This is a genomic window from Shewanella sp. H8, from assembly GCF_040285065.1.
Lineage (GTDB): Bacteria > Pseudomonadota > Gammaproteobacteria > Enterobacterales > Shewanellaceae > Shewanella > Shewanella polaris.
In genome coordinates this window covers 2,825,898-2,883,568 of the sequence record NZ_CP157213.1, presented here as the reverse complement: position 1 = coordinate 2,883,568, position 57,671 = coordinate 2,825,898, and the positions used below count along the sequence as shown (strand labels likewise).

Genomic DNA, 57,671 nt, shown 5'->3' with positions numbered 1-57,671 from the left:
AATGCATTTATTGGCTAAATGTGAGACATAAAATCAGGAGACGAGTTTGTTTGAAGCGCTAATTGATCGATTTGGTTGACGTTCGAATAAATAGTTCGGGTTGAAATGAGCGTTCAATGACGACGTCTTTATCGTTGTACACTTGTTGAAGTACCCAACGAGCAGCCATTTTTCCCATTTCATGAATTGGGTTGCTGACGGTAGACAATTTAGGTGAAATATATTGTGGGAAGGGGATATTATCGTAACCAATAAATGAAATATCTTCCGGTACACGTAACCCATGCTCTAAGCATACAGCAATCGCCCCAGCGGCCATTTGATCGTTGGCGCACACTACAGCGGTTATCGGCTTGTTTAACGATAATAAATGTTCCATTGCATTACTTCCACCCAGTTCTCGGAAATCACCTTCATAACAAAGCATTTCATCAAACGGAACATGGTACTTTTGCAATGCTCTTTTATGGCCTTTTAAGCGATCACGCACATCGAGTTTGAAAAGCGGTCCCGAAATATAGGCAAGTTGTTTATGACCCAGGGATAAAATGTGTTCAGTTGCCATGAAACCACCTTGTTCATTTTCCAGGTAAACACAGCGATCTTTAATGTCCTCTATATAGCGGTTAATAAAGACGATGGGCGTTGAGGCTTTACTGAGTTCAATTAAATATTCGTCAGATACGGCTTCAACATCTAGAATGAGTGCGTCGCAACCACGACTCAGTAAAAATTCCACCCCTTCTTTTTCTTGTTTTTCATCGCTGTGCCCCGCGGCAATGATGACGTGTTTATTGGCACTGCGAAGCGCAGTTTCAATTTCGGTCATCATAGGTCCATAAAATGGACCATCCAGTTGCGATACCAACACTCCGACACTGTTTGAACGGTTTGATGCTAATGATTGGGCAATAGTGTTGGGGCGATAGCCTAATGACTCCATCGCATCAAGTACTTTTTGTTTGGTTTTATCGCTGACCTTGGTGTTGTTATTCATCACTCTGGACACAGTTGCCAGAGATACACCCGCCATTACAGATACATCGTAAATTGTTGCCATATAATTAGTTTGCAAAAGCCATCTTGGAGCACATGGCTCCAAGACTAACACGCTTTTATTTTGCTTCTCTATTTAATTCTAAGTGAATTTGGTCGACTTTTTGATTATCTAAAATGTACCAACGCATCACGAATGCGACTAATATAGAACCAATCGCAGGGTAGAGGGTGAAGGATAATAATATTCCTTGCTGAGTGTCGACGGTTTGCATTGTATCAGCTTGGTAACCATAACCTGCCAATAGCCAACCAGCAGCAGCACCGCCAATGGCAACGCCTAATTTAATGAAGAAGATTACCGAAGAGTAAATCATCCCGGTAATGCGGACACCATTTTTGTATTGGCCATAATCCACTACGTCTGCCATTTTTGCCCATAATAATGGGGTAGACATATTAAAAGTGAAGCCCCAAATAATAAACATGAAGAAAGCTAGCACCACTTGGTCACTAGGGACAAAGTAACTCATTACACATAATGCCGCAGCGAGTAATTGTAGGGTGATGTAAGCTTTCACTTTACAGAAACGTTTTGCTAAAGGTTGAGCTAATATACAACCGAATATATTACCGACCATGCCTAGCGTAATGAATAAGGTAATTGAGTCGGGCATATTGAGGTAATATTTAACATAGTAAATGGCTAAACTAGTGCGCAATACCATGCCTGATAATAAGCACACAGAGGCAACAGATAACACCCGCCATTGATCGTTTTTGATCATATCGCCAAAGTCTTTTTTGAAGCTAGACTGTTGATCAACTGGGGGGTGCAAACGTTCTTTTGTACCCCAAAAGCACACCAAAAACATCGCTACACCCAATATGCTCATGGCTGTAATGGTTAATTGGTAACCTTTAGCTTGGTCGCCTTCACCTAAAAACTCGACTAATGGCAGGGTTAAACCTGACACTAATAAACCGCCAAGCATTGCAAACACAAAACGGTAAGACTGTACTGATACGCGTTCTTTGGGATCGGCTGTTAGTACACCGCCTAACGCACAATACGGAATGTTAATCGCGGTATACACCATCATTAATGCAGTATAGGTGACGAAGGCATAAATCATTTTGCCATCTTCAGTTAAATCAGGGGTCGTAAAGGCCAAAACACTAATGAAACCGAATGGCAGTGCAAACCATAACAAGTAGGGTCTAAATTTACCCCAGCGGGTATTGGTTCTGTCTGCAAGAGCCCCCATTAAGGGATCCGTAACGGCATCGATTAAGCGAACGGCCAAAAACATGGTGCCGACAAATGCTGGCGAAATACCGAAAATATCGGTATAGAAAAAGGTTAAAAACAGCATCACGGTTTGGAACACTATGTTACTCGCAGTGTCCCCAAGTCCGTAGGCTATTTTCTCTTTGATACTAATCATACATGCCTCAATTATTGTTGTTATTAATTAAAATGATGCGACTGTTTGAAGTTGAGTAAGTCGTTTATGTAACAAAATGCACTGATTCAATGACTATTTTCTCGCGCTGATAAAGTCTCGATACTCATAGGCACTGGATTTTAGTGTTCGCTGTTGAGTTTGGTAGTCAACATAGACTATTCCGAAACGTTTTAAATAACCTTCCGCCCACTCAAAGTTATCCATTAAGCTCCAGGCAAAGTAGCCTACAACGTTCACTCCTTGCTCAATAGCGTTATTAACGGCATTTAAATGGCCATTATAATATTCGACTCTATCTTGATCATCTACCTTACCATTAACCAGTTTATCGTCCATCGCCGCACCGTTTTCAGTTATGTATATTGGTGGTAAGGGATAAAGAGCATTTAATGAGGTTAATAAATCAGTAAAGGCTTGTGGGTAAATTTCCCAACCAATGTCTGTTTTAGGTTTATCGACCATGTCTACTTGGCTAAAACCATTTACCGCATTCGCTTCATATACTGCACGGGTGTAGAAATTGATGCCTAAAAAGTCGATAGGTTGAGCAATAATATCAAAATCGCCATCTTCGATGATGGGAACATCTTCAACTGCAAAATCATAAATTATTTCTGGATAACAACGATCAAAGAGTGGCTTTATGTACCATTGGTTGAAGTACTGATCGGCTTTGCTGGCTGCTTCGACATCGGCTGCGGAATCGGTTGCGCTATAACAAGGGGTAAAGTTAAGCACGATACCATTTAAGCTATTAGGGCTATTCTTTTGCAAAACTTTCATGGCTAAGCCATGAGCCAATAATAAATAGTGCGCTGATTGGCGTCCATAAGCTTTTTTGGCTAATCCTGGTGCATGTACTCCGATTTCATAACCTAAGTACGAGCTGCAAAAAGGTTCGTTAAATGTGGCGTACGAGTAAACTCTATCACCAAATGCTTGAGTGATTTTGTCGGCATAATCAGCAAAAAGGTATGCTGTTTCACGATTTAACCAACCGCCATTGTCTTCAATATGTTGTGGTAAATCCCAGTGGTATAAAGTAACAAAAGTTTTAATTCCACGTTGATTTAACTCATCGATTAAGTCGGTATAAAACTTAACACCTTGTGGATTTAGGCTGCCATCTTTGTTCATTACTCGCGGCCATGAAATCGATAAACGGTAAGCGTCAACACCTAATGATTCAATTAAATCGACATCTTCACGCCATAATTTGACATGCTCGCAAGCTTGTTCTCCGTCTGAACCATCACGAATTTTCCCTGGAGTGGCACAAAATGTGTCCCATATACAAGGGAGGCGTGATGCCACTGCGCCTTCAATTTGAAAAGAAGCAGTCGCCACACCAAAGGTGAACGCTTTTGAATGCATTTTGGAATCGGCTGGTAACATAATTTTCATATTTTAATTCACTTAGTATTGATTAATTTTTTCTATTTTTATGATTAACTAATTTGCTTGAAACATACTGGTAATGGCGTTGTGCCACGTTAGTTACACAGTAAAGATTATGCTCTAGTAGTTAAAAATCGTTGACATCAGTTATCGATATGTTAAAAATGAAAGCGCTTACATTGAGATTAGTGATTAATTATCCAAAGGTCAATAATTGATTTGGCTAATTATTAAATCATCATCTACTTGAACAGGTATGGGGAAGGTGATGAGTCAAATAGCGAGAGTTTACGGGGGAGTTAACTTTCAAACGACGATGATTGATTTTGATTCACTGTCATTATGGGCAGAAACCCAAATAACGATTAACAAAAATAAGGGAATGTCATGGCGACTTCACAACTTCAATCTGAACTGGCAAATGCCAATTCAACACACCAGCAAGGTAACTTTCGCTTTGCGTTAGTGGCATTAACATCATTATTTTTTATGTGGGGTTTCTTAACCTGCTTGAATGATATTTTAATCCCTTATCTAAAAAACATGTTCGACCTTAACTACACCCAAGCAATGCTGGTGCAGTTTTGCTTTTTTGGTGCCTATTTTATTGTGTCTATTCCAGCTGGTGCGCTAGTGGGTAAAATTGGTTATCAAAAAGGGATTATTACCGGATTGATTATTGCCTGCATTGGTTGTTTATTATTTTATCCATCAGCCAGTTATGGCTCATATAACATGTTTCTGTTTGCTTTTTTTGTATTGGCATCCGGTATTACTATTTTACAAGTTTCAGCAAACCCATATGTGAGTGTACTTGGGCCGGCTGAAACAGCATCATCAAGACTGACATTAACTCAAGCATTTAATTCGTTAGGTACGACTGTTGCGCCATTTTTTGGTAGTTGGTTAATTTTATCAACCGTTGAACACGATGAAAAAATCACTGAAGTTGGTGAAGTGATTGGTCAGTTGTCAGTACAGCAGCAGGCGAGTGCGGTACAAACTCCATATTTAATTTTAGCCGCGTCATTGTTTGCATTAGCACTTATTTTCATGTTGTTAAAATTACCGTTATTGGGAAAAAGAGAAGCTAAGTCTAAGACCTCTGCATCTGGGAGTGCTTGGCAGTATCCGCATTTAGTGTTGGGGGCAGTGGGGATTTTTGTCTATGTTGGCGCTGAAGTAGGTATTGGTAGTTTTCTGATTAGTTTTATTACTCAAGATGGAACGAGTGGCGTATCTGAATCTGAAGCTGCACATTATATAGCTTATTACTTTGGTGGCGCTATGGTGGGACGATTTATTGGCGCTGCAGTGATGCAAAAAATCAAAGCCGGTAAGGTGTTAGCATTTAATGCGTTATGTGCGTGTATTTTAGTTGCTGCTGCAATATTGAGTGCCGGCACTGTTGCCATGTGGGCATTACTGCTGGTTGGCTTGTGTAATTCAATTATGTTTCCCACTATTTTTAGCTTAGCGCTGCAAGATTTAAAACAACACACTAGCCAAGGTTCCGGTATTTTATGCTTAGCCATTGTCGGTGGCGCGGTACTCCCGTTATTACAAGGCATGTTAGCTGACAGTATGGGAATTCAATTTGGCTTTATTTTACCGCTATTATGCTACGGGTTTATTGGCTACTACGGTTTGATTGGATGTGATGCAAAACGCCCCGCGACAACTGAAAATGCTTAAGGGAAATAGAATGAAACAGACTCAATTGCAAGGTGTCACGAGAGTAAATATGCTAACAAAAATCAACTTAATAACCTTAGTGGGTTTGCTTGGGCTTAGCGGATGTACCGACAATCAAACCACTAACCAGCTTGCTACAGAAGCTGCGGTTGTTAAAGTCACTGCGGATGAAACGGCATCAAACACATTAGCCATTTGGCCTGAATTAACGCCAGCAATTGCAAAGAATCCTGTATTAGAAGCTAAGATTACTGAATTAGTTTCCAAAATGACACTTGAGCAAAAAGTCGCGCAGATGATCCAGCCTGAAATTCGCGATATCACTGTTGAAGATATGCGTCAATATGGGTTTGGGTCTTATCTTAACGGTGGTGGTGGTTATCCTAATAACGACAAACACGCTACGCCGGCAGATTGGATTGCGTTAGCAGAATCATTTTATCAAGCATCGATAGATGACAGCATCGATGGCATTAATATTCCTACCATGTGGGGTACTGATGCCGTACATGGTCATAACAACGTAATTGGTGCGACCTTATTTCCACATAATATTGGTTTAGGTGCCGCGAATAATCCAAAATTGATTGAGAAAATAGCAGCTATTACAGCTCAAGAAGTAATGGTTACGGGGATTGATTGGGTGTTTGCTCCCACTGTTGCTGTGGTGCGTGATGATCGCTGGGGCCGAACTTATGAAGGTTACTCTGAAGATCCACAGATTGTAAAAGCATATGCATATGCCATTGTCGAAGGCTTGCAAGGTTCTATTAAAGCCGATTTTTTATCTGACCAGCATGTTATTTCAACGGTAAAACATTTTATCGGTGATGGCGGAACTGAAAACGGCATTGATCAAGGTGATAACCTCGCCAACGAACAAGACTTATATGACATACATGCCCAAGGTTATGTGGGTGGCTTAAATGCTGGGGCGCAAAGTGTTATGGCCTCATTTAACAGCTGGCATGGGGTTAAGAACCATGGCAACAAATACCTGTTAACAGATGTGCTTAAAGATAAATTAAATTTCGATGGTTTCGTAGTGGGTGATTGGAATGGTCATGGACAAGTTGCTGGTTGTAGTAATGAATCTTGTGCTCAATCTGTCAATGCTGGATTAGATATTTTTATGGTGCCCACCGCGGCATGGAAACCGTTATACGAAAACACCATTGATCAAGTTAATAGCGGTGAAATTAGCCAAGCGCGGATAGATGATGCGGTAAGCCGTATTTTACGAGTGAAGTTTCGTGCGGGGTTGTTTGATAAACCTAGCCCTGCAAATCGTCCATTATCGGGTAAAACTGAATTAATAGGTCAAGCGAGTCATCGCGATGTTGCCCGTCAAGCGGTGCGCGAGTCGTTGGTGCTGCTTAAGAATAATCAATCGTTATTGCCGCTCAAGCCAAATGCAAAAGTACTTGTTGCTGGTGACGCTGCTGACAATATAGGTAAACAATCAGGGGGTTGGACGATTACTTGGCAGGGTACCGATAATAAAAACTCCGATTTTCCTGGTGCAACTTCAATTTATTCAGGTATCAAGCAGGTGGTCACCCAAGGCGGTGGAGAAGCAATGTTAAGTGTGACGGGTGAATTTAGCCCAGAACAGAAGCCTGATGTTGCCATTGTAGTGTTTGGCGAAGAACCTTATGCCGAGGGCAATGGTGATATTGATAACCTAGAATATCAACGTGGTGATAAGCGAGATTTGGCGTTATTGAAAAAGCTGAAGGCGCAAGGTATCCCTGTTGTATCAGTATTTATCAGCGGTCGCCCAATGTGGGTTAATCCTGAGTTTAATCAGTCAGATGCTTTTGTTGCTGCTTGGCTTCCAGGGTCTGAAGGCCAAGGTATTGCTGATGTGTTGTTCACTAAGCCAGACGGTAGTGTGGGTTATGATTTTGTCGGTAAATTATCATTTTCGTGGCCATCTACACCACAACAAACTCAAGTGAATGTGCCATTAGTACAAGATAAAAGTGTGCAAGCACAAGCTGACTATCAACCGCTTATACCTTACGGTTATGGGTTAAGCTATCAATCAGCATCAACCGATACGATAACCTTAGATAAGTTATCAGAAGATAATTTATCAACAACTCAAACACTTGAAGACTTAGCTTTATTTGAACGAGCAGTGAAATCTCCTTGGTCAATGTACATAGCGACCAATAATGAGCGACAGGGTTTATCAAGCAGCGTGGCAAACAATCGTGCACTGAATATTCGTACTATGGATCGCGTAGTGCAAGAAGATGCACGCTTAGTCTCTTTTAATGGTAGTGAACAAGGAACGGTTGGTTTAATCAGTAATTTTCCGCGCGACTTTAGAGCCTATAGCAATCGTGATTCAGTGTTATCTGTAAGTATTAACGCGCTGCAATTAGTGCAAAAACCGTTGTGGTTAGGTTTGGCGTGTGAAGGTAATTGTCGTCAACAAGTGGATATTACTGAGCTGGTTAATACTAAATTAGGTGAATGGCAAAATATCAATATTTCATTGGCTTGTTTTGCAGGTGAACCAATGGACTTTGGTAAAATTACGATACCATTTTACCTCACGACTGACGCTAAAGTAGACATCAGTTTTAGTGATGTTGTTATTAAAACAACTTCAACTGAAAATACGATTCGATGTAATTAATCAATGAATCGTTAACGCTCTGGTTAGAACTTACCTATATAGGTATGTTCTAACCAAGAGTCACTGAAATTTAAGTGGTTAAATGATAGTGCTACATTCTATTTACGGGTTAGCTCCATAATTGAATACGAATGCATAAACACACTGTTTGTTTTGAGCCAGGCGACGCTTAGCTTAGTATAGAACTGGTTTCGTTTTGTTGCAGATATGTTGTGTCAATGTGGTGGTTTTATCTGCTGATTTTTTGAGTCCTTTTGGATAAGTACAATTAAAAAGTTATCAATCAATGATGTGAAAAGTGGCATAATGTCATATCGATAATGTGTTGATCGCTAGCGCGATATGAATTTTATAAGGAATTGATTTGTCTAACATTGTATTTTCTAAAATAGACTTGCAGCTGATAGTGACACTTGCCAAGCAAGCTGGTGAAGCCATTATGCAGGTTTATGCTCAAACTGATCTGCAGATTGAAGTGAAGCAAGACGATAGTCCGGTTACTGCTGCTGATATCGCTAGTCACAATGTGATTGTCGCTGGGCTTAAGCATCATTTTGCAGACATTCCAGTTATGAGTGAAGAAGCGGCTGATATTAGTTGGGCTGAACGCCAAACGTGGCAAACATATTGGCTTATCGATCCTCTGGATGGCACCAAAGAGTTTATTAAACGCAATGGTGAATTTACCGTCAATATTGCGCTTATTGATCAAGGTAAAGCGATTGCGGGTGTTGTGTATGCGCCAGTGTTAGATAAATGCTATAGCGGCATAGTCGGCCAGGGAGCTTGGCTTGAGCATAACGGCTTGATAGCAACATTAGATATTCATAATCGGGAATTGCAATCGCCACCTATTGTGGTGGGGAGTCGTTCCCATATTAGCCCTGATGTTGCCGCCTATTTACAGACTATTGGTGAGCACAAGATGCTCAGTGTTGGTAGCTCGTTAAAGTTTTGCATGATCGCAGAAGGTCAAGCGGATGTTTATCCAAGATTAGGCCTTACTAGTGAATGGGATACTGCAGCCGCGCAAGCGGTATTAGAAAGTGCGGGTGGACAGGTAGTCGAATATCCTGCGCTAACACCGCTGCAATATAACCAGAAAGAAAATATTTTAAATCCGTATTTTATTGCCGCTTCATCGGCATGGTTTGCACGTAAATAGCTGGAGTATCAATCAGCCTTTGTAAGCTAAATATGGAACCCCAATTAATAATAAACAAGTGGAGTGACAAGTTATGATGCGCATGGGCGTCGATCTCGGTGGTACTAAAATTGAAATAGTGGCGTTAGCCGAAGACGGTACTGAAATATTCAGAAAGCGCATTCCAACGCCAAAAAACTATCCAGGTACCATAGAAGCCATTGTCAGTTTAGTTGCTGATGCGGAATCGGCAACGAAGCAAACCGGTTCTGTTGGTGTGGGTATTCCTGGTGTGGTATCTCCGTTTACTGGATTAGTTAAAAACTCTAATTCCACTTGGATTAACGGCCATCCTTTAGACAAAGATTTAAGCGAAGTATTACACCGAGAAGTACGTGTTGCCAACGATGCCAACTGTTTTGCTGTTTCTGAGGCTGTAGATGGCGCAGCCGCGGGTAAACGCCTAGTATTTGGCGGTATAATTGGTACCGGTTGTGGTGCGGGCATATCTATAAATGGCACTGTTCATGCTGGTGGTAATGGCATTGCTGGTGAATGGGGCCACAACCCGTTACCTTGGATGACACCTGATGAGTTTAATAGCACAACGTGTTTTTGTGGGAATCGCGATTGTATCGAAACCTTTATTTCGGGCACAGGCTTTATCCGAGACTTTCGCGCCGCAGGCGGAGTCGCTACCAGTGGTATTCAAATTTCTGAGATGATGCAGCAAGGTGATCCGCTGGCAACCGCGGCATTTAAGCGTTTTATCGATCGTTTAGCGCGTTCACTCGCACATGTGATTAATATGATGGACCCAGACATCATTGTATTGGGTGGTGGCGTATCTAACATTGACGCCATTTACACTGAGTTACCTTTATTATTACCAAAATACGTTGTCGGCCGTGAGTGCGAAACTCAAGTCGTGAAGAATCAATTTGGCGCATCATCGGGCGTTCGTGGGGCTGCATGGTTGTGGGGCAAAGACGAAAAATAGTCTCAACATTATATCGATGATAGTCAATCCCAATTCAAATCGTTAAGAGTTCACTCACTAAACGGCACTTAAACAGTGCCGTTTTTGTTATAGGAATAACTGTCGCTAGGGTTTGTATTCGGAGCTGATAACGATAAACTAGCGGCAGTTTTTATTGATTAAGTGATATACGGATGTTTTGGCTTAAGAAAGTGTTATCCCAGTTAGTGATGCCCATTCCCTTCAGCATAATGTTATTAATTATTGCAGCCATTTTATGGCGAACCCAGCGGGTAACCTTGCTGCGTTTCGGCCGAGTTGCATTAGTTATTGCTATATTGGCGCTAGTACTAACCAGCCAATCCCAAGTAAGTTATTTTTTAGCCGATTCGTTAGAGTCGCAGTATCAAGTTAACCATCAACCTATAACGGGCCGTTGTGTTGTGATGGTATTGGGGTCGGGTAATCTTGAGCTATCTGGCCATACAGCAGTACAGCAATTATCATCCACGGCACTGGCTCGTTTAAGTGAGGGAATACGGCAGTATGGTCTTGGTCAGCACTGTACCTTAGTCGTCAGTGGCTGGAGCGGTGGCAACCAACCTACCGCCCATGCGACTATGATGGCCCAAGCCGCACAAGAATTAGGGATCCCTAAAGCCAGTATATTGGTATTTAATCAACCTAAAGACACCATTGAAGAAGCTTATGCACTTAAAAGCATGATTGGCTATAAACCGTTTAGGTTAGTCACTTCGGCGACTCATATGCCACGTTCAATGCGAATTTTTACCTCACTGGGAATGCAACCTCAAGCAGCGCCCAGCGATTTTATTGCTAGCCGTGGTTATTGGTGGCGTTTAAATGCGGATCAGTTACTTACATCGCAACGAGCTATTCACGAATATGTGGGGATTTTATGGTTGCAAATAAAAGGTCTACCCACAGGTAACACTGTCGGCCTAATGAATAACCTAGAGTAATCCTATGTGGAATAAATTATCAATGAGAAGGATATTTTCGTGAGTGATGAGCAAATGCTAATCAGCCCTTATTCTAAGCGCAATGGCATAACACTCTCCATTGTTGGTGCAGTCAGTTTACTCGCTAGCTTGATTATTTTTATCGGGTTTAAAGGTTTTTTTGTACTGGGTATGTTGTGCTTTGCCCTTGGATCGGTAGGACTTATTTTAGGGTTTGCTAAACTGTATCAGCCAGCCGTGAGCTTTAAGTTAACCACTGAAGGTGTAGAATTTTTTCATCGTCGCGGACAAGTGTTTATTGAATGGCATAATATTCAACGCGTTGATAGCGTACGGGTAAATCAAAATATGGAGCTGATTGAACTGCCCTATATTGGTGTCAAACTTAAACAGATTAACCCTATTTTAGATTGTATTTCGCCACGTCTGGCCACCGGATTATTAACCGAACAACGTCCATTATTAATGACGGCCGCCACCCAAGATGAAGATTTACAAAGTTTAGAAGGTTATTTAGGCGTGGAATACACGCCGCTGCTGGTTAATGGCGATCGCTATCGTGGGGTATTGGCCATGTTTGGTCATCGTTGCCAAACGTTACATGAGCAGTTGGGGTATCATTTGTATTTATCCACCGACAGCTTAGACAGAGAACCAAAAGAGTTTGTAGCGTTGTTGCGCCAATGGCAACAGCAAACCCAATTGAAAGATGATGAATAGTGTTTTTAAAGCCAGAAGGTAAATTATGGCGCAAACGGATTTACTACAAGGTGGCTGATTATGCGGTGCCATCCGTTATCAAGTCAGTGGCCTGCCTTTTGATGCCGATCACTGTCATTGCAGTCAATGTCGTAAAAGCGCTGGCGCGGTATTGATGAGCTGGATGGATTTTCATCGTCAGCAAGTGCAGTGGTTACAAGGACAAGTGGCTGAGTTTGCGTCTTCAAACGATATCCGTCGTGGATTTTGTCAACAATGCGGCTGCTCATTGACTTTCCGACATCTGAGTTACCCGCAATACACTACATTATCGATCGCATCTTTAGATCAACCAGACCGAGTGCAACCGACTTATCATATTTAACCTGAACTCGGGATAAGAGATGATAATCTGATGATAAAGATCATGAACTTAAAAGTTAACCACTATCAAACTTGTCATTTGTTTTACTAACAAGGCGAATTGACGCGTCAATAGCGGGTCTATTGCAAGTTAATTCAACGCAGCTAGCAAAGCAAAGGGCTGTTTGAAAGGCGTTTGTTATCCCGAGTTCAGGTTATCTACACTGATGAACAAGTGAGTTGGTTAAAAATTGACGATAGTTGTCGACGTTATAAGGCCGCGAGAACGGTGGATTAAGCGTTGGTAGGTGTATCTCGGTGACGGTAACCTAAAAATTGGCCTCCGTCTAAAATCTCAATATTTTCACAATATGCATCACCTTCAAAAACACCTTGATCATGCAGGGTGACTTTTTTACAACGAGCTTCTCCCGTCAATTGTCCTGAAATCATCAACTCGCGACATAAAATATCACCATCAACGGTTCCGCTAGGCTCAATCGTTACATTGCCTTGGGCTTTTATATCACCGTTGATATAGCCAGCAATGAGCACGTCACCGCTAAAAATAAGTTTACCGGTTAAATGGCATTCTTGGGCGATGAAACTGAGTGAATTAGCAGGTTTTTTTTGACCAAACATCTTAGTGCTCTTATGGTTATATTGTGTGGGTAATATAGCGTTATCAATTGAGAAACAACATCAAAACAGCTAACAGTATTTGTGACAACCTTGACTTTTTTGTCGATAAACTTAGCTTGGATGGCCGATAAGTATTGCATCAGTAGGGCAAGGTGACACACATGCACCACAGCCAGTACAGGCATCAATGTCTATCACGGGTTTGGGGACTTGGCCTACCGCCATGATAAAGCTAATTGCGCGAGGATCGCAGGCGTCTTTACAGCTTTGACACCAGACTCCTTTAGCGGTTAAACAGCTATCTTTAATACTGGCGACAATTGTCCACGGCAATACCGCCGTGTCATCAAATACAGGTTCAGGACACACCTCAACGCATTGCTTACAAAAGGTGCATTCATTTTTAGTAAAATCAATTTCAGGAAAGCCACCTTCACCACGTTTAATGATTTGGGTTTCACAGGCGCTTATGCACTTATCACAGCGGGTGCAGTTGTCCGTAAATTCTTGGTCTGTTTTGCTCCAAGGCGGGCGAGTCACATTGGACTTTCTGCGACTAAAAAGATTACGACGACTTTGATTAATACCTTGGGTCATTTGGGTTCCAATTGGACTTAAACACATTTGCTGCAGTCAATATTAGCATTAACTGCAGCACCAAATTGTTAAGCGCTTGGCAATTCATACCAATTCCAATAATTATCTGGTCATTCAGCGAAAGTTCTGCACTTTCTAGGCAAGTAATAGGATTGTAGGCATAGTGCTCTCGGCAACTGCTCCTGCGTTGCTTTATCTCCTACATCTGACCACCATGGATGGTGGGAATGTCTTATTTTTTATGGAAAAAAATAGACCATGCCATCGTACGTCAAAATTCTATTAAGTAGCTAGGAGGTGCATAAACTCGCCCTGCGGGAGCCACTCAGGCTTTCCATTTTTTTGTTGCATTGCTCCATAAGGGAATAACCATTCTTTTAACAATGCGCCTCAAACTGAAAAACCTGAGTGACTCTGATTGATCTCCTAATTAATGGAGTTGGTATTGTAACCATCAGGATTATTTGATTGCCATTTCCAACTACTGTTGGCCATGTCTTCAACAGTATGGGTTGCACGCCAATCCAATTCTGTGGCGGCAAAGCTTGGGTCGGCATAACAGGCAGCAATATCGCCAGGACGACGAGGACTGATTTGATAAGCAATAGTTTTCCCGCAAGCTTTCTCAAATGCCTTGACCATGTCTAACACGCTGTAGCCTATGCCGGTACCGAGATTATAAGTCACCAAACCTGGTTTGGTTTGCAACTTTTTAAGCGCTTGTAAGTGGCCTACAGCTAAATCAACAACGTGGATATAGTCACGCACGCCAGTACCATCAGGAGTATTGTAGTCATTACCAAAGACACTTAACTTTTCACGCTTACCAACGGCAACTTGAGCAATAAACGGCATTAAGTTATTTGGAATATCGTTAGGGTCTTCGCCAATTAAGCCACTTTCGTGGGCGCCAACAGGGTTGAAATAACGTAGGCGGGCAATGTTCCAGCTGTTATCTGAGTTATGTAGGTCAGCTAAAATATATTCCACCATTAATTTTGATTGGCCATAAGGGTTGGTGGCACCCGTTGGAAAGTCTTCTTTAATCGGTAAGCTGGCTGGGTCGCCATATACGGTTGCCGATGAGCTGAACACTAAGTTTTTAACATTATTTTCAGCCATTACTTGGCATAAAATAATGGTGCCTGTGACGTTATTTTCGTAATATTTTAAAGGCTTAGCGACTGATTCTCCTACCGCTTTTAATCCTGCAAAATGAATCACTGATTCGATGCGATGGTCAGTAAAGACTTTTTGTAATAATGCTTTATTCAAAATGTCGCCTTGATAAAAAGTGACATCTTTTCCTGTAATAGTTCGCACTCGCGCCAATGCTTCGACACTTGAGTTTGATAGATTGTCTACGATGACGACTTCCTGTCCGGCCTTTAATAGCTCTACTACGGTATGTGTACCAATATAGCCAGCGCCACCGGTTACCAAAATTGTCATAGTTTAATCGTCCTGTGAATTAATGAACCAAGTTTTGTTTATATTGTAAATTATCACTGGCCAATCGTCAGTTAAATTATTGATGCAGCATCCAAATAAATGCTGAACGTTTTTCGGGAATGGGATAATAAGGTGAGTAAACGTGTCGATATTATCGCCATTAATATGTTAGTTGTATTTATTTGTTTACGTTTTGAGCTAGATAACAGTTAGACAAAAAACTGTGAAACAGTTAACAAAACGTCAACCTTAGCACACTATGTATGGAGTGAAGTTGACGTAAAGTGGAACCTATGAGTGCAACAACAAAATATATAGCACATCAACCTGATGCCCAAGGTTACATTGATTACTCAGAGCATGAGAATCAATTATGGCAACAATTGTATCAACGGCAAGTAACCAATATGCCTGGTCGTGCATGTCAAGCATACCTAAAAGGGCTCGATGCATTAGGTATGTCGATTGATCGCATTCCGCAATTGCCTGAAATCGATAAAGTGTTGCTTGATGCAACAGGTTGGAAAACCGCAGCAGTGCCTGCACTGATCTCATTTGGACGTTTCTTTGAGTTACTGGCCAATAAAGAGTTTCCAGTGGCAACGTTTATTCGTGGCAAAGAAGAGTTTGATTACCTGCAAGAACCTGATATTTTTCATGAAATATTTGGCCATTGTCCATTGTTAACCAATCCTTCTTTCGCGCATTTTTCGCATATGTATGGTCAGTTAGGGTTAGCCGCATCGAAAGAAGAGCGAGTATTTTTGGCGCGATTATATTGGTTCACCATTGAGTTTGGCTTAGTCCAAACAAAAAATGAATCACTGCAAATCTACGGCGGCGGCATTTTAAGTTCACCGGGTGAAACCATGTATGCATTAAGTAATAGCCCTGAACGCAAACCGTTTGATTTACTTGATGTACTGCGTACGCCATATCGAATTGATATTATGCAGCCTATTTATTATGTGATTGATAATATTGATTATCTGGATGAGATTGCTCGTATGGACATTATGAGTATGGTGACAGAAGCACGCCAGTTAGGCATGTTTGAGCCTAAATTCGCTCCAAAAGTTAAAGCCAGTTAACGATTTATTGTAGTAGGGCTTGTGGCTCAATAACCTGCAAGTTAGACACTATTTAATTAAGCCAAGGAGTACAAATGAATGCATTAACCGAGATGAAGTGTGAAGCATGCCAAGCAGATGCACCAAAAGTAACCGATGCAGAGTTGGCAGAACTTATCGGTATGATCCCAGATTGGGGCGTTGAAGTTCGTGACGGCATTATGCAGTTAGAGCGGGTATATAAATTTAAAAATTTTAAGTTAGCGATGGCCTTTACTAATAAGTTGGCCGATTTAGCTGAAGCCGAGTTTCATCACCCTGGTATCTTAACTGAGTGGGGCAAAGTTACCGTGACTTGGTGGTCACACTCGATTAAGGGGTTACACAAGAACGATTTCATCATGGCAGCCAAGACCGACCAGTTGCTTGATTAATCGTTATCATCATCTATTTCAGTACATTACGTAAACGTAATGTACTGAAATAATTGCTCTATTACAACTCTGCTGTAAACTTCACTTGCCACCGAGGCAATATCCCTCTAACGTTGTGCCAAATTTCCAAAATAAAACTTTAATAATTAGGGAATCGTTGCATTATGCGTTTGGAAGTCAGTTGTATCGATCGTGTTGGTTTAGCGAAAGACATCCTAGTCGTGCTTGAAAATCATGGTATTAACTTAATTGCTATTGATGCCAGCAATAAAGGTTTCCTATTTTTGCAATTTGCAGAAAACAGTTTTGAAACCTTGCGTGAACTTATGCCACAAATTCGTAAAGTCGAAAGTGTGCATGATGTTCGCACTGTCTCTTTTATGCCTTCAGAGCAAGAACACTACGCGTTAAAAACATTGCTTAAAACCTTACCGGATTCAGTTTTTTCAATTGACGTAAAAGGACGGGTTCGTATTGCGAATGAGTCTGCATTATTGACGCTCAATATGGGCGATCATGAAGTTGCAGGGGAGTCACTTAATCATTGGGTGCAAGGATTTAATTTTGCCCGTTGGATGAGTGAAACGCCTGTATTACCTCAAGCGACTCGAGTGCAAATTAACTCGAACGAGTATTTAGCTGAAATGTTACCCATTTACTTACCTGATGATAATGATAAGACAATCTTAGGTGGGGCTGTTATCTCGCTAAAGTCACCTGCAAGAGTGGGTAAGCAGTTTAATGCGTTGCAAAATCAGACTACTGGTTTTGACAATGTATTAGCCGTTAGCGATAAAATGAAAGATATACTCAAGCAAGCCAAGCGTATGGCGCAGCTTGATGCTCCTTTATTGATTACAGGTGAAACCGGTACGGGTAAAGAGTTAATGGCCCGAGCAAGCCATGATGCCAGTATGCGCCGCGAACATCCGTTTATTGCTATTAACTGTGCAGCACTGCCAGATAGCGTCGCCGAAGAAGAATTATTTGGTTTTGTCAGTAATGGCACTGTTGTTAAACGAGGTTTCTTTGAAGAAGCTAAAGGCGGTACGGTGTTTCTTGATGAAATAGCCGAGATGTCTAAAGCCGCTCAAGTTAAGTTACTACGTTTATTACAAGATGGCACCTTTAGGCGCATAGGTGGTGATGAAGAAATTCGTGCCGATGTACGGATTATTTGTTCAACCCAAAAGCATTTAGCAGAGCTTTGCCAAACAGGTGAGTTTAGAGAAGATTTATATTATCGTATTCACGTATTGAGTTATCACATTCCTTCATTGCGTGAGCGACGTGTTGATGTGCTGCCGTTAACTGAGATGTTTTTAGAACATTACAGTCAGCAGTTATCTAGCCCTTTAAGACGTATTTCGGCAAGCTGTCGTGATTACCTGTTTACTTATGCGTGGCCGGGTAATGTGCGTCAGTTGAAAAATGCTATTTTTAGAGCTGTATCAATGTGGGATGGTTCAACAGAATTGACCGTTGAACAACTTAAATTACCGTCATATGCCGAAGGCTTTGGTTATTTCGATGAAGAATTCGAAGGTACCCTCGATGAAGCGATGAAAGAATACGAAGCGAGTTTATTACGCCGGTTATACCCTGCATACCCAAGTACGCGACAATTAGCCAAAAAACTTGGGGTATCGCATACCGCTATTGCCAATAAGTTGCGTGACTACAGTATTAGTAAGAAAAAGTAATGTAACGATTTAATGCCAGCTTATTGCCGGCATTTTAGTCACTTAAGCGCTGTAGCTCAGTGTTTTAACGACTGTTAAATTAATGTAACGAATATTTTACGAACTATGGTTTATTCCGATAACATGTGATTTGTGCATGCTATAGGTTTTTCAGCCATTATCAGTTATTTGTATGGTCAAAATGAGTCTGCAGTGTGGTTTATCCACTACAACTCACCTCGTATTTAGGAGCAATAATGAAACTTGCAAGTTATCACAACGGACGTCGCGACGGCCAATTAATGTTAGTCAGTAAAGATTTGACCAAGACAGTCGCGGTGCCTGCTATTGCCCATACAATGCAGCAACTATTAGATGCTTGGGATTTGTTATACCCACAACTTAATGAGTTGTATGAAGCATTAAACGCCGGACAAATGGACAATGCAGTAGATTTTGATGAAGCACGTTGTTTATCACCTTTACCACGAGCTTACCAATGGGCCGATGGCAGTGCGTATGTCAATCACGTAGAACTCGTTCGTAAGGCCCGCGGTGCTGAAATGCCAGCATCATTTTGGACTGATCCACTCGTGTATCAAGGTGGTTCTGACTGTTTTATCGCCCCTAAAGCGGATATTCAAATGGCCAGTGAAGAATACGGTATCGATTTCGAATCAGAAATCGCTATTGTTACTGATGATGTTGCCATGGGTGTTAACAGCGAGGATGCGACTAAGCACATTAAATTATTGATGCTAGTTAACGACGTATCACTGCGTAACTTAATTCCAGGTGAATTAGGTAAAGGTTTTGGCTTTTTCCAATCCAAGCCATCGAGTGCATTTTCGCCAATTGCGATTACCCCTGATGAGTTAGGTGACAAATGGCAAGACAGCAAAGTACATTTACCGTTAGTGACTCATTTAAACAGTGAATTATTTGGTCGCCCGAATGCTGGTGTTGATATGACGTTTAACTTTAGCCAGTTAGTTGAACATGTGGCTAAAACACGTCCATTAGGCGCAGGTGCAATCATTGGTTCAGGTACCATTTCTAATTATGATCGCAGTGCGGGTTCTAGTTGCTTAGCTGAAAAGCGGATGCTGGAAATTATTGCCGACGGCAAAGCATCAACACCTTTTATGCACTTTGGCGACACAGTTCGCATTGAAATGTTTGATGATAATGGTGTGAGCATCTTTGGTTCTATCGATCAAAAAGTGATTGAATACAAAGCTTAAGATGATGTATGCAATGTAAACCGAAATAAAAAGGCAATAGCGATAAAGCGTTATTGCCTTTTTTAATGAAAAAACAACAGGGATATAGACATGAAACTCTATGGCTATTGGCGTTCAAGTGCGGCATATCGCGTGCGTATTGCGTTAAATTTAAAGCAGTTAACGGCAGAACATATTTCAGTTCACTTAGTTAATAATGGTGGTGAGCAACACTCTGAAGTTTATCATCAACTCAATCCCTCGGATCTTGTACCGACATTTATCGACAATAACGGGTTTGGTGAGATTAACTTATCGCAATCGTTAGCGATTATGGAATACCTCGACGAAAAACACCCTCAACAACCGTTACTTCCCAGAAATATTGAGCAGCGTGCTATTGTGCGTAGCATGGCTCAAGCCATCGCATGTGAAATTCATCCATTAGATAATCTTCGAGTATTACAATATTTAGTTAACGAAATGGGCGTATCAGAAGCAGATAAAATGCGTTGGTATCATCATTGGATACACCTTGGCTTTGCCGCTTTAGAAAAGCAGTTAAGTCAATATTCTAGACGTTTTTGTTTTGGTGATACTCCGTCGCTGGCCGATATTTGTCTAATCCCGCAAGTGTATAATGCCAAACGCTTTAATTTAGAGCTTGCTGCTTATCCTAATATTGTCCGAATTTGGGATGAGTGCAATAAGTTAACAGCATTTGCTGATGCTGCGCCAGAACAACAGTATGACGCGACTTAATCAAACCCTATTAAATCAGCCCCTGTTAAATCAAGTGGCTATTGATCAGTTGCAACAGGGGCAAGCAAAGCTATTGTCCTTGTTGGCGCAGTGGTTGCAACAGGATGAATCTAGATTAGCAGTGTTATTAACGTGTCAGAAAGTAATGCAACAACAGGGGATCACTGACTGGTTAATTAGCGCAGGTTTTATACGAAATATGATTTGGGATAATTTACACAGCATGGCTTCACAACCCTTAAATGACATTGATGTAATTTACTGGTGCGATAACAATCCATCTTCCGAAAAAGACCAAGCGATACAAGCAATGTTGGTTAAACAGATAGATCTGCCTTGGTCGGTGAAAAATCAAGCTAGAATGCATGTTAGAAATGGTGATAAACCTTATCAATCTTGCGCTGATGCCATGTCATATTGGCCAGAAAAACAAACCGCTATTGGGGTTCAATTAGTCTCAATTGATAAGCTAACATCCTCTGAATTTCAATTACAGGTAATCAGTGTGTTTGGTTTAAACTGTATGTTTGATTTATCGTTAAGCCAAAATCCAAAGCGTGACAAGGCGATTTTTAATCATCGCGTGTATCAAAAGGCGTGGTTAACTCATTATCCCAAACTATCCGTAACAGAATAGTCATCAACAATTATTCACTTGATCAACCTCACAAAACCCAACTATTAAATACCTCTTTTGTCTCTTTATGCCCTCGTTTTGTGATCTAAATCAAGTGTCCGTAACCTCTTTTGCACCTCTAAAGAGGTATTTGGTTTTCATTGATCTATGTCAATGTTATTAACAGATTACTTCGGTAGGTTGGCGGAAAATGTTGAGGATGCACAGAGTTGCATCTAGTTGTCATTACCATGGAGTGTTAAAAATGAATAATAAAATTAGCCTAAGTTTAGCCGCTGCTACGTTATTAACTGCTGGATTATCTTTTGGTGCTGCGGCACATCAAGCGGGTGATATTATCGTTCGAGCAGGTGTTGCTATGGTGGCACCTAATGAGTCAAGTCCTGTAGTAGCAAACATTGCAGAATTTGGGGTAGATAATGATGTGCAACTAGGGCTAAATTTTGCTTATATGTTAACTGATAATTTGGGGGTTGAATTATTAGCAGCATCGCCTTTTAGCCATGATGTGTCACTAGGTGAATTAGGTAAAATTGCAGACACTAAACAATTACCCCCAACATTGGTGGCACAGTATTACTTTGGCAATTCACAATCTGCTTTCCGTCCTTATATTGGTTTAGGGGTTAACTTTACTAATTTCTATGATAGTGAGTTTACCCAAGATGCTAAAGACCTTGGTTTAGACAATTTAAGTTTGTCGAACTCTTGGGGGATTGCTGCTCAATTAGGTCTTGATTACCAAATTGATAAAAAATGGTTGGTTAATGCTTCTGTATGGTATGCACAAATTTCAACTGATGTGAGCTTTGATATGGGTGGAGATCATGTTGTCGTTGATACTGATATTGACCCTTGGGTGTATATGGTGAGCGTAGGTTATTCTTTCTAGTATTTATTAGCATGTGCAGATTCAAAAACAGGAACCCTTGGGTTCCTGTTTTTATTGATACGCTAATTCACTATTTTTTTCGTGGATTCCAATGGCGGGTATTATAAATATATTCAGGTAATAAACGATTAATCCACGCGACAATACGCCAGCGTTTGGTGACATACACTCGGCGTTTACCTTTTTTAAGTGCCGTTAAAATTTGTTCTGCTACTTTATCAATGGGCGATAAAAGCATTTGAGTGTTTAAGTGGACCGCCTTATCAAATAAGCCCAATTGAATATCACTAATGGTTATAGGTAACTTTAAGCGTTGTGCATGCATGCTAAGGCCTTGCAAATAATTTGCAGCAAAAGCTTTAGAGGCATGGTAAGCCACGTTTGGACCACCGCGTTGACCTGCAATTGAGTTAATGGCGGCTAATTGGCCGTAACCCTGTTCGCACATTAATTTAAAAATACACTGACTGGCAGCAGAAAACCCCATGACATTTACATCAATAGTATGTTGATCAATGGCCCAGGGGAGAGTTGAATCATATTCATTAACGCCGGTGTTGACTATCACTAAATGGGCACCATCATGCTTGGTCCAAGCCGCATTAAGTTGTGCTATTAGTGTATCGGGTTGGGTAATAGCTAATGGATACACGCTGACTTCACCGGGCAAGCTTTGACTAAACTCGCTAAACGAGTCAGGATCATTAACAAATAGCACTAGTGAAACCTGCTGTGCAGATAATTGTTTAGCAAGGGTTTGGCTTAGTTGGGAACTTGCACCAATTATCATTGCTGTCGCGATTGACATAGTTAACCTCATCTTAAGTAATGACTCATGATAGAAATAACGCTTGTTGATAACAAGCGAGAAAAAAATTCAACTCAAGACGTGTAGACTTCTAGACATCCTTGTGTATGATGAATTATACAAATGATTGTTGTACTACTACTCGCTGATATACCGTGCTGCCAGTGTTTGGTTTAAATAACCTTAGTCAATGTATGTTAATACTGGTGATCAAGTTGACTGTTGAACGAATTTAACAGAATGTTGAAACTGTGATGTGGTAAGCATAATGGTTGAGGTTATTAACCCATTTAGCTCGTACTCAATCAAGATGCTGTGTTTAATTAATCTAAAAGGTGAGATGTATGCCGGTTCGAATTCCAGATAATCTGCCCGCTGCAGGTATTTTAGAGTCTGAAAATATCTTTGTGATGTCTGAAACCCGTGCGGCTAATCAGGACATTCGTCCAATGCGGGTACTCATCTTGAATTTGATGCCCAACAAAATCGAAACTGAAACCCAATTATTACGTTTATTGGGGAATACGCCATTGCAAGTTGGGGTCGATTTATTACGTATTCATGATAAAGAATCTAAGCATACGTCAGTTGATCACATGAACACCTTTTATCGTGATTTTGAAGACATCAGACATAACAATTACGATGGTTTGATTATTACAGGGGCACCGTTAGGGCAAATTGATTTTAAAGATGTGGTTTATTGGGACCATATTCGCGAGATCATTGACTGGTCGCAACAACATGTGACATCGGTATTATTTCTCTGCTGGGCAGCTCATGCTGGTTTTTATCACCTTTATGATTTACAACGTAAGTTGTTAGCCAACAAACGGTCTGGTGTATTTAATCATCGCCGAACAAGCGACCCGCATCCTTTATTACGTGGTTTTGATGATGAGTTTTTTGCGCCACATTCTCGTTTTGCGGAAATGGACGTCGAACAAATCCGCCAACATCCTGATTTAGAAGTATTAGCTGAATCTGACGAGGCGGGGGCCTATATTGTACTTAGCCGTGATAGCCATAATGTGTTTGTGATGGGCCATCCTGAGTATCAAAAAGATACCTTGAACGAAGAATACGTGCGCGATAAAGGGCAGGGACTTAACCCTGACATTCCACAAAATTATTATCGTCAAGATGATCCCAATCAAGACCCTATTGTTCGCTGGCATAGTCATGGCAGTTTATTAGTCAGTAATTGGCTTAATTATTATGTTTACCAGTTAACACCATATGACTTGTCTGACATGAATGCGAAAACGCCATGGGAAAGTAAAAAGTAAATCTGAATATAGTTTTACCAGCGCTTTAACGTTGACTTCGTTTCGATAAAAGCTATTGTTAAATTTAATGGTTTTTATTGTAAGGTCGAGGTTAAATGGTTAAGACGCGGTTGATGTTATTATTGGTGTGTGCAGTGAGTGGGCCTGTAACCTCTTTGGGGGCCAGTGACCTTTTTAGTGACGCTAATGCAAATGACACTAATGTTAATGGCACCAATGTAAGTGATATTACTGGTAGCGCAACATTAACGGATATCAAACAGCATTTAGCCACGTTAAGCTCACCACAGCAACGTATTGACTTTTTGCAACAACAGCGACTGCAAAGCGCTCAATGGCCAATTGAACAGCAAGGCCAGTTATTGCATTTGTTGGCAATAGAGCAAGAAGTTAACAGTGATCTTGTCGCTGCAGTTGACAGCTATACTCAGGCCATTAAATTACTTACGCCACATCCTCTTAGTGAAGAACTGGTCAAAAGCTATATCGAACGCTCATTCATACTTTACCTTCAAACTAACGACACCCAAGTTTATTGCCCAGATCGTGAAGTGGCGATTACATTAGCCCGTCAGCTTGGAAACGTTGATATCTTGGCCGAAGTGTTAGCTCAAAGCGCGTATTGTTATAATAAACCAAGTGATTTTGGCGAAGGTCTGAAAAGATTAAATGAAGCATTAGCGTTAGCACAACAGCATCAATTAGGACTGAGCCGGCAAGCGATGATATTCAATGCCACCGCGGCTATTTATCGTGACAATGGTTTAAACCGTAAAGCCTATCAATACTTTAAGAAAGCCTATGGTTTTTGGGAGCAAGCCCAAGATAAACAAGACATGTTTAATATGTTGCATAACATGATTGGAGAATCAATTAAATTAGGCTTGTGGGTGGAGAATAAAGACCATTTAGTGCAAATGCAGCAACTGGTCGAGCAGTCGCCAGAGTTTGCTGATTTTGACTTTTTTTATCAATTTAATACCGGTATTAGCTGCTGGGCTCAAGGTTTATTCCAAGAAGGTATTGAGCATTTTTTACGAGCACTTGAAGTGCAAGATACAACTCAAGAAAAATACTTTGTCGACGCCACTCATGCATGGTTGGCATTAAGTTATTTTCGCCAACAACAACCAGATAAAGCTTTTAAATATGCGGAAAAGTTTTCTCATTCGGCAACTTATCACGGTCATTCAAGTGAATTGAAATTGATGATTGCAGCCATCATTGATTACGCAAATGGTTCCAGTAATCTTGGCATGAATAAACTGTTGGATACCATCGATTTACAAAAAAAGAACTTTGCCAATATTATCAATAATGATGTGGTTAATTCATCATTAGACCATAACCTTACCGTTGCTGAATTTAATAATCGCCTGCTCGAAAATCAATTGGCAATTAATAAGCTTAATTTGGAGGCCGAAATTGATACTCAAAAAATCACTAACTTATCAATGGTAATTGCAGTGCTCATCGCATTGGTGTTATTAGTTGTGGTGATTTTCTTGTGGCAATCTCGCCGACAATTTAAACGTCGCTCTCAAACTGATTATCTGACGGGTATTGCTAATAGACGTCATACTTTTGAGCAGGGTAAAAAGGTCGTTAATCAGGCTCAAAAACATAATCTACCACTCGCCGTGATTATGTTCGACATCGATAATTTTAAAGCTATTAATGACCATTATGGCCATGATATTGGCGATTTAGCCATAAAAGCGTGTGGAAGACGTGCACGAAATTGGCTCAAGAAAAACGATATATTAGGTCGCATAGGTGGTGAAGAATTTCTAATTATTTTACCCGATACAGGACAGTTACAAGCCGTTGAAATAGCAGAGCGATTACGAACCAGTATTGAGTCAAACCAGTTTGTTTTTCACAATGTTAAAATTAATTTCACCATCAGTGTGGCTGTTGCTATGTTAACCCCGCAAACTCATGAGCTTGCCGACATTATTAAGCAAGCCGACTTAGGCTTATATCAAGCAAAAGATAAAGGCCGCAATCAAGTAGTGATTATGGACCATTAATCCTCCCCAAATGGCTATTTGGTTTATTTGGCCACTATGGCTACATTCTGCTTAGACTAAAGTTTTATGCTGATTAAATCGCTCAACAGTAATAACGTTACTGATGTGTGGTTGTTGGTATATGTCATAAAAACAATGACTTACATTAAATATAAAGCTAATATTCTTAAACTGTAAATCTTCACTGACAATTCCAATTGATTAACATCAGTATTTAGACCATTTTTTACTTGCTTTACGTTCGCGTCAACGTCAGAGTGATATCAATATTGAAAAAGTTAATTTCTAAGTGTATTTAAATTGGAGTAGTTATGAGTACAGAGCAAACAGGTCAAGATATCGTTATTGTTGCCGCGAAGCGTACACCAATGGGTGGGTTTCAAGGTGCATTGTCTGAGGTAGCATCTCCAGTATTAGCGGCTACGGCGATTAAAGGCCTATTAGCCCAAACTGGTGTGAGTGAAAACAGCATTGACGAAGTGTTGATGGGTTGCGTTTTACCCGCAGGTCTTGGTCAAGCCCCAGCTCGTCAAGCATCACTTGGTGCCAATTTACCTTATAGTGTTGGCGCCACTACTATCAATAAGGTCTGTGGCTCTGGCATGAAAACCGTAATGCTAGCTCATGATTTGATTAAAGCGGGTAGTAGTCAAGTTGTGGTTGCGGGTGGTATGGAAAGTATGAGCCAAGCACCATATTTGCTCGACAAAGCGCGCAGTGGAATGCGTATGGGCCATGGCAAAGTGATGGACCACATGTTTTTAGATGGCCTTGAAGATGCTTACACTGGTGGTGCAATGGGTACATTTGCACAAAAAACGGCAGATGACTTTGGCCTAACCCGCGAGCAAATGGATGCTTTTGCATTAAGTTCGCTCGAAAAAGCTAATGCAGCGATTAACTCTGGCGCATTTAAAGATGAAGTGGTGCCTGTCACCATGAGCACGCGTCGCGGTGACGTGACTGTTGATACCGACGAGCAGCCAGGTAACGCCCGCCCAGAAAAAATTCCGACATTACGTCCAGCATTTACCAAAGACGGCACGATTACAGCAGCCAACTCTAGTTCAATTTCAGACGGCGCTGCAGCGTTAATGTTAATGACACGCGAAAAAGCACAGCAACTGGGTTTAAACGTATTAGCGACTATTAAAGGTCACACTACCCATTCTCAAGAACCGTCGATGTTTACCACCGCACCGGTTGGCGCGATGCAAAAACTGTTCGATAAAGTGCAGTGGAATAAAGATGACGTCGATTTATTTGAAATTAATGAAGCGTTTGCCATGGTCACCATGTTGGCGATTTCTGAACTGAAATTAGATGCCAGTAAAGTCAACGTTAATGGCGGTGCATGTGCAATGGGGCACCCAATTGGTTGTTCTGGTGCGCGTTTGTTAGTCACATTGATTTACGCCTTAAAAGCACGTGGCCTTAAGCGTGGCGTAGCATCGTTATGTATTGGTGGCGGCGAAGCTACAGCAATGGCGATAGAAGTGTAAATAGACAATACAAGTTAAGTTCGACAAGACCACCGCACAGGTAGATGTACACGCAGCCACTTTAGTGAGACTGACAAACACAACAAATCGCGTCACCTGTGCAGTAACTCAATACGAGTGAGCTTGTTTCACTCATAAGATGTTCAAGGATCGAGGAAAGCAACATGATCACACAAGTTAAGCATTACATTGATGGCGAATTCACACATGGCAATGGCGACCGCAATATTGATGTCACTAACCCTGCTAATAATTCAGTTATCGCCAACATTAACTGTGCTACCACTGCCGAAGTCGAATTGGCTATTCACAGTGCTAAAGAAGCGTTTAAGACATGGAAAGAAGTTCCCGTATCTGAACGTGCGCGCGTCATGTTGCGTTACCAACATTTGCTAAAAGAACATCACGATGAACTGGCGACCATTTTGGCCCAAGAAACCGGTAAAACCTTTGAAGATGCTAAAGGCGATGTATGGCGCGGCATTGAAGTGGCCGAGCATGCCTGTAACGTGGCGTCATTAATGATGGGTGAAACGGTAGAAAACGTTGCCCGTAACATCGACACCTACAGTTACACGCAACCATTAGGTGTGTGTGCGGGTATTACGCCTTTCAACTTCCCAGCAATGATCCCGTTATGGATGTTCCCATTATCAATTGCTTGCGGTAATACCTTTATTTTAAAGCCTTCTGAACAAGATCCGATGACGCCGCAACGTTTAGTGGAGTTGTTTGTTGAAGCGGGTGCGCCAAAAGGTGTATTACAACTTATTCATGGCGACAAAACCGCAGTTGATATTTTGCTTAGAGATCCAGCTATTAAAGCGATTTCGTTTGTTGGTTCTGTGGGGGTGGGTCAATACATTTACAAAACGGGCACCGACAACCTAAAACGCGTGCAAGCGTTTGCGGGGGCTAAAAACCATTGCGTGATCATGCCTGATGCGAATAAGCAGCAAGTGATCAATAACATGGTCGGCGCCTCAGTGGGTGCGGCAGGTCAACGTTGTATGGCTATTTCGGTCGCAGTGTTTGTGGGTAAAGCCAAAGAGTGGATCCCTGAGTTAAAAGAGGCGTTAGCTAAAGTGCGCCCAGGTTTGTGGGATGACAAAAACGCTGCTTACGGCCCAGTGATTAGTCCTGCAGCAAAAGAACGGGTACTCAAACTCATTGCCCAAGGTAAAGCTGAAGGTGCTGAGTGTTTATTAGATGGCAGCGATTTTACCTTAGAAGGTTACGAATCGGGTAACTGGGTTGGGCCAACCATGTTTACCAATGTCTCCACCGACATGAGCATATACAAAGAAGAGATCTTTGGCCCTGTATTGTGTTGCATGGAAGCGGACAATTTAGATGATGCTATTGAGCTGGTTAATAACAGTCCTTACGGTAATGGCACCTCTATCTTTACTGCATCTGGCGGTGCCGCTCGTAAATATCAACACGAAATAGAAGTTGGCCAAGTAGGGATTAACGTACCGATCCCTGTGCCATTACCTTTCTTCTCATTCACTGGTTGGAAAGGCAGTTTCTATGGTGATCAGCACGCCTATGGTAAACAAGCGGTGCGTTTTTGTACTGAAACTAAAACCATCACTTCACGCTGGTTTGACACAGAAGCCGTTAGTGGTCCTAACATGAGCATTGACCTCAAATAATCCCTGCTCGGGTTAGTCTCCATTCGCCGTGATAGTTAGTTTATTGATTTATTGCGGCAATATTTATTAGCTAATTTAACAAGACAATTTTGACCCGCGCCATTGGATGATGTTGTAACACAGACAATCTAATGGATAAGCAGCTTAAGCCGCAGGCGGGCAAAACTTCAAATGACCCAAGAGTCATCCAAGACAATATTAGGAGTCCAGCATGGATTTTAATTTAAACGAAGATCAGCGTCAGTTTGCTGATTTAGCCCGTCAATTCTCTGCCGAAGAGCTCGCTCCATTCGCCGCTAAGTGGGATGAAGAACATCATTTTCCTAAAGAGGTTATCCAAAAAGCCGGTGAACTGGGCTTTTGTTCTTTGTATTCGCCAGAATCAGAAGGCGGTATGGGCTTATCCCGGTTAGATTCTTCGATTATTTTTGAAGAATTAGCCCACGGTTGTACAGCTACCACAGCAATGTTAACGATTCATAATATGGCTACTTGGATGGTTACCACATGGGGCACAGAAACGTTGCGTAAACAGTGGTCAGAAGGCTTAACCACTGGGCAATTATTAGCATCTTACTGTTTAACTGAACCTGGTGCTGGTAGTGATGCCGCTTCATTGCAAACCAAAGCCGTGCGTGATGGTGATGATTACCTGATCACAGGTTCAAAAATGTTTATCTCTGGTGCCGGTGAAACCGAGTTATTAGTGGTAATGTGCCGTACTGGTGAAGCAGGCCCTAAAGGCATTTCTGCCATTGCTGTACCTGCTGATGCGGCCGGTGTTACATACGGAAAAGCTGAAGATAAAATGGGTTGGAACGCACAGCCAACAAGATTAATCAGTTTTGAAAATGTGCGCGTGCCTGCCGCCAACTTACTAGGCGAAGAAGGCCAAGGTTTTACCTTTGCCATGAAAGGCCTAGACGGCGGACGTATTAACATTGCTACCTGTTCAATTGGTACGGCCCAAGCTGCACTGACTCGTGCAACTGAATACATGAATGAACGTAAGCAATTTGGTAAACCGCTAGCGGCATTCCAAGCATTGCAGTTCAAACTGGCTGACATGGCAACAGAATTAGTGGCTGCCCGCCAAATGGTACGTTTAGCGGCCTTTAAATTAGATACTCAAGACCCAGAGGCCAGTGCGTATTGTGCCATGGCGAAGCGTTTTGCTACTGATGTGGGTTTCCAAGTGTGTGACGGTGCGCTGCAAATTCATGGCGGTTATGGTTATATCCGTGAATATCCATTAGAACGTCATTTTCGTGATGTACGAGTGCACCAAATTTTAGAGGGCACTAACGAGATCATGCGTTTAATCATTGCCCGTCGTTTGTTAGCTAGCGACGCCCATCCAATCTTGTAATAAACAGATCCACTAGTGACTGAACCACAATATATTCCCTAGCATAAGGACATAAGGTTATGACAAAACCACCTGCGATTCTTGAACATATTATCGGCCACACGGCAATATTGACCTTGAACAATCCGCCTGCAAATACTTGGACGGCTGACAGTTTACAAGCACTTAAAAACATCATCCTTAAGCTGGATCAGGACAAGGATATTTATTCCCTAGTGATTACAGGCGAAGGTGATAAGTTTTTCTCAGCTGGTGCAGATTTAAATTTATTCGCCGATGGCAATAAAGACAATGCAGCCATCATGGCGCAAAACTTTGGTGAAGCCTTTGAAACCTTAAGCGCGTTTCGTGGGGTATCTATTGCTGCCATTAATGGTTACGCCATGGGCGGAGGTTTAGAGATCGCACTCGCTTGTGATTTACGTATTGCTGAAGCTCAGGCAAAAATGGCGTTGCCTGAAGCTTCTGTCGGTTTATTACCTTGTGCGGGCGGCACCCAAAACTTAACGGCATTAGTGGGTGAGGGTTGGGCAAAACGGATGATTTTATGTGGTGAACTGATTGATGCCGCCAAAGCAGTGAACATAGGTTTAATTGAAGAGGTGGTCGAAAAAAGTCAATCACTAGATGCTGCGGTAGCATTGGCCGCTAAAGTGGCTAAACAGTCTCCTAGTAGTGTTAGTGCGTGTAAAACACTTATTCAAGCTGGGCGGAATATGCCTCGCACTCAAGCATTACCGCTTGAACGAGAACTGTTTGTGGGCTTATTCGATACCGAAGATCAGACTGAAGGTGTGAACGCCTTTTTACAAAAACGCGCCGCAAACTGGAAGAACTGCTAATGACTCAAGATGTAATTTTTCAAACATTGGGCACGCTATCCGGTCAATCTATCGGTGTGGTCACTCTGAATATTGAAAAAGCGCTTAATGCGTTAACACTTGATATGGTTGATGCCATGCAAGTCCAACTAACCCGTTGGAAAAGTGATGACAGTATTGCTTGCGTGGTGCTAAATGGCGCCGGCGAGAAAGCCTTTTGTGCCGGAGGTGATGTACGGGCTATTTATCATGCATCAATAGCAAACCCCAATAATATCACCGAAGAAGCTTGTGAATTTTTCACCAAAGAGTATCAACTTGATTATTTATTGCATCAGTTTGGTAAACCCGTGATGGTATGGGGTGACGGCATTGTAATGGGTGGTGGTTTAGGGTTAATGGCTGGCGGTAGCCATCGTATTGTTACCGATCGTAGCCGTATTGCAATGCCAGAAGTGACCATAGGTTTATACCCAGACGTTGGTGGTAGTTACTTTTTAAACCGTATGCCGGGTAAGACAGGGCTGTTTTTAGGGTTAACCGCTTACAACATGAATGCGGCAGATGCCTTGTATGTTGAACTTGGTAACTATTATTTAAATAGCGATGAAAAAGAGCCATTGTTTGATGCCATGGCTGAAGTCATGTGGAGTCAAGATAACGCGGAAAATCATCAACGATTAAGTGACTTGCTCATTGATTTGTCCAAGCAGCACATCGCTACGTTGCCAACCAGCCATTTGCAGCAATTCCAACAACAAATCGATTTGTTAATGGCGGGTGATATTCTTGATGTTCACTATCAATTATCTACCTTAAATACTGAACTTGATTGGTTGAAACGGGCGCAAAAAACGGCGTTAGCGGGTAGCCCAATTAGTTGGCATCTTATTTTTGAACAAGCCGCTTTAGGAACTGAGCTTAGCTTAGCAGACTGTTTTAAATGGGAGCTTGGCGTTAGTGTTAACTGTTGTTCTATGGGCGACTTTTGCGAAGGAGTGCGTGCCTTACTGATTGATAAAGATCGCCAACCTAAATGGCTATTTGCAGATGTCGACGCAGTGGATGCGAATAAAGTGACTCAACTGGTTACTTCTCCTTGGGCTGAAGATAAACACCCATTAGCTGACTTTACTTAAAAAAGGATTAATGACATGGCAACAGTAGCATTTATTGGTTTAGGTAACATGGGCGGTCCAATGGCTGCCAATTTAGTAAAAGCGGGTATGACCGTTACCGTATTTGACTTAAACCCAGTTGCGGTAGAAGCGTTAACATCACAAGGTGCACTCAGTGCTAAAACGGCCTGTGGTGCAGCAGCTTCTGCAGATTTTGTGATTACCATGCTACCAGCAGGCAAGCATGTTCGTAGCTTATACCTAGGCGATGACAACAATAAAGGTTTGTTGGATGTGGTATCTAAACAGGCATTACTGATAGATTGCTCGACCATTGATGCCGACAGCGCTCGCTTAGTGGGTGCAAAAGCGGCCGAAAAAGGCATTGAGTTTATGGACGCGCCAGTGTCTGGTGGCACAGCAGGGGCTGCAGCGGGTACCTTAACCTTTATTTGTGGTGGTAGTGAAGCCGCCTATCAACAAGCCCAAACGGTATTAACGGTTATGGGCGGCAATATTTTTCACGCCGGTGCTGTAGGAGCAGGTCAAATCGCTAAGATTTGTAATAACATGCTGTTGTCTGTATTGATGGTGGGTACTAGCGAATCGTTACAACTTGGTTTGGATAATGGTTTAGATCCTAAAGTGTTGTCTGATATCATGAAAGTCAGTAGCGGCGGTAACTGGACGTTAGAGAAATACAATCCATGCCCAGGCGTGATGGAAAATGTGCCGTCGTCAAAAGACTACCAAGGTGGCTTTATGGTTGACTTGATGGTTAAAGATTTAGGGTTGTCGCAAGAAGCGGCAGTCGCCTCTAATTCAAGCACACCAATGGGATCTTTGGCTCGCAGCTTATATGTTAATCATGCTCGCCAAGGCCATGGTCGCCGCGATTTTTCGAGTGTTTTTGAACAATTTTCAAAGAAAAAATAAAGGATTCAGTTGATGGAATTAAAAGGTAAGGTTGTCGTCATTACTGGCGGAGCGGGTGGATTAGGTCTAGCGATGGCGCATGATTTAGCCACCCAAGGTGCTAAATTGGCGCTTATCGATGTTGATCAAACTAAACTTGAACAAGCTTGTGCTGATTTAGGTTCAATAACTGAAGTACAAGGCTATGCCTTAGACATTACTGACGAAGAAGATGTGGTCGCGGGCTTTAAATTTATTGCTGAAGACTTTGGCCAAGTGAATGTGTTGATCAACAATGCCGGTATTTTACGAGATGGCTTAATGATTAAAGCCAAAGACGGCGTGGTCACTGACCGCATGTCGTATCAGCAGTTTCAGTCTGTTATTAACGTTAACTTAACAGGTACTTTTTTATGTGGTCGTGAAGCCGCTGCAGCTATGATTGAAACCAAGCAAGCTGGGGTGATTATCAATATCTCTAGCATTGCTAAAGTTGGTAACATGGGACAATCTAACTACTCAGCGTCTAAAGCCGGCGTTGCAGCGATGGCGGTTGGTTGGGCAAAAGAGTTAGCTCGTCATAATATTCGTAGTGCTGCAGTTGCTCCAGGGGTTATGGCTACTGAAATGACAGCGGCCATGAAGCCTGAAGCCTTAGAACGTTTAGAAAAAATGGTGCCAGTAGGACGTTTAGGTCAACCTGAAGAAGTAGCTGCTACTGTGCGCTTTATTATCGAAAATGATTACGTTAACGGCCGAGTATTTGAAATTGACGGTGGTTTGCGTTTATAAGCGGGTAGTAATTTACATAATCAGTTTGTTATGATGTTGTCACGCCGAGCCTATGCTCGGCGTAACTTTTTATTCTCTAGGAATGCTATCTCGTGGAAAAATTAGAATACCTGCTTAAAAAAATGATGCTGTTTGTAGGGCTCCTTGGCGTCATTGTTATCTATGGCGGTTTTTTATATCTATTCTTTTCAGGTCGTTCGACGGCTGCTTTACCGTGGTTTTTACTGATTTCGCCTTGGATTTGTGTATTTTTTGGCTTGAGCCATGTACAGCAAGTCAGAGTGTTGCATTGGTTTTCAAGTAAATTCACCTTTAAAAAAAACGCTAAGTAGTCCCGTTTATGTCTGATCTATCAGCCTTTTTATCTCGATTTTCTATCGCTCTGTATACCTTGATAGCCTTGGTCGCATTTGCGGCCAACTCGGTGTTGTGCCGTATGGCATTATCAACCCAACAAATCACACCATTAATAGACCCGAGTAGTTTCACTGCCATCCGTTTAATAGCCGGTGCTTTAGTGTTGTGGTTGTTGATGTTATTGCGCACGACTAAAACTAACACCACAAATTTAACTAGCCGTGGCAGCCTATTTGCGGCGGGATTATTATTTACCTATGCTGTGACGTTTTCATACGCTTACGTGCTACTTGATACCGCCACTGGTGCGTTGATTTTGTTTGCAGCGGTACAAATTAGCATGATGTTAATCAGCTATTTTCAAGGTCATCGCTTAACGTTACTTGAATGGATTGGGGCATTATTGGCTTTTAGCGGATTTGCGTATTTGGTGTTGCCCGGTGTAAGCGCTCCTTCGATAACCGGATTAGTGTTAATGTCCATTAGCGGTTGTGCTTGGGGCGGATATACTTTGTTAGGCAAAAAGTCTGTTAATCCACTATTCGATACGGGTTATAATTTTATTCGCAGTATACCCTTGGTTGCGTTGATGATATTGGTTGTGTGGATACTGCCTCAATTAACCTCAACACCACAAACAACGGTATTGTCTGTCAAAGGTGTATGGTTAGCGGTTTTATCTGGTGCAATCGCCTCGGGTATTGGTTATGCGCTGTGGTATCAAGCCTTACGCGGGCTCACATCAACCCATGCGGCGGTTTTACAATTAACGGTCCCAGTGATTGCAGCTGTGGGCGGTATACTCTTTTTAGATGAAGTGATTAGCTTTCATCTTAGTGTATCGGCTGGGATTATTTTTGTTGGGATTGCATTGGTTATTTTTGCCAAAGCCCATCCAGTTAGTAAGCCGACCCAGTAACTAACAGATAGTTGAGCAATAAACATCATTTACAAGCAAATGACTGACAGATACATAACTCAATAAAATAAATGATTAAGAGGTTACATGAGCAATTCCACACCTTATCCAATTGGTACACCAGGTCAAAAATGGACCGATGCAGACAAAGCACAATGGTTAGCACAAGTTACCATCAAGCGCTCTTATCAAGATGAAGTTGTCAGTAAGTTAATCCCGCTTACCAGCCAATTTGACCAAGTTCAATATGGCGCGTTATCCCTTAATGCTGACAAGTACCCATTATTTGGCTTTACATCAAAACATTGGGACAACAATAAAAAAACGATTTTGATTACCGGTGGTGTACATGGCTATGAAACCAGTGGTGTTCATGGTGCTATTCAGTTTTTAGCCACTAAAGCACAGGATTATACTCAGTATTTTAATGTGGCCGTTGCACCTTGTGTTAGCCCTTGGGGTTACGAAACCATTAATCGATGGAATCCTAAAGCCATCGATCCTAATCGCTCTTTTTATGCCAATAGCCCCGCCGAAGAATCTGCCGCGCTGATGGCATTTGTCGCAAGTTTGGGGGCGGTATATGCCCACATTGATTTACATGAAACGACTGATACTGACGAATTAGAGTTTAGGCCTCTGCTATCTGCGCGTGATGGCGTTGAATACGATAAAGGCATCATTCCTGATGGTTTCTACTTAGTTGGCGACAGTGACAACCCAACCCCTGATTTTCAAAAAGCGGTGATTGATTCAGTGGCTAAAGTGACTCATATTGCGCCTGACGATAACGGACAATTAATTGAAGTACCGATAGAGCAATTTGGGGTAATTAACTATCCGGTTAAAAAACTCAGTTTATGTGCCGGTATTACTGTCAATCACTTTAACACCACTACTGAGGTCTATCCTGATAGCCCATTGGTGACAGCGCAACAATGTAATGATGCACAAGTGGCTGCCGTTACTGGTGGATTGGATTACATTGTTGATTATTTGAAGCTTTAACAAAGCTCAAATATGATAAAAAGCGATAAAGTCTAGAGGCTAGGGCGGACTTCGTCTTAACTTCTAGGCTGTTATGATTTAACCTTCATCAAAGTATGAAGGTTAGAGATATTGGTCCAGTTTAGGTTGATAAATAGACCAGAAATCCTTACAATGTCGCGCTTTATAACGACCCTTTCGGCAATGCCGTATGCCCGTTTTAATCTCATTAGTATTTTTTTAAGCATTTGTTTAAGTGCTGGCTTGAGTCATACATACGTTAACTCGAGTGAATAAACAATAATTTGATATGGGCTTTAACACACAACACGATTTGGAATTTCATTTTGATTACAACAGCTAACATCACGATGCAGTTTGGCGCTAAGCCACTGTTTGAAAATCTCTCAGTCAAATTTGGTGGCGGTAATCGCTACGGTTTAATTGGCGCGAATGGTTGTGGTAAATCCACCTTTATGAAAATCCTTGCCGGTGATTTAGAGCCATCAAGCGGTAACGTCTCATTAGATGTTAATGAACGTATGGGTAAATTAAACCAAGACCAGTTTGCATACGAAGCGTTTTCTGTCGTAGACACTGTGATCATGGGCCACCGCGAGTTGTGGAAGGTGAAGCAAGAGCGTGACCGTATTTATTCTTTACCTGAAATGAGTGAAGAAGACGGTATTAAAGTGTCAGAACTTGAGATGGAATTTGCTGAGATGGACGGATACACGTCAGAATCTCGTGCTGGTGACTTATTGTTAGGTGTCGGTATTGACATAGAGCAACACTTCGGACTGATGAGCGAAATTGCGCCGGGTTTTAAACTGCGGGTGTTATTGGCACAAGCATTATTCTCAGACCCAGATCTACTGTTACTCGACGAACCAACCAACAACTTGGACATCGATACTATTCGCTGGTTACAAGATATGTTGAATCAACGTAACAGTACCATGATTATTATTTCCCATGACCGTTACTTTTTAAATTCAGTATGTACACACATGGCTGACTTAGATTACGGTGAATTGCGTTTGTTCCCAGGTAACTATGACGAATACATGATGGCTGCACAGCAATCACGTGAACGTTTAATGAGTGACAACGCCAAGAAGAAAGCTCAAATTGCCGAGTTGCAAACCTTCGTCGCACGTTTCTCGGCTAACGCATCGAAAGCCAAACAAGCCACGTCACGCGCTAAGCAAATTGATAAAATTAAGCTAGATGATATTAAAGCATCAAGTCGTGTTAACCCGTTTATTCGTTTCGAACAAGAAAAGAAATTGTTCCGTAATGCACTCATCGTTGAAAACCTTGCTAAAGGTTACGACACGCCATTGTTTAGCAAGCTTAACCTAATGGTTGAAGTCGGTGAGCGCATTGCTATTTTGGGTCAGAACGGTGTGGGTAAAACCACCTTGTTACGTACATTAGTGCATGATATCCCACAAGACGAAGGAACCATTAATTGGTCTGAAAATGCCAATATAGGTTACTATGCTCAGGATCATGAAGCTGATTTTGCTAATGATATGACTTTATTCGAATGGATGAGTCAATGGCGCAAAGAAAATGACGATGACCAATCAGTACGCGGTATTTTAGGCCGTATGTTGTTTGGTTCTGACGACATTAAGAAGTCTGTTAAAGTATTATCTGGTGGTGAGAAAGGCCGTATGTATTTCGGTAAACTTATCATGCAAAAACCAAACATTTTATTACTCGACGAACCAACCAACCACATGGACATGGAATCGATTGAGTCATTAAACAACGCGTTAGAAAAATACGAAGGTACATTAATGTTCGTCTCGCACGACCGTGCATTCGTATCATCATTGGCCACCCGTATTCTTGAAGTTACCCCAACAGGGATTAATGACTTCAAAGGTACTTATGACGAATTTTTGGCAAGTAAAGGTATCGAAGCGTAATTCTTCTTTAACAATCAATAGCCGTTATAGTCAATACCAACGCATTAACACTATTAGCCCTGAACAAATGTTCGGGGCTTTTTGTTTTTATTTATTCAGCAAGACTCTATACTCTAGCGTTATAAATCAATGACATTATCCTGAACAGGCATCTATTTTATGAGCATTACCCTTGAACAAATCGCATCAACCTTGAATGAACTGCAATGTCGTACTAATTTTAATATAAAGAATGTTACCGAATACATGTTGCCTGAGTTAAAAGAACCTGTTTATTTGCATGTTGATGGTAAAACACCGTTATTGATTATCCGTCCAGCCTTTGAAATTTTTTCGACAGAATTAGTGACTATTGATGGTGTACGTGCAAAGTATGATTACTATCACAATGCTCAAATGACCCGATTCCCAACACGTAAAAACAAAGGCTTAAATGAAACGTTAACCCACTACGGTTTAGCATTTGAGTTTGATACTACAGATTCAATTAAATTATTCATTAATAGGTTGATTGAAATTGTAAAAGGATAAGCCAACTCATTAGGAGCTCCCACCATGACAGAGCAATTTAATATTAATCAGTTTAATTGTTCCATTAGCGGTAAAGGGCAATCCCTTATCTGGGCTCATGGATTAACCGGCAGTATTCAAAGTGAAGATGCGATTGGTTTATATGCTTGGCATCGATTCCCCAAAAAATTACAACTAATCCGCTATGACGCCATAGGTCATGGCTTATCTTCAGCGGGTAAGTGTGTCGAAGATTATTTATGGCCAGAAATGGCGAAAGATATGATAAGTGTCGCTACTCATTTTAACGCACCATCAGAGCTTATTTTAGGTGGTCAATCAATGGGGTGTGCCACTAGTTTGTATGCCGCATTAACATATCCACAAAAGGTCAAAGGATTGATTTTGATGACGCCACCAACAGCATGGAAAACTCGGGCAGAAAAAGTTGACGATTATCATAAAATGGCTAAAGCGGCACGAATATGGGGCGGTAAAGGTTTAGCTAAAATAAATGCTAAACATTTAGATAAAATGCTTCCAAGCTGGTTGGTTGATGCCCATCAACACAGTGTGCTCGGCATATTAGACGGATTGAAATTGATGACCCGTCACACGCTTGACCAACTATTTCGCGCTGCAGCAATGAATGATTTACCGAGCAAAAAGCAACTTGCGACCATTTCAATTCCAACGTTAATTCTAGCTTGGCAAGACGATGAAGCGCACCCCGTCGATACCGCAATAGAACTTAAAAAGGCATTACCTCATTCCACGCTACATATTGCTCATTCGATGGATGATGTTAATGATTGGCCACAGCTTATCAGTGATTTTTGTGTAGACTTACAATCAAACTAATAACCGTTATTTATCGCCTGTTACTTTTGATATATCTTTAGTGCAATGCTGCAATAACTGAACAAAAAAATCGCTGCCCTTACGTTCAGCAAAAGCAATGTTTCGCTCTGGAATGGATTCTGGGTCGGTATAGCTTGCTAATGCTATTTCCATGCTGACTTCGCGGATAATATGCAGGGTAGGATAGGGCGAACGATTGGTAAAATTAGCGGCACTGTCCTGTGGTTCGCCATCAAAACAATAGTCAGGATGAAAGGTGGCTAACTGGTACACTCCATCATAATCTTGTTCAGCTAATAACGCTGTCGCATCATCAACTAAATCTAGATAAGCATAAAAGCCTTCAAAACCGCGCGGTAAAATAAATAACGTAGTTTCTGTTTCAGGGTTATTATCTAGGTATTGACATTCTGCCAATAACGCCTTTAAAACAGCCTTTATTTTAGTGTCTTCAATGGCAACATAACGAATACTGGCACGTTCGACTTCTCGGCGGGCAAAAGGGCATATATTGTATTTCATAATGACATCTTTTACCCACATTTCAGTGTGGATAAGACATTCATGTTGTTCCATTAATTAGCCTTTAACCCTATTAAATTCATCAGCGTGCTGTAGGTGGCAACATCATTGGGATAATAGATGCCACTAATAATAAAGCCATTGTGACATTAAAAATACGCTGTTGACGATCATTTTTAAGTAGACGCTTTAATGCTACGCCAAACCCAAGCCAGACAATCGCGCAGGGGAATGCCACACATAAAAACACGCTTGCAATAGTGATCACTTGGCCGTTGAGTTCTTGTTGCACTGAGGTGAAAGTGGCAATAGCACCGACAGCCATAATCCACCCCTTTGGGTTTACCCATTGAAATGCAGCAGCTTGAATAAAGCTAAACGGTTTGCTGACTTGTTTGCCTTCCATTTTACTGCTGCTGTTAGCAATTAACCATGACAAATACAGCAAGTAAGTTATGCCGACTACTTTAATTACTGTGTGGATTATTGGGTAGGCTTTAAATATTGCGCTTAATCCAAGTCCTACCGCCAATATCATTGTCGGAAAGCCTAAGCTGATGCCTAGTAAGTGTGGAATACTGCGTTTTATGCCAAAATTCACACCAGAAGTCATTAACATGATGTTATTTGGGCCGGGGGTTATGCCGGCAGAAAATGCAAATAATGCTATTGCAAATACCAATTCCATGTTGTATTTAGTCCTGGTCTGATTAAAAATTGTTGGCATTTTAACGGTTAATGCTATGACAATCTAATATTAATTGTTCGCTAATTTATAATTAAACTAAAGATTGTTATCTCAAGTTGAACGGGGTAGCTTAAACATTATATCGATAAGGTTTAAAACAAACTAATAAATAGGAAATTCTTTTATGTTAAGAAACCTAAGTAAAATTATTTTTTTCCTTAGCATAGTGCTGTTAACTGCTTGTACAACAAATACAGTGAGTACAACACCCAATAACCGTATTACTATCGTGGCTAGTGGTGATTTATCTACATTATCAAAAACGTACGCTTGGCATGAAACCATGTTTGTTGTGCATACAGCCAATAAGATGGATGAAGACGTTTTACGCAAACAATTAATCAGTTCAGTCAATAAATTAATGGCTAACAAAGGCTATCAGTTAGTATCGATTAATGATTCGCCACAAATGATTGTTGGGTTTGGTATGGCACTCGAGTCAGAAATGAGTGATACAGAGATCCTCGCTAAAGTCGGGTTAGTGCCCGGTTTGTATACCCAAGATGTTAATGGTAATTATGAGAAGGGGTCCGTCTTGATCGCCTTTTTCAATCCTAGAGTTAACTTGCCATTTTGGCGTGTTTTAGCGCAAGGGTTTACCGAGCCAGATCGTATACTTGAAGAACGAGAAGCTCGATTTGATGCGCTGATTACAATGATGTTAAATGATATTCCACAAGCTTAAATACGGCTTTTGTACATAAAAAAGACGCTGTTTGCGTCTTTTTTATTCAACAATATTGATATTAATCGTGGTTGACTTCCACTTCATAAGAGCTAAATTTTCGGATATTAATTACGCCAGTATCAAAGATTAAATATTGCCCTTTAATACCTTGCAAGATACCTGTCACTTCAGCAATTTTATCAAAATTATGCGATTTCACTTTGACAGGAAATTGCGTAATAGGGTAGCTAATGGCTTGGATGTTTGCATCAAGACGTTCAATGACAATATCTTGATATTCAGCAGCGAGGGCTTGTAATTTATCTTCAATTAATGGGATAAGTTGGCCAGCTTGTTCGATGAGATCGATATCATCATTATTGCCTTTAAGCATGGCTTGCCAATGGGTTTTATCGTTAATAAATTTGGCTAATTCAATTTCGATTAAGCCCGACATTTTACGGGTCGACACTTTAAAAATAGGTAAACCTTGAGTTGCGCCTTGGTCTATCCAACGAGTTGGAATTTGGGTGTAGCGAGTAATACCCACTTTAATACCTGAAGTATTAGACAAATAGACATAGTGAGGAACAAAGCAATTTGACATGGCCCATTCTGGTTCACGGCAAGTACCTTGATCAAAGTGGCATGTTTCAGGTTTCATAATGCACAGGTCGCAACTGGCCAGTTTTGTCATGCATACGTAACAATGACCCTGAGAATAACTTTTTTTAGTTTTTTTACCGCAGTTGCTGCAAAAAATATTACCCGTGTGAACCATGGTTAATGACTTACCTATAAGCGGGTTAAGGGCTAAGCGCGCTTCACCTACAGGTAAATGATACTCCACCTCATGGTTATCATTGAGGTGGGTTTTCAGTTTTGATAGCGTTCCAAACATGGTCAATCCATTTTTATCATCATTATTTTGTGGCAGTTTAGCAGATGATGAAAACGGATTTTAGGCTTAATTTGGCTCCACCTTGGGTTAATGGTTAAGTAGATTGGTAAAACGTTGAATAATTCAGGTTTTTAAAATTAACTCAGGTTGGTTTATTGAGCTTATCTAATACAACATCATCACCCATTTCATAAAGTGATGCTGTAATTTTCTCTTCTTGATTAGGATCGGTTAAGCCCAAGGCCATGGTGGCTCTAAATAATGCAATACCGGTGTGACTAGCCGTTTCATATTGGCTACTAAACTGTTCAATATTGATACCTAGTTCATTCATTTTATTAGAAATATGTAACACAATTCCTGGGCGGTCATATGCAACTAAGTTGTAATGTAGATGCTTGATTGGCTTAGCACTTAAGCTAGTTTTTGCAAAAGTTAAGGTTAATCCGTCAATGCATTCTAAAGCATCAATTAATTGATCCCACTTAAGTGCAGGCACTTCTAACTGTAATATTGCTGCAAAAATACCGTCTATATGACGCATTTCTGAGTCTAACCAGTTGCCATTATGTCGACTAACAACATTAGCTATTTGTTCGACTAAACCTTTTCTATCAGGAGCTTGCAGAGTGATAAGGTAACGCATCATACGATATTTCTCCTATTAATATTGGCTGTAACACAACTGTCATCTTTGCGTCATATAATCGCAGCCACTTAAGATTGCGTAAATGCTTTACGCTTGTGTTACAAACATTTATTCAGATACTAGTTTTTTTACTTATGTTATTAACTTGTTTTTTTACTGAGTTTTTAGCTTAGTTAAATAAGTTATTTATATTAGTTATTTGGTCATAAATATTTATTGTTAGCACAGTAAACTACACAATCAAAGCGCTAATTATGGCATCGATTAATTATTAGAGGTTCTTAATGGAAAGTCAGGTAAATCAACCTGGTTCTGCTGAAAAAAGTCTACTTGTTGATAGACATGCAACTCGCAGAGCATTTAAGGATAAAGCAGCAGAGATTGGGGTAACCGTTGGCGGCACCTTAGTGTTTGTCACATTGTTATTAATATTTTTCTATTTGCTGTATGTCATCAAACCCATTTTTGATGGTGCACATATAGAGCCAGTTACCAGTATTAGTTATCAGCATGCTGATGCTAAAACGTTAATGGTTGGCAGTGACGAACAAAATGAAGTGTTATACCGAGTTACTGAATCGGGTTCGGTTGATTTTTACTCGTCGATTACAGGTCAGCTCATTTCATCTTTTACGCCTAAATTACCACAAGGCGCTACTGTTACTAGTAGTGCAAAATCTAGTCCTAGCGAGCAACGTTTTGCATTAGGACTCAGTAATGGCCAAGTCATTGTGGTGGGTATTGAGTTTGGTCTGACTTATCCTGACAACAAACGCGTGATTACCCCTTCTTTACGTTACCCCTTGGGCGAAGAGCCGTTAACCATTAACAGTGATGGTGCAGTATATAATCTGGTGTTTGATTATAGTGACGGCCGCATGAGTTTTGCTTATCAAGACAAAAACGGTGCGTGGAAGCTTAATCGCCAAGAAGGCGAAGAAAACATGATGACCGAAGAGGTTGAGTGGTCATCAGTTGAAGTGTTTATTAACGATGCACCTAATCATGTCATATCAGCAATCATGACCCCTGACCATCGTCAGCTAATTTTGAGTGCGAATAATAAACTGTTTATTTATAACACTCGCGATGCCGATTCTGTTGAGTTACTTCAGGTTGTCGATGTAAATAAAGCCGGCGCTAAAGTTAAGCAAGTTAATTTGCTTGCCGGAGCAAGCTCTATATTGGTGAGTTATGACAGCGGTATTGTGAGTCAGTACTTCCAAGTTAATAGCGAAAAAGGTCGTTTATATCAGCAGATTCGTGAGTTTGATGACCTTGCTCCTGTTAGTGTAATGGCGACAGAGTTTTATCGTAAAAGCTTTGCTGTGTTGAGTGCAGATGGCGAATTAACACTGCTTTATACAACCAGTGAACGTGAGTTATTCGACGAAAAATTTCAGTTAACTAACCCTGGTAAAATGGGCTTTAGCCCGCGTTCAAATGCCTTGGTGATTGAAGCCGATAACAAACTTAACCTTTTCTCTGTTGAAAATGATCATCCAGAAATATCGTGGAGCGCACTGTGGGAAAAAGTATGGTACGAAGGTTACCCTGAACCACAATATGTGTGGCAGTCCACTTCTGGTTCTGACGACTTTGAAGCCAAGTTGAGCTTAATGCCACTGGCATTTGGCACCATGAAAGCGGCATTTTACGCTATGCTATTTGCCGCGCCATTAGCGATAGCTGGTGCGATTTATACCGCTTACTTTATGACACCAAAAGTACGTAATGTAGTTAAGCCTACCATTGAAATCATGGAAGCATTACCGACAGTTATTTTGGGTTTCTTGGCTGGTTTATGGCTAGCGCCACTGATTGAAGATCATTTGCCCGGCATTGTGGTGTTGTTGATGTTATTGCCCACATCAATACTTGCCACCGCATTTGCTTGGAGTAAATTGCCAGAAAAATGGAAGCAGCGCTTACCAGAAACCTACCAAGAGCTAATGCTATTGCCGGTGATTATATTTATTGGTTGGTTCTCCTTTGAAATCAGCCCTGTGATTGAAGTGGCATTATTTGACGGCAATACTCGTCAATTTATTACCAATGATTTAGGTATCACATTCGACCAACGTAATGCGCTGGTTGTGGGTATTGCCATGGGCTTTGCGGTAATTCCAACCATATTCTCGATAGCTGAAGATGCGATTTTTTCTGTACCACGTCATTTATCAAACGGCAGTTTGGCACTGGGTGCAACAAACTGGCAAACCCTGACTAAGGTGGTATTACTTACCGCCAGCCCGGGTATTTTCTCAGCTATTATGATGGGCTTAGGTCGTGCAGTGGGTGAAACCATGATTGTGTTAATGGCAACCGGTAATACTGCAATCCTTGAGTGGAGTGTATTTGAAGGTATGCGTACCTTAGCGGCAAACATTGCCGTAGAAATGCCTGAGTCGGCCATTGGTAGTACGCATTATCGCGTATTGTTCTTAGCTGCCTTTGTATTGTTCGTGTTCACCTTCTTCTTTAATACCATTGCTGAAGTTGTTCGCCAACGTTTACGCGAACGTTATAGCTCACTGTAAGGAAAGATGATGACTCAATTAATGATTAATTCGCCAATCGCCTTGAGAGGTTTGTGCAATGGGTAAGTGGTTTAAATCAGGTTCACCGTGGATTTGGATGACCGGTGGTGCCGTTAGTATCAGTTTGATTGCCGTTTTAGGCTTATTACTGTTAATCGCTTGGCGTGGCTTGAGTTACTTTTGGCCTGCTGATATTTATGAATGGCAACTTGAAGACAACAATGGGGTTAAAAGCATTCTAATTGGTGAGATATACGACCGTGAAGAAGTGCCTACAGAGCGTTTAATTTCAGCCGGTCATAAATTTGCCAAACATCCTGGTGAGTTTGTTACTCGTTACTTGGTAAAAACCGGTAACCGTGAGTTTGTTGGTTTAGATTTCCGTTGGATTTTAGGAACCGATATCGTTAGCCGTTCAACCCCTGCTGATGTTGCTAAACTTGAACGGACTAAAAACGGTAATTTTTATGGTTATCCTGTTGCGGTAATTGAAGACGGTAAACGTTTAGAGTTAACCAGTGAAGCTGACATAGAAGCGTCTTTGTTCGACCATATCGACCGCGCAGTGGCTATTTCTGATCAAGCCTTGGCGTTGCAAAAAAGCGATATTGGTTCGATCAATTATCAAATGGAACGTTTACGTTTGAAAGAACGTGGTTATGAGCTTGATGGTGAATTAACTGCTGAGCGTAAAGCGGATATCAAGGCGCAAATCGAACAGCTTAACCAAGACTACCTAGTGCTTGAAAAAGACTTGTTTGCCCTGCGAGATAAAGCGGCGCGTGATTCTGTGGTGATTAAAGACATGCGCGGTGTTGAAGTCACCTTGCAACTGGACTCAATTTTAGACGTAAGTTATGTCAATCACATGAGTTTGCTAGGTAAAGTGGGTCACTGGTTTGTGGGAATAGGTCGCTTTGTTAGTGATGACCCGCGTGAAGCCAATACTGAAGGTGGTGTTTTCCCCGCTATTTTTGGTACGGTATTTATGGTGATGCTCATGGCTGTTATCGTGACGCCATTTGGGGTTATTGCTGCTATTTACTTGCACGAATATGCCAAGAAAGGCCCTATTACTAAGCTTATCCGTATTGCGGTAATTAACTTAGCGGGCGTTCCGTCAATTGTTTATGGTGTGTTTGGTTTAGGTTTCTTTGTATACATGATGGGCGGCTCAATTGATCAATTGTTCTTCCCTGAGGCGTTACCAGCACCGACATTTGGCTCTCCTGGGGTAATTTGGTCAGCATTAACCTTAGCCATTTTAACCTTGCCAGTGGTGATTGTATCAACAGAAGAAGGCTTAAGCCGAATTCCGAGTGCAGTTCGTCAAGGCAGCTTGGCATTAGGCGCGACTAAAGCCGAGACCTTATGGCGCATTGTGATCCCAATGGCAAGCCCAGCAATTATGACTGGTTTGATTTTAGCCGTGGCACGTGCCGCCGGTGAAGTGGCGCCGTTGATGTTAGTGGGTGTAGTAAAATTAGCCCCAACATTACCGATTGATATGAACTTCCCGTTTGTGCATTTAGAACGTAAGTTCATGCACTTAGGTTTCCATATTTACGATGTAGGCTTCCAAAGCCCTAACGTAGAAGCAGCACGCCCATTAGTGTATGCAACTTCGTTCTTATTAGTATCTGTAATTGTTGCTCTTAATTTAACCGCTATCAGCGTGCGCAACCATTTACGTGAAAAATTCCGTTCGCTAGAACATTAATTAGCGATATCCTGAGGAAAGATAAAAAATGATTTCAATTGATAGTTCAGCAATGCAAACAGAAGCCGTTGATTTAGTTAACTTACCGGCACAGGATACCGCACTTGAGATCCGTAATCTTGATTTACGTTACGGTGACAAACAAGCGTTATTTGATGTGTCGATGAAGATCCCTAAAAAACAAGTCACGGCATTTATCGGCCCTAGTGGTTGTGGTAAATCAACGCTGTTACGCTGTATTAACCGCATGAATGATTTGGTTGATAGTTGTAAAATTGAAGGTAAAATATTGCTTCATGGGCAGAACATTTATGACAAGAAAGTTGATGTAGCTGCATTACGTCGTAACGTAGGCATGGTGTTTCAGCGTCCTAACCCGTTCCCTAAGTCAATTTACGAAAACGTGGTGTATGGTTTACGTTTGCAAGGGTTAAGTAACCGCCGTGAATTAGATGAAGCGGCAGAGCGTTCATTACGTGGCGCCGCTATTTGGGACGAAGTGAAAGACCGTTTACATGATAATGCCTTTGGATTATCGGGTGGTCAGCAACAGCGTTTGGTTATTGCCCGTGCCATTGCCATTGAGCCGGAAGTCTTATTACTTGATGAACCAACGTCAGCTCTGGACCCTATCTCAACCTTAACTATTGAAGAATTGATTACTGAATTAAAGCAGCAATATACCGTAGTGATTGTGACGCATAATATGCAACAAGCGGCACGAGTGTCGGATCAAACAGCCTTTATGTACATGGGTGAATTGGTTGAATATGCTGATACCAATACCATTTTTACTACCCCTAAAAAGCGTAAAACCGAAGATTATATTACCGGAAGATACGGTTAATCTTTACTAGAAACGCTTTTAATTAACATACAAAATTTAGGTGGGTATCATGGAAAAAATGAATTTAAGTAAACACATATCAGGGCAGTTTAATGCTGAGCTTGATGATATTCGTAATCGCGTATTAGCCATGGGCGGTTTAGTTGAGCGTCAACTCGAACAGGCATTGGATGCGCTAGCATCACTTGATACAGAATTAGCACAACAAGTGATTGAAGGCGATCATAAAGTGAATGGCATGGAAGTGGCTATTGACGAAGAATGCACTCGTATCATTGCTAAACGTCAACCTGCTGCCAGTGATTTACGCTTGATCCTTGCCATTTCGAAAACCATTACCGATCTTGAACGTATTGGTGATGCTTGTGTGCGCATTGCCAAAGCTGCGGTAGAAAAGCGTGCTAACAGCCAACAGCCTTTATTGGTGAGTATTGAAAACATGGGGCGTCACGCGACGCGTATGTTGCACTCAACCTTAGATGCATTAGCACGTATGGATGCTGACCAAGCATTTGAGTTGCATAAACAAGATGCAAAATTAGATAAAGAATATGAAGGTATAATCCGTCAGTTAATGACCCATATGATGGAAGATCCTCGCTCAATTCCAGGTGTGTTAGACGTATTATGGGCTGCGCGTGCGGTTGAGCGAGTCGGAGACCGTTGTAAGAATATTTGTGAGTACGTGATTTACTATGTGAAAGGCAAAGACGTTCGTCATATTTCTTACGAAGAAATGGAAAAAGAACTGTAAGAATTTGAGTTACCAGACTTGAATGTAGATTTTTTAAATTAACAGTTGTTTTAAGCTTCGATAAAGCCCCATTGATAGGGGCTTTTATATGCTTGTTGAGCATGTTCTTCTGGAATTATATAACTAAGGTCGGGATAATAAACGGTTATCAAACAGTCTTTTGTATCGCTAACAGTATTGCATTGACTTGCAATAGGCTAGCTATTGACGCATCGATGCGCTTTGTTGAAAAACAAATGACAAGTTTGATAAGAAACAGGCCGAATATTGTCATTTTTCCTTGCATATCCCTCCTCTTAACCTGAGTTGAGGTTAACTATATCAATAATCTAATCTTCCTCATCGGTTAATCATATTCAGTAGAAAGCGATTATAAAAAGGACTATTTAGCTAACGATTATCTAGCTAGTGATTATGTGGACATAATGACCATTCTGACAACATGTCATGGTTCATATTGTCGCAATTATTTTGTTTAACTCACGTTTAGGCATCTTTATTTAGAGGTGTGTCGCATTTTTAATGTGGCACCGTATTTGCTTTATCTTAGTATCCATTCCTTACGGCAAGATATATGAGATGTGAAATCAATCGTTTAGACAACGTAAATAAGATTTCAGGTGAGTTCAGTGGCGCATTTGCTGATTTAGGCACCTTCCTTCCTTTAGTTTTAGGCTTAATAGCCCTTAATCAATTCTCTCCCCAAGGGATATTTTTAGGCTTTGGTTTTTTTGCCTTATTTACTGCGTTTTATTATCGACGCCCCATTCCGATACAGCCTATGAAGGTGATCAGTGCGTTAGTCATTGCAGAAGGAATGTCTCCTGGAATGTTACAAGCATCCGCCATGTTAATGGGCCTTATTCTACTTGTTTTAGCCTATAGCGGCATTATTCAATGGATGGCTAAGCTGTTATCACCGGCGATCAGTATCGGTATCCAGCTAGCAATTGGGCTCCAGCTGATATGGTTAGGTGGCGTCATGATGAGCGAAACATGGTTGGTCGGCATACTTGCTTTTGGTTTTCTGTTCGCTAGTCGTTTTATGCCAATGCAATATTTGGTTATGCCGTTAGTGATTATCCTTGGGATCGGTTGGCAATTAACAAGTGGGACTATGCCTAGCTTTAACTTTACCCAAACCAGTGTTTGGCAGTTGGGTTGGCCGAGTATCGATGAATGGGGGTCTGCTGCCATTTTATTGGTGCTACCACAGTTAGCGTTGACATTGACCAATGCGGTGATTGCGATTTCTGCGATGGCGAAAGATAAGTTTCCTGAAGACAGTGAAAATTTTGAACCGCAACAATTTGCTAAAAGCTCTGGTTGGGCTAATTTGCTGTTATCACCTTTTGGGGCTGCTGCAATGTGCCATGGGGCTGGAGGGTTAGCGGTACAATATCACTTTGGCGCTCGAACCTGGTTAGCGCCGACTATTTTTGGCAGTACATGCGTCCTCATTGCTATCTTTTGGGGGCAAGGTATTGCCAGTGCATTGTCATTAATTCCTTTAGCTGTATTAGGTAGTTTACTCGCTATTGCGGGAACCCAATTAGCTTGGTCGAAACGATTCATTGATGGTAACCCGTTTTGTATCTTGGTTATTTTTTCAACGGCCATAACGTGCTTATGGATTAATACCGCTGCTGGCTTGGCTGTCGGTGTTGTATTGGAGTTAGGTCGTCATCAATGGTTGAATGTTGCTAGCTCAAAAAGATAATAGCGCACCTGTGTTGTAATATTTTGATCTGATGGGGGCTTTTTTATATGGACCGGTTGACTGAACAATAATTCCCCAATAAGCCAGTTGGTATATTTGAAGTGACTAATCAGCAAACTGTGGTAACATTTTTGCCCTGTTCTTTCTTCTTTTGTGTACTTAATGAAAAATACCCTTGCTCGTGGTTTAACTAATTTATTGCCTATGGTGCTGTCTATTTGGCTGTTCTGGTCACTGTTTATCTCCCTTGATGGCTTAGGTAAATTATTGCTCGATATTGTGGGGCTAGAACCGGTATTTGTCGGGGCAGGTTTTTGTTTGGTGGCGAGTTTAGTGTTTATCGCCGGCTTATTATTTTCTGTTAGCCCTATTGCATGGGTGTATGGTTGGATTGAAAACCAACTAATGAAGTTTCCGTTGTTTAAGTCTGTGTATGGCAGTATTCGAGATATCGCCAGTTTAATGAATCGTGACGGCCAACCTAAAACTCAAAAAACGGTGTTAGTTAAACAAGCCAACGGTAGTTATGTTGTAGGCTTTATTATGAGTGAGATAGCACCACAGCCACTCGCAGATGCATTGCCTGAAGGTGAATGGGTACCGGTATTATTTCAACTTAGTTATCAAATAGCCGGAGTGACTAGTTTGGTTAAGCGTGAAGACTTAATCAGTGTTGATTGGTCATTTGAAGATGCAATGCGCTTTAACTTAACCGCTGGAATATCAAACAATAAAGAAACTAAAATCGGTTAAGAGCAAGTTCAAGCGATAACTATCGATAACGGTGAATGTTGCGCTTGCCATTATTTTGCCATTGTTGATTTGCGCCAGTAGCAGAATAGTTGTTAAATAAGATCTAGCAAACAATTGCCCCAAGCGATAACAGTGATTATCCTTGGGATAGTTTTTTTTATGAGTGATAAATCAATGTCAACCAACGAAAGTAAATTAGATAAAGTATTAGCAGAGGCCAGAGACTACAAGGCCAGTCGCGAAAAAGGATATCGTGAGCAAGCGCTTAAACTATATCCTTGGGTTTGTGGTCGCTGTACTCGTGAATTCACCCATAAAAACTTGTCTGAGTTAACAGTGCATCATCGTGACCATAACCACGATAACAATCCGTCAGATGGGACCAACTGGGAGTTATTGTGTCTGTATTGTCACGACAATGAACATTCACGTTTTGAAGAGCTTATTCGTTACGGTAGCACCAAAGAAGCCAAACAAGACGCTGCTACGTTTAATCCATTTGCCGATTTAAAAGCAATGATGAAAAAGTAAAACGAGAAAATCTAGAAGCTTTGCGAAGAGATGTTATGCAAGCAAGGTCATAAACCAATAATTGATTCGTTGTCGTAATGTTTCTGAGAGCCTGTAAATAATTTTTGGGGCTGCTGTTTGCTTTACCCATTTTATATAAGCGCCGTACATTGGCTTGACACTGTTCGCCTTAGGTTTTATTGCTTGACGTTAACAGTTTCGCTCGTTAACGCGTTTTCTAGTTTATCAGCGTCCTCACCTAAACGTTTTTCAGCTTCAAGCCATTTTGCACGAGACAAGGTTTGGTTGTTACTATCACCCAAAAACTGTTGTTTTCTGTGTGCTAAACTATCGCAAATTTGCTGTTTTTGCTCATGACTTGTTTGTGACCAAGTCACTATCTCGTCGATATGACGAAAACAACCCATGCAATAATCGTCTTCATTTAAGCCGCAGCGGGCGACACAAGGTGAGTGCATGGTTTACAATTCCAGTTTGGGTATCAATAAAGCGCATCCTATCATTTCAATCAGCTAAGGTTAACCATAAGCAACAATATGCCAGCAACCGATTATCAACTTAGCTTTAATACAGTCGACTCACTTCTTAATACTTTTAAACCTTTATGGCAGCTAGTTGCGTTTGAGTGTGAACACTTACCTTGGCAGCAAAAATTTCCACATTTAGCTCAAAAAGTGTGGCAGCTTGATGATGCAGAAATAGATAGCCTAGATATGGACCAGCTGCAGCTGGTCGAGACGTTATTACCAAGCTTGATTTGCGACATAAAAAAGCACTTGCACCCACAGGCAGAGGAGTTAATGAGTCAATTAAGCTTGTTAGCCATCACTTTGCCTACACACTCGATTAACCCTGAGTCTATTGAACAAACTCCTGACAGAAGCCAGAAAAATAACAATGATAAAACTAAGGAATTAACCCATTTTAGCGCGCATATTAAAGGTCGAAAATGGCAACAAATTGTCGCGTTTGCACATAAAGTCGATCCACAAAATCAACCTAATCTAACCTTGTTACCCATATTAGAATGGTGTGCCGGTAAAGGGCATTTAGGGCGTTTAATTGCTAAAACACAGCGTGTTGATGTGATCAGTCTTGAGTGGCAAGCCCGTTTATGTGAACAAGGTCAAGGGTTTGCTACGCAGTGGCAATTACCGCAAACCTTTATATGTGCTGATGCTTTTATGCCACTAGATCCTGAAAAGCCTCTGTTATTAACGCAGCAGCATGCTATTTCATTACATGCCTGTGGCGATTTACATGTGCGGTTGCTTAATCTTGCTGTATCGGCAAAGACTCAGGCTATTTCTATATCACCTTGCTGTTATCATTTAATTCAACAATCACATTATCAACCATTATCGATCGCAGCAAAGGCCAGTGAATTAAGTTTGTCGCGCCATGATTTGCAGTTGCCGTTACAGCAAAGTATTATTGCCACCCCCAAACAGCAAAAATTTCGTAATCAACAAGTGTCATGGCGTTTAGGTTTTGATAGCCTGCAGCGGAATGTTCGAGGGATAAATGCCTATTTACCGGTACCGACGGTTAAACAAAGTCAGCTTAACGGCAGTTTTACTGAATTTTGCCAATGGGCTGCAGATCAAAAAGAATTAGTATTACCTAGCGATATCGATTTTACTGATTACTCTCAACGCGGATTTGAGCGACAACGGCTCACTAAGCGTATTGATTTAGTGGCTCATCTATTTCGCCGTGCATTAGAGTACTGGTTATTACTTGATCGGGTGTGTTTTTTACAAGAACAGGGGTATCAAGTTGCATTGACTGAATTTTGTGCAAACAGTGTTACCCCTAGGAATGCGATGATCCAAGCAATTAAAACAAACTAATAGTAACCTTTATCACAAAAGTGTAAATTAAGCCTTTGTTTAAACTGGCTTACTTGGCTTAAAACTGTGAAAATTAACCAACGAGTTAATCAAGCATTAAAATCTAACCACAAAAAATCATCCAAATTACCGCATTAGCTTGCCGTTTTTGATTGAATAATTAAGCCATTCTTGTTCAAATGGCGGGTTAATAACGAATAACAACCAATCTAGTGGCTTTGGGCATGCTAGAGCGAAGCGAATTATACGGTTTAATGAAATATTCACGCGTCTTTATCAATAGTCTGGCTTATGAGCTAGCACCACAAATAGTGTCGAGTAGCGATTTAGAGTCACGCTTAGCACCCTTATATCAAAAGTTTCGTATTCCAATGGGGCAACTTGCCGCATTAACGGGTATTACTGAGCGCCGCTGGTGGCCAAAAGGTCACCGTTTGTCAGATGGCGCTATTGCCGCTGCGCAAAAGGCTGTTAATGAAACAGGTATCAATGTCAGTGACTTGGGAGCATTGGTTTACACTGGTGTGTGCCGAGATCAACATGAACCTGCAACGGCTTGTCGAATAGCTGCGGAACTTGGGGTGTCAAAAGACACCGCGATTTACGATATCAGTAACGCTTGCTTAGGAGTGTTGTCGGGTATTTTGGATATAGCCAATCGTATCGAGCTTGGGCAAATTAAAGCCGGTATGGTGGTGTCATGTGAATCTGCACGAGACATCGTTGATGCCACCATAGAGCATATGTTAGCCGAACCGACGATGCAAAACTTCGCACAATCTTTAGCAACATTGACTGGCGGTTCTGGCGCGGTTGCCGTTATTCTAACTGATGGCAGTTTACCGCTTAAAACCGAACGTCAACATCAACTGTTAGGTGCCAGTCATTTGTCTGCCCCTGAGCACTACCAATTGTGTCAATGGGGTTTACAAGAAGCAGGACACTTATTGTATCGTGAGTTTATGCGTACAGATGCGGTAACCCTGCTTAAAGAAGGTGTTGAGCTTGCCAAAGACACTTGGGGACATTTTTTAGAGCAACGCAATTGGGTCGTCGAACAAGTTGATAAAGTGATTTGTCATCAAGTGGGCGCATCAAACCGCCGACAAGTGTTAAACGCATTAAATATACCTCACGAAAAAGAATTTCCAACTTACCAAAAGCTAGGCAACATGGGCACAGTGTCTTTACCTGTTACCGCCGCTATCGCACACGATGAAGGTTTTTTACGTGTTGGCGATCAAGTCAGCTTTTTAGGAATAGGCAGTGGCTTAAACTGCATGATGTTAGGAATTAAGTGGTAACACTGAGTGTTGTGTTTCATTATAAAAATAGTTAACAGGATGCATCATGTTAGACAACTTACTGCCATTTGAAAGTCACTATTTAGACCGTAACGGCAATAAACTGCACTACATTAACGAAGGCCAAGGCGAGCCAGTGGTTATGGTGCACGGTAATCCTAGCTGGAGTTACTATTATCGTAACTTAGTTAGCGCGTTGAGTGACCAGCATCAGTGTATTGTGCCAGACCATATTGGTTGTGGCTTATCAGACAAGCCCGATGATCCGCAATACGATTACACCTTAAAGAATCGTATTGATGACTTAGAAGCCTTACTTGACAGTTTAGGGGTAACACAAAACATTACTCTGGTTGTACATGATTGGGGTGGAATGATTGGAATGGGCTTTGCGGCTCGTCATCCTGAGCGTATCAAACGCCTAGTTTGTTTAAACACAGCAGCGTTTCATTTGCCTAACACTAAGCCGTTTCCTTGGGCATTGTGGATTTGCCGCGAAACCTTACTGGGTTCGTTATTAGTCCGTGGTTTAAATGCATTTTCATCAGCGGCATCGTATGTTGGTGTAAAACGCAAACCCATGTCTAAAGAAGTACGTGAAGCTTATGTCGCGCCGTTTAATTCGTGGAAAAACCGTATTTCAACATTACGATTTGTACAAGATATTCCACTTAAGCCTGGCGATAGGAACTATGATTTAGTGACTAGCATTGGCGATAGCTTAAGCGAGTTTGCTGATGTACCAACCTTGATTTGTTTTGGTTTACAAGATTTTGTATTCGATAAATATTTTTTAGAAGAATGGCGAAAGCGAATGCCTCATGCAACTGTGCACGAGTTTGCTGATTGCGGTCATTACATTCTTGAAGATGCAAGTGACGAAGTGATTGGCTTAATTAAAGACTTTATCGCAAAAAACTAATCACATCCTAAAAGGCTCATTTGAGCCTTTTAGCTATTTAATCGTTTAAAATTATCTATATATTGGCGTGTCTTTTGTTGTTAGCCAGCATATATGCGTTACTCACATTAGCCAAAAATGAAGCCACATGACTCAAACCACTATACTTGCTAATGCCAATATCTGTCAGCACCTTAAAACGGCCGCGCAAACAATGTCTGCTGGGCTTGCAGTTGCTGTACAACACGCTAAGCAAGGCCAATTTAATTATCAAGAAATCGATTTTGTTACCTTACACCAGCAATCGGACATGATTGCTAAAGGGCTTATTCAGTACGGTATTAAACGCGGCATGAAAGCCGTTTTAATGGTGACGCCAAGCATTGAGTTTTTCACGTTAACGTTTGCCTTATTCAAAGCCGGTATCATCCCAATTCTAGTTGACCCAGGTATGGGCGTTAACAACCTTAAACAGTGTTTTGAAGAATCGCAGCCAGATGCGTTTATCGGCATCCCTAAAGCGCACATTGCTAGGCGCATTTTAGGCTGGGGCAAAGGTAGTGTTAAGCAGGTGATTAATGTGGGTGGCTCAGCCATTCAACGCTGGTTAACAAATGCTACCAGTTTAGAAACCATCTCCGAAATTGGGCGTAGTGTTACCCATCCTTTTGAAATGGTATTGCTAAAGCCTGATGATATGGCAGCCATTTTGTTTACCAGTGGTAGTACCGGCACTCCCAAAGGTGTGGTGTACAGTCATGCAATGTTTGAAGCACAAATTAGCGCCCTTAAACACGATTACGGCATTGCACCTGGGGAGCGCGATTTAGCGACTTTTCCGCTGTTTTCATTATTTGGCCCAGCACTTGGCATGGCGTCTATTGTGCCAGACATGGATGCCAGTAAACCCATTACCGCCAATCCAGCCCATTTGTTTGCTGCTATTGAGCAATATCAATGCAGTAACATGTTTGTTAACCCAGCCTTGTTAGAGCGATTAGGCCAAGCAGGGGAGCAAAGCCAACATAAACTCACCAGCATTAAACGAGTAATATCAGCTGGTGCTCCGGCAACCATTAGCTCTATTAAGCGCTTTAGCAAAATGCTCAATCCACAGGTTGAAGTGCTTAACTCTTATGGGGCGACAGAATCGCTGCCCATCAGCATGATTGGCAGCCATGCATTGTTTGCGACCAGCGAACTGACAGATCAAGGTAAAGGGATTTGTGTCGGCAAACCGATATCGTCGGTGAGCGTTGATATAGTTGCCATTACTAACACAGCCCAATCTAATTGGGCTGAAGTCAAAAAACTTGCCGTTAACGAAATTGGTGAAATTGTGGTGGGCGGACCTATGGTCAGCCAAGCCTATTATCAGCGTGAACAAGCCACTCAATTAGCTAAAATTAACGACGGTGAACACGTTAAGCACCGCATGGGTGACGTGGGATATTTAGACGATAATGGCTTATTGTGGATGTGTGGTCGTAAAGGCCATATTGTAGATGCCACACGCGGTCAGCAAAGGTTAAAGCGTTTTTATACATTACCTTGTGAGCGCGTATTCAATACCCATCCACAAGTTAAGCGTTCGGCCATTGTTGGTGTTAATCTT

52 protein-coding genes and 1 pseudogene (1 of these 53 only partly in view) are annotated in these 57,671 nt (G+C 41.4%); 41 read left to right on the top strand and 12 right to left on the bottom strand.

All coding sequences use genetic code 11. From position 1 onward, the window contains the following. Positions 1-58: 58 nt before the first annotated feature. From ABIS04_RS12525 to ABIS04_RS12515, 3 genes are all read right to left on the bottom strand, one after another. The gene (locus tag ABIS04_RS12525; RefSeq protein WP_350433433.1) at positions 59-1,060 is read right to left on the bottom strand and encodes a LacI family DNA-binding transcriptional regulator; all 1,002 of its coding nucleotides are present in this window, start codon (positions 1,058-1,060) and stop codon (positions 59-61) included. A 55-nt stretch (positions 1,061-1,115) separates the two neighbouring features. Then, on the bottom strand, positions 1,116-2,444 hold the full coding sequence (locus ABIS04_RS12520; protein WP_350431267.1) for a glycoside-pentoside-hexuronide (GPH):cation symporter: 1,329 nt from the start codon (positions 2,442-2,444) through the stop codon (positions 1,116-1,118). Positions 2,445-2,537: 93 nt separating this feature from the next. Continuing rightward, a complete protein-coding gene (locus ABIS04_RS12515; RefSeq protein WP_350431266.1) occupies positions 2,538-3,869 on the bottom strand; it encodes a GH1 family beta-glucosidase in 1,332 nt (443 codons plus the stop codon). 381 nt (positions 3,870-4,250) lie between these two features. Between ABIS04_RS12515 and fucP the strand changes: the two genes are divergently transcribed. The 7 genes and pseudogenes from fucP to ABIS04_RS12480 all read left to right on the top strand — a co-directional run. Beyond that, positions 4,251-5,558, top strand: a complete 1,308-nt coding sequence (fucP, locus tag ABIS04_RS12510) for an L-fucose:H+ symporter permease (RefSeq protein ID WP_350431265.1) — start codon at positions 4,251-4,253, stop codon at positions 5,556-5,558. Positions 5,559-5,568: 10 nt separating this feature from the next. After that, positions 5,569-8,208 carry a glycoside hydrolase family 3 N-terminal domain-containing protein gene (locus ABIS04_RS12505; RefSeq protein ID WP_350431264.1) on the top strand — a complete coding sequence of 880 codons (2,640 nt, stop codon included), beginning with the start codon at positions 5,569-5,571 and terminating at the stop codon, positions 8,206-8,208. 364 nt (positions 8,209-8,572) lie between these two features. After that, the gene (cysQ, locus tag ABIS04_RS12500; protein WP_350431263.1) at positions 8,573-9,373 is read left to right on the top strand and encodes a 3'(2'),5'-bisphosphate nucleotidase CysQ; all 801 of its coding nucleotides are present in this window, start codon (positions 8,573-8,575) and stop codon (positions 9,371-9,373) included. A 73-nt stretch (positions 9,374-9,446) separates the two neighbouring features. Continuing rightward, positions 9,447-10,352, top strand: coding sequence for a fructokinase (gene mak / locus ABIS04_RS12495; protein ID WP_350431262.1), 906 nt, complete (start codon positions 9,447-9,449; stop codon positions 10,350-10,352). A gap of 173 nt (positions 10,353-10,525) precedes the next feature. After that, positions 10,526-11,314 carry an ElyC/SanA/YdcF family protein gene (locus tag ABIS04_RS12490; RefSeq protein ID WP_350431261.1) on the top strand — a complete coding sequence of 263 codons (789 nt, stop codon included), beginning with the start codon at positions 10,526-10,528 and terminating at the stop codon, positions 11,312-11,314. Positions 11,315-11,353: 39 nt separating this feature from the next. Further along, the gene (locus tag ABIS04_RS12485; protein WP_371833603.1) at positions 11,354-12,034 is read left to right on the top strand and encodes a DUF2982 domain-containing protein; all 681 of its coding nucleotides are present in this window, start codon (positions 11,354-11,356) and stop codon (positions 12,032-12,034) included. A gap of 70 nt (positions 12,035-12,104) precedes the next feature. Continuing rightward, positions 12,105-12,395, top strand: a pseudogene (locus ABIS04_RS12480) (GFA family protein); the annotation flags it as partial. 275 nt (positions 12,396-12,670) lie between these two features. Here ABIS04_RS12480 and ABIS04_RS12475 read toward each other — a convergent pair. From ABIS04_RS12475 to galE, 3 genes are all read right to left on the bottom strand, one after another. Beyond that, on the bottom strand, positions 12,671-13,018 hold the full coding sequence (locus tag ABIS04_RS12475; RefSeq protein ID WP_350431260.1) for a polymer-forming cytoskeletal protein: 348 nt from the start codon (positions 13,016-13,018) through the stop codon (positions 12,671-12,673). A gap of 111 nt (positions 13,019-13,129) precedes the next feature. Continuing rightward, entirely contained in the window at positions 13,130-13,615 is a 486-nt protein-coding gene (gene napF / locus ABIS04_RS12470) for a ferredoxin-type protein NapF (RefSeq protein ID WP_350431259.1), read from the bottom strand. 426 nt (positions 13,616-14,041) lie between these two features. Continuing rightward, the gene (gene galE, locus ABIS04_RS12465) at positions 14,042-15,067 is read right to left on the bottom strand and encodes a UDP-glucose 4-epimerase GalE (RefSeq protein ID WP_350431258.1); all 1,026 of its coding nucleotides are present in this window, start codon (positions 15,065-15,067) and stop codon (positions 14,042-14,044) included. Between the two features lie 293 nt (positions 15,068-15,360). On the opposite strand from galE, the gene phhA reads away from it, so the two are divergent. The 7 genes from phhA to ompW all read left to right on the top strand — a co-directional run bounded on the left by phhA (position 15,361) and on the right by ompW (position 21,767). Continuing rightward, on the top strand, positions 15,361-16,158 hold the full coding sequence (phhA, locus tag ABIS04_RS12460; RefSeq protein ID WP_137226604.1) for a phenylalanine 4-monooxygenase: 798 nt from the start codon (positions 15,361-15,363) through the stop codon (positions 16,156-16,158). Positions 16,159-16,232: 74 nt separating this feature from the next. After that, the gene (locus ABIS04_RS12455; RefSeq protein ID WP_137226605.1) at positions 16,233-16,571 is read left to right on the top strand and encodes a 4a-hydroxytetrahydrobiopterin dehydratase; all 339 of its coding nucleotides are present in this window, start codon (positions 16,233-16,235) and stop codon (positions 16,569-16,571) included. Between the two features lie 164 nt (positions 16,572-16,735). Continuing rightward, on the top strand, positions 16,736-18,274 hold the full coding sequence (tyrR, locus tag ABIS04_RS12450; protein ID WP_350431257.1) for a transcriptional regulator TyrR: 1,539 nt from the start codon (positions 16,736-16,738) through the stop codon (positions 18,272-18,274). Positions 18,275-18,510: 236 nt separating this feature from the next. Then, positions 18,511-19,497 carry a fumarylacetoacetate hydrolase family protein gene (locus ABIS04_RS12445; protein WP_350431256.1) on the top strand — a complete coding sequence of 329 codons (987 nt, stop codon included), beginning with the start codon at positions 18,511-18,513 and terminating at the stop codon, positions 19,495-19,497. A gap of 90 nt (positions 19,498-19,587) precedes the next feature. Next, positions 19,588-20,238 (top strand): maleylacetoacetate isomerase, encoded by a 651-nt coding sequence (gene maiA, locus ABIS04_RS12440; protein WP_137226608.1) that lies wholly within the window; start codon positions 19,588-19,590, stop codon positions 20,236-20,238. Continuing rightward, positions 20,225-20,875 carry a nucleotidyltransferase family protein gene (locus ABIS04_RS12435; RefSeq protein WP_350431255.1) on the top strand — a complete coding sequence of 217 codons (651 nt, stop codon included), beginning with the start codon at positions 20,225-20,227 and terminating at the stop codon, positions 20,873-20,875. Before maiA ends, ABIS04_RS12435 begins: the two co-directional genes overlap by 14 nt. Before the next feature lie 244 nt (positions 20,876-21,119). Next, positions 21,120-21,767: an outer membrane protein OmpW gene (gene ompW, locus ABIS04_RS12430; RefSeq protein ID WP_350431254.1), complete on the top strand. Its 648-nt coding sequence runs from the start codon at positions 21,120-21,122 to the stop codon at positions 21,765-21,767. A gap of 70 nt (positions 21,768-21,837) precedes the next feature. Here ompW and ABIS04_RS12425 read toward each other — a convergent pair whose 3' ends face one another. Further along, the gene (locus ABIS04_RS12425; protein ID WP_350431253.1) at positions 21,838-22,575 is read right to left on the bottom strand and encodes an SDR family NAD(P)-dependent oxidoreductase; all 738 of its coding nucleotides are present in this window, start codon (positions 22,573-22,575) and stop codon (positions 21,838-21,840) included. Positions 22,576-22,919: 344 nt separating this feature from the next. Here ABIS04_RS12425 and metA point away from each other — a divergent pair, with 344 nt between their 5' ends. From metA to ABIS04_RS12350, 15 genes are all read left to right on the top strand, one after another. After that, the gene (metA, locus tag ABIS04_RS12420) at positions 22,920-23,864 is read left to right on the top strand and encodes a homoserine O-succinyltransferase (RefSeq protein ID WP_350431252.1); all 945 of its coding nucleotides are present in this window, start codon (positions 22,920-22,922) and stop codon (positions 23,862-23,864) included. Positions 23,865-23,959: 95 nt separating this feature from the next. Beyond that, complete coding sequence (locus tag ABIS04_RS12415; protein ID WP_350431251.1) at positions 23,960-25,897, top strand: GGDEF domain-containing protein; 1,938 nt, start codon at positions 23,960-23,962, stop codon at positions 25,895-25,897. A 311-nt stretch (positions 25,898-26,208) separates the two neighbouring features. Further along, positions 26,209-27,399 (top strand): acetyl-CoA C-acyltransferase, encoded by a 1,191-nt coding sequence (locus ABIS04_RS12410; RefSeq protein WP_350431250.1) that lies wholly within the window; start codon positions 26,209-26,211, stop codon positions 27,397-27,399. Positions 27,400-27,563: 164 nt separating this feature from the next. Further along, entirely contained in the window at positions 27,564-29,057 is a 1,494-nt protein-coding gene (locus tag ABIS04_RS12405; RefSeq protein WP_350431249.1) for a CoA-acylating methylmalonate-semialdehyde dehydrogenase, read from the top strand. A 211-nt stretch (positions 29,058-29,268) separates the two neighbouring features. After that, positions 29,269-30,426 (top strand): acyl-CoA dehydrogenase family protein, encoded by a 1,158-nt coding sequence (locus ABIS04_RS12400; RefSeq protein ID WP_140234573.1) that lies wholly within the window; start codon positions 29,269-29,271, stop codon positions 30,424-30,426. Positions 30,427-30,485: 59 nt separating this feature from the next. Continuing rightward, positions 30,486-31,268 (top strand): enoyl-CoA hydratase, encoded by a 783-nt coding sequence (locus ABIS04_RS12395; protein ID WP_140234572.1) that lies wholly within the window; start codon positions 30,486-30,488, stop codon positions 31,266-31,268. Beyond that, positions 31,268-32,386, top strand: coding sequence for an enoyl-CoA hydratase/isomerase family protein (locus tag ABIS04_RS12390; protein ID WP_350431248.1), 1,119 nt, complete (start codon positions 31,268-31,270; stop codon positions 32,384-32,386). Before ABIS04_RS12395 ends, ABIS04_RS12390 begins: the two co-directional genes overlap by 1 nt. Before the next feature lie 15 nt (positions 32,387-32,401). Beyond that, positions 32,402-33,301 (top strand): 3-hydroxyisobutyrate dehydrogenase, encoded by a 900-nt coding sequence (gene mmsB, locus ABIS04_RS12385; protein ID WP_350431247.1) that lies wholly within the window; start codon positions 32,402-32,404, stop codon positions 33,299-33,301. Between the two features lie 12 nt (positions 33,302-33,313). After that, a complete protein-coding gene (locus tag ABIS04_RS12380) occupies positions 33,314-34,072 on the top strand; it encodes an SDR family oxidoreductase (protein WP_137226621.1) in 759 nt (252 codons plus the stop codon). A 125-nt stretch (positions 34,073-34,197) separates the two neighbouring features. After that, on the top strand, positions 34,198-34,404 hold the full coding sequence (locus ABIS04_RS12375) for a hypothetical protein (protein WP_137227455.1): 207 nt from the start codon (positions 34,198-34,200) through the stop codon (positions 34,402-34,404). Between the two features lie 8 nt (positions 34,405-34,412). Next, positions 34,413-35,348, top strand: coding sequence for a DMT family transporter (locus tag ABIS04_RS12370; protein WP_137226622.1), 936 nt, complete (start codon positions 34,413-34,415; stop codon positions 35,346-35,348). Between the two features lie 87 nt (positions 35,349-35,435). Then, positions 35,436-36,356, top strand: a complete 921-nt coding sequence (locus ABIS04_RS12365) for a M14 family metallocarboxypeptidase (protein ID WP_350431246.1) — start codon at positions 35,436-35,438, stop codon at positions 36,354-36,356. A gap of 326 nt (positions 36,357-36,682) precedes the next feature. Next, a complete protein-coding gene (locus ABIS04_RS12360) occupies positions 36,683-38,275 on the top strand; it encodes an ABC-F family ATPase (RefSeq protein ID WP_137226624.1) in 1,593 nt (530 codons plus the stop codon). 159 nt (positions 38,276-38,434) lie between these two features. Further along, positions 38,435-38,806 (top strand): hypothetical protein, encoded by a 372-nt coding sequence (locus ABIS04_RS12355; protein ID WP_350431245.1) that lies wholly within the window; start codon positions 38,435-38,437, stop codon positions 38,804-38,806. 24 nt (positions 38,807-38,830) lie between these two features. Continuing rightward, the gene (locus ABIS04_RS12350; protein WP_350431244.1) at positions 38,831-39,646 is read left to right on the top strand and encodes an alpha/beta hydrolase; all 816 of its coding nucleotides are present in this window, start codon (positions 38,831-38,833) and stop codon (positions 39,644-39,646) included. A 6-nt stretch (positions 39,647-39,652) separates the two neighbouring features. Here ABIS04_RS12350 and ABIS04_RS12345 read toward each other — a convergent pair whose 3' ends face one another. Both ABIS04_RS12345 and ABIS04_RS12340 read right to left on the bottom strand, forming a co-directional pair. Continuing rightward, positions 39,653-40,222 (bottom strand): DUF1415 domain-containing protein, encoded by a 570-nt coding sequence (locus ABIS04_RS12345; RefSeq protein WP_350431243.1) that lies wholly within the window; start codon positions 40,220-40,222, stop codon positions 39,653-39,655. A 28-nt stretch (positions 40,223-40,250) separates the two neighbouring features. Next, on the bottom strand, positions 40,251-40,856 hold the full coding sequence (locus ABIS04_RS12340) for a LysE family translocator (protein WP_137226628.1): 606 nt from the start codon (positions 40,854-40,856) through the stop codon (positions 40,251-40,253). Positions 40,857-41,040: 184 nt separating this feature from the next. Between ABIS04_RS12340 and ABIS04_RS12335 the strand changes: the two genes are divergently transcribed. After that, positions 41,041-41,601 carry a DUF4136 domain-containing protein gene (locus tag ABIS04_RS12335; protein ID WP_140234566.1) on the top strand — a complete coding sequence of 187 codons (561 nt, stop codon included), beginning with the start codon at positions 41,041-41,043 and terminating at the stop codon, positions 41,599-41,601. A 61-nt stretch (positions 41,602-41,662) separates the two neighbouring features. Here the strand turns inward: ABIS04_RS12335 and ABIS04_RS12330 are convergent, their stop codons facing one another. Next, positions 41,663-42,484 (bottom strand): DUF2797 domain-containing protein, encoded by an 822-nt coding sequence (locus tag ABIS04_RS12330; protein ID WP_140234565.1) that lies wholly within the window; start codon positions 42,482-42,484, stop codon positions 41,663-41,665. Positions 42,485-42,626: 142 nt separating this feature from the next. After that, positions 42,627-43,133 (bottom strand): glycine cleavage system protein R, encoded by a 507-nt coding sequence (locus ABIS04_RS12325; RefSeq protein ID WP_137226631.1) that lies wholly within the window; start codon positions 43,131-43,133, stop codon positions 42,627-42,629. A gap of 284 nt (positions 43,134-43,417) precedes the next feature. On the opposite strand from ABIS04_RS12325, the gene ABIS04_RS12320 reads away from it, so the two are divergent. From ABIS04_RS12320 to ABIS04_RS12290, 7 genes are all read left to right on the top strand, one after another. Beyond that, the gene (locus ABIS04_RS12320; RefSeq protein ID WP_137226632.1) at positions 43,418-45,673 is read left to right on the top strand and encodes an ABC transporter permease subunit; all 2,256 of its coding nucleotides are present in this window, start codon (positions 43,418-43,420) and stop codon (positions 45,671-45,673) included. 58 nt (positions 45,674-45,731) lie between these two features. After that, positions 45,732-47,393, top strand: a complete 1,662-nt coding sequence (gene pstA / locus ABIS04_RS12315) for a phosphate ABC transporter permease PstA (protein ID WP_350431242.1) — start codon at positions 45,732-45,734, stop codon at positions 47,391-47,393. Between the two features lie 28 nt (positions 47,394-47,421). After that, positions 47,422-48,240, top strand: coding sequence for a phosphate ABC transporter ATP-binding protein PstB (gene pstB, locus ABIS04_RS12310; RefSeq protein ID WP_350431241.1), 819 nt, complete (start codon positions 47,422-47,424; stop codon positions 48,238-48,240). A gap of 49 nt (positions 48,241-48,289) precedes the next feature. Then, positions 48,290-48,994: a phosphate signaling complex protein PhoU gene (gene phoU, locus ABIS04_RS12305; protein WP_137226635.1), complete on the top strand. Its 705-nt coding sequence runs from the start codon at positions 48,290-48,292 to the stop codon at positions 48,992-48,994. A gap of 574 nt (positions 48,995-49,568) precedes the next feature. Continuing rightward, positions 49,569-50,714: a putative sulfate/molybdate transporter gene (locus ABIS04_RS12300; RefSeq protein WP_140234563.1), complete on the top strand. Its 1,146-nt coding sequence runs from the start codon at positions 49,569-49,571 to the stop codon at positions 50,712-50,714. Positions 50,715-50,876: 162 nt separating this feature from the next. Continuing rightward, positions 50,877-51,467 carry a DUF502 domain-containing protein gene (locus tag ABIS04_RS12295; protein ID WP_350431240.1) on the top strand — a complete coding sequence of 197 codons (591 nt, stop codon included), beginning with the start codon at positions 50,877-50,879 and terminating at the stop codon, positions 51,465-51,467. Positions 51,468-51,641: 174 nt separating this feature from the next. Beyond that, entirely contained in the window at positions 51,642-51,998 is a 357-nt protein-coding gene (locus tag ABIS04_RS12290) for a YajD family HNH nuclease (protein WP_140235598.1), read from the top strand. A gap of 176 nt (positions 51,999-52,174) precedes the next feature. On the opposite strand, the gene ABIS04_RS12285 is transcribed toward ABIS04_RS12290, so the two are convergent. Continuing rightward, positions 52,175-52,456: a DUF1289 domain-containing protein gene (locus ABIS04_RS12285; RefSeq protein ID WP_350431239.1), complete on the bottom strand. Its 282-nt coding sequence runs from the start codon at positions 52,454-52,456 to the stop codon at positions 52,175-52,177. 78 nt (positions 52,457-52,534) lie between these two features. On the opposite strand from ABIS04_RS12285, the gene ABIS04_RS12280 reads away from it, so the two are divergent. The 4 genes from ABIS04_RS12280 to oleC form a co-directional block, all read left to right on the top strand. Then, positions 52,535-53,851, top strand: a complete 1,317-nt coding sequence (locus ABIS04_RS12280; protein WP_350431238.1) for a methyltransferase — start codon at positions 52,535-52,537, stop codon at positions 53,849-53,851. Positions 53,852-54,105: 254 nt separating this feature from the next. Further along, positions 54,106-55,155 carry a 3-oxoacyl-ACP synthase III gene (locus ABIS04_RS12275; RefSeq protein WP_140235597.1) on the top strand — a complete coding sequence of 350 codons (1,050 nt, stop codon included), beginning with the start codon at positions 54,106-54,108 and terminating at the stop codon, positions 55,153-55,155. 46 nt (positions 55,156-55,201) lie between these two features. After that, on the top strand, positions 55,202-56,077 hold the full coding sequence (locus ABIS04_RS12270) for an alpha/beta fold hydrolase (protein WP_137226640.1): 876 nt from the start codon (positions 55,202-55,204) through the stop codon (positions 56,075-56,077). 127 nt (positions 56,078-56,204) lie between these two features. Then, positions 56,205-57,671, top strand: the 5' portion of a protein-coding gene (oleC, locus tag ABIS04_RS12265) for an olefin beta-lactone synthetase (protein WP_350431237.1). 228 nt of this gene lie beyond the right edge of the window; 1,467 of the gene's 1,695 nt are visible here — the first part of the coding sequence; its start codon is at positions 56,205-56,207; its stop codon lies beyond the right edge, outside the window.

Excerpts from the sequence above, each read along its gene's own strand:
- ABIS04_RS12525 (WP_350433433.1), bottom strand. The coding sequence starts at position 1,060 with ATGGCAACAATTTACGATGTATCTGTAATGGCGGGTGTATCTCTGGCA.
- ABIS04_RS12520 (WP_350431267.1), bottom strand. The coding sequence starts at position 2,444 with ATGATTAGTATCAAAGAGAAAATAGCCTACGGACTTGGGGACACTGCG.
- ABIS04_RS12515 (WP_350431266.1), bottom strand. The coding sequence starts at position 3,869 with ATGAAAATTATGTTACCAGCCGATTCCAAAATGCATTCAAAAGCGTTC.
- fucP (WP_350431265.1), top strand. The coding sequence starts at position 4,251 with ATGGCGACTTCACAACTTCAATCTGAACTGGCAAATGCCAATTCAACA.
- ABIS04_RS12505 (WP_350431264.1), top strand. The coding sequence starts at position 5,569 with ATGAAACAGACTCAATTGCAAGGTGTCACGAGAGTAAATATGCTAACA.
- mak (WP_350431262.1), top strand. The coding sequence starts at position 9,447 with ATGATGCGCATGGGCGTCGATCTCGGTGGTACTAAAATTGAAATAGTG.
- ABIS04_RS12490 (WP_350431261.1), top strand. The coding sequence starts at position 10,526 with ATGTTTTGGCTTAAGAAAGTGTTATCCCAGTTAGTGATGCCCATTCCC.
- ABIS04_RS12475 (WP_350431260.1), bottom strand. The coding sequence starts at position 13,018 with ATGTTTGGTCAAAAAAAACCTGCTAATTCACTCAGTTTCATCGCCCAA.
- napF (WP_350431259.1), bottom strand. The coding sequence starts at position 13,615 with ATGACCCAAGGTATTAATCAAAGTCGTCGTAATCTTTTTAGTCGCAGA.
- galE (WP_350431258.1), bottom strand. The coding sequence starts at position 15,067 with ATGACAATTTTGGTAACCGGTGGCGCTGGCTATATTGGTACACATACC.
- phhA (WP_137226604.1), top strand. The coding sequence starts at position 15,361 with ATGAGTGCAACAACAAAATATATAGCACATCAACCTGATGCCCAAGGT.
- ABIS04_RS12455 (WP_137226605.1), top strand. The coding sequence starts at position 16,233 with ATGAATGCATTAACCGAGATGAAGTGTGAAGCATGCCAAGCAGATGCA.
- tyrR (WP_350431257.1), top strand. The coding sequence starts at position 16,736 with ATGCGTTTGGAAGTCAGTTGTATCGATCGTGTTGGTTTAGCGAAAGAC.
- ABIS04_RS12445 (WP_350431256.1), top strand. The coding sequence starts at position 18,511 with ATGAAACTTGCAAGTTATCACAACGGACGTCGCGACGGCCAATTAATG.
- maiA (WP_137226608.1), top strand. The coding sequence starts at position 19,588 with ATGAAACTCTATGGCTATTGGCGTTCAAGTGCGGCATATCGCGTGCGT.
- ABIS04_RS12435 (WP_350431255.1), top strand. The coding sequence starts at position 20,225 with ATGACGCGACTTAATCAAACCCTATTAAATCAGCCCCTGTTAAATCAA.
- ompW (WP_350431254.1), top strand. The coding sequence starts at position 21,120 with ATGAATAATAAAATTAGCCTAAGTTTAGCCGCTGCTACGTTATTAACT.
- ABIS04_RS12425 (WP_350431253.1), bottom strand. The coding sequence starts at position 22,575 with ATGTCAATCGCGACAGCAATGATAATTGGTGCAAGTTCCCAACTAAGC.
- metA (WP_350431252.1), top strand. The coding sequence starts at position 22,920 with ATGCCGGTTCGAATTCCAGATAATCTGCCCGCTGCAGGTATTTTAGAG.
- ABIS04_RS12415 (WP_350431251.1), top strand. The coding sequence starts at position 23,960 with ATGGTTAAGACGCGGTTGATGTTATTATTGGTGTGTGCAGTGAGTGGG.
- ABIS04_RS12410 (WP_350431250.1), top strand. The coding sequence starts at position 26,209 with ATGAGTACAGAGCAAACAGGTCAAGATATCGTTATTGTTGCCGCGAAG.
- ABIS04_RS12405 (WP_350431249.1), top strand. The coding sequence starts at position 27,564 with ATGATCACACAAGTTAAGCATTACATTGATGGCGAATTCACACATGGC.
- ABIS04_RS12400 (WP_140234573.1), top strand. The coding sequence starts at position 29,269 with ATGGATTTTAATTTAAACGAAGATCAGCGTCAGTTTGCTGATTTAGCC.
- ABIS04_RS12395 (WP_140234572.1), top strand. The coding sequence starts at position 30,486 with ATGACAAAACCACCTGCGATTCTTGAACATATTATCGGCCACACGGCA.
- ABIS04_RS12390 (WP_350431248.1), top strand. The coding sequence starts at position 31,268 with ATGACTCAAGATGTAATTTTTCAAACATTGGGCACGCTATCCGGTCAA.
- mmsB (WP_350431247.1), top strand. The coding sequence starts at position 32,402 with ATGGCAACAGTAGCATTTATTGGTTTAGGTAACATGGGCGGTCCAATG.
- ABIS04_RS12380 (WP_137226621.1), top strand. The coding sequence starts at position 33,314 with ATGGAATTAAAAGGTAAGGTTGTCGTCATTACTGGCGGAGCGGGTGGA.
- ABIS04_RS12375 (WP_137227455.1), top strand. The coding sequence starts at position 34,198 with ATGCTGTTTGTAGGGCTCCTTGGCGTCATTGTTATCTATGGCGGTTTT.
- ABIS04_RS12370 (WP_137226622.1), top strand. The coding sequence starts at position 34,413 with ATGTCTGATCTATCAGCCTTTTTATCTCGATTTTCTATCGCTCTGTAT.
- ABIS04_RS12365 (WP_350431246.1), top strand. The coding sequence starts at position 35,436 with ATGAGCAATTCCACACCTTATCCAATTGGTACACCAGGTCAAAAATGG.
- ABIS04_RS12355 (WP_350431245.1), top strand. The coding sequence starts at position 38,435 with ATGAGCATTACCCTTGAACAAATCGCATCAACCTTGAATGAACTGCAA.
- ABIS04_RS12350 (WP_350431244.1), top strand. The coding sequence starts at position 38,831 with ATGACAGAGCAATTTAATATTAATCAGTTTAATTGTTCCATTAGCGGT.
- ABIS04_RS12345 (WP_350431243.1), bottom strand. The coding sequence starts at position 40,222 with ATGGAACAACATGAATGTCTTATCCACACTGAAATGTGGGTAAAAGAT.
- ABIS04_RS12340 (WP_137226628.1), bottom strand. The coding sequence starts at position 40,856 with ATGGAATTGGTATTTGCAATAGCATTATTTGCATTTTCTGCCGGCATA.
- ABIS04_RS12335 (WP_140234566.1), top strand. The coding sequence starts at position 41,041 with ATGTTAAGAAACCTAAGTAAAATTATTTTTTTCCTTAGCATAGTGCTG.
- ABIS04_RS12330 (WP_140234565.1), bottom strand. The coding sequence starts at position 42,484 with ATGTTTGGAACGCTATCAAAACTGAAAACCCACCTCAATGATAACCAT.
- ABIS04_RS12325 (WP_137226631.1), bottom strand. The coding sequence starts at position 43,133 with ATGATGCGTTACCTTATCACTCTGCAAGCTCCTGATAGAAAAGGTTTA.
- ABIS04_RS12320 (WP_137226632.1), top strand. The coding sequence starts at position 43,418 with ATGGAAAGTCAGGTAAATCAACCTGGTTCTGCTGAAAAAAGTCTACTT.
- pstA (WP_350431242.1), top strand. The coding sequence starts at position 45,732 with ATGGGTAAGTGGTTTAAATCAGGTTCACCGTGGATTTGGATGACCGGT.
- pstB (WP_350431241.1), top strand. The coding sequence starts at position 47,422 with ATGATTTCAATTGATAGTTCAGCAATGCAAACAGAAGCCGTTGATTTA.
- phoU (WP_137226635.1), top strand. The coding sequence starts at position 48,290 with ATGGAAAAAATGAATTTAAGTAAACACATATCAGGGCAGTTTAATGCT.
- ABIS04_RS12300 (WP_140234563.1), top strand. The coding sequence starts at position 49,569 with ATGAGATGTGAAATCAATCGTTTAGACAACGTAAATAAGATTTCAGGT.
- ABIS04_RS12295 (WP_350431240.1), top strand. The coding sequence starts at position 50,877 with ATGAAAAATACCCTTGCTCGTGGTTTAACTAATTTATTGCCTATGGTG.
- ABIS04_RS12290 (WP_140235598.1), top strand. The coding sequence starts at position 51,642 with ATGTCAACCAACGAAAGTAAATTAGATAAAGTATTAGCAGAGGCCAGA.
- ABIS04_RS12285 (WP_350431239.1), bottom strand. The coding sequence starts at position 52,456 with ATGCACTCACCTTGTGTCGCCCGCTGCGGCTTAAATGAAGACGATTAT.
- ABIS04_RS12280 (WP_350431238.1), top strand. The coding sequence starts at position 52,535 with ATGCCAGCAACCGATTATCAACTTAGCTTTAATACAGTCGACTCACTT.
- ABIS04_RS12275 (WP_140235597.1), top strand. The coding sequence starts at position 54,106 with ATGAAATATTCACGCGTCTTTATCAATAGTCTGGCTTATGAGCTAGCA.
- ABIS04_RS12270 (WP_137226640.1), top strand. The coding sequence starts at position 55,202 with ATGTTAGACAACTTACTGCCATTTGAAAGTCACTATTTAGACCGTAAC.